The 51,950-nt window shown below is 72.2% G+C and carries 65 protein-coding genes (2 of these 65 running past the window's edge); 43 read left to right on the top strand and 22 right to left on the bottom strand.

Annotated features, from left to right (window positions below; translation table 11 throughout):
* The 3 genes in view from AB0J74_RS27070 to AB0J74_RS27060 are tightly spaced (at most 12 nt apart) and all read left to right on the top strand, a layout consistent with a single transcriptional unit that may run on beyond the window.
* Positions 1-956: the 3' portion of an NAD(P)-dependent alcohol dehydrogenase gene (locus AB0J74_RS27070; protein WP_363452696.1), read on the top strand. It extends 70 nt beyond the left edge of the window; 956 of the gene's 1,026 nt are visible here — the last part of the coding sequence; the start codon falls outside the window, past its left edge; its stop codon occupies positions 954-956.
* A gap of 12 nt (positions 957-968) precedes the next feature.
* Positions 969-2,660, top strand: a complete 1,692-nt coding sequence (gene groL / locus AB0J74_RS27065; RefSeq protein WP_363452694.1) for a chaperonin GroEL — start codon at positions 969-971, stop codon at positions 2,658-2,660.
* Between the two features lie 9 nt (positions 2,661-2,669).
* Positions 2,670-4,022 (top strand): Nramp family divalent metal transporter, encoded by a 1,353-nt coding sequence (locus tag AB0J74_RS27060; RefSeq protein WP_363452692.1) that lies wholly within the window; start codon positions 2,670-2,672, stop codon positions 4,020-4,022.
* On the opposite strand, the gene AB0J74_RS27055 is transcribed toward AB0J74_RS27060, so the two are convergent.
* The gene (locus tag AB0J74_RS27055; protein WP_363452690.1) at positions 4,019-4,243 is read right to left on the bottom strand and encodes a hypothetical protein; all 225 of its coding nucleotides are present in this window, start codon (positions 4,241-4,243) and stop codon (positions 4,019-4,021) included. The two genes, AB0J74_RS27060 and AB0J74_RS27055, sit on opposite strands and share 4 nt — an antisense overlap.
* Before the next feature lie 163 nt (positions 4,244-4,406).
* On the opposite strand from AB0J74_RS27055, the gene AB0J74_RS27050 reads away from it, so the two are divergent.
* The 14 genes from AB0J74_RS27050 to AB0J74_RS26985 all read left to right on the top strand — a co-directional run bounded on the left by AB0J74_RS27050 (position 4,407) and on the right by AB0J74_RS26985 (position 12,158).
* Positions 4,407-4,706 carry a hypothetical protein gene (locus AB0J74_RS27050; RefSeq protein ID WP_363452688.1) on the top strand — a complete coding sequence of 100 codons (300 nt, stop codon included), beginning with the start codon at positions 4,407-4,409 and terminating at the stop codon, positions 4,704-4,706.
* Between the two features lie 3 nt (positions 4,707-4,709).
* Positions 4,710-5,600, top strand: coding sequence for an RNA polymerase sigma factor SigJ (gene sigJ, locus AB0J74_RS27045; RefSeq protein ID WP_363452687.1), 891 nt, complete (start codon positions 4,710-4,712; stop codon positions 5,598-5,600).
* A 9-nt stretch (positions 5,601-5,609) separates the two neighbouring features.
* Positions 5,610-6,116, top strand: coding sequence for a DUF2716 domain-containing protein (locus AB0J74_RS27040; protein ID WP_363452685.1), 507 nt, complete (start codon positions 5,610-5,612; stop codon positions 6,114-6,116).
* A 74-nt stretch (positions 6,117-6,190) separates the two neighbouring features.
* On the top strand, positions 6,191-6,697 hold the full coding sequence (locus tag AB0J74_RS27035; RefSeq protein ID WP_363452683.1) for a methylated-DNA--[protein]-cysteine S-methyltransferase: 507 nt from the start codon (positions 6,191-6,193) through the stop codon (positions 6,695-6,697).
* Between the two features lie 49 nt (positions 6,698-6,746).
* Entirely contained in the window at positions 6,747-7,238 is a 492-nt protein-coding gene (locus tag AB0J74_RS27030; RefSeq protein ID WP_363452681.1) for a sigma-70 family RNA polymerase sigma factor, read from the top strand.
* Positions 7,235-7,837: a methylated-DNA--[protein]-cysteine S-methyltransferase gene (locus AB0J74_RS27025; RefSeq protein ID WP_363452679.1), complete on the top strand. Its 603-nt coding sequence runs from the start codon at positions 7,235-7,237 to the stop codon at positions 7,835-7,837. Before AB0J74_RS27030 ends, AB0J74_RS27025 begins: the two co-directional genes overlap by 4 nt.
* Positions 7,834-8,550 (top strand): 2OG-Fe(II) oxygenase, encoded by a 717-nt coding sequence (locus AB0J74_RS27020; RefSeq protein ID WP_363452677.1) that lies wholly within the window; start codon positions 7,834-7,836, stop codon positions 8,548-8,550. Before AB0J74_RS27025 ends, AB0J74_RS27020 begins: the two co-directional genes overlap by 4 nt.
* A complete protein-coding gene (locus AB0J74_RS27015; protein WP_363452675.1) occupies positions 8,547-8,849 on the top strand; it encodes an Ada metal-binding domain-containing protein in 303 nt (100 codons plus the stop codon). The genes AB0J74_RS27020 and AB0J74_RS27015 overlap by 4 nt, the downstream gene beginning before the upstream one ends.
* Positions 8,843-9,151 carry a sigma factor-like helix-turn-helix DNA-binding protein gene (locus tag AB0J74_RS27010; RefSeq protein WP_363452673.1) on the top strand — a complete coding sequence of 103 codons (309 nt, stop codon included), beginning with the start codon at positions 8,843-8,845 and terminating at the stop codon, positions 9,149-9,151. Before AB0J74_RS27015 ends, AB0J74_RS27010 begins: the two co-directional genes overlap by 7 nt.
* Positions 9,148-9,750 carry a hypothetical protein gene (locus AB0J74_RS27005; protein ID WP_363452671.1) on the top strand — a complete coding sequence of 201 codons (603 nt, stop codon included), beginning with the start codon at positions 9,148-9,150 and terminating at the stop codon, positions 9,748-9,750. Before AB0J74_RS27010 ends, AB0J74_RS27005 begins: the two co-directional genes overlap by 4 nt.
* 55 nt (positions 9,751-9,805) lie before the next feature.
* Positions 9,806-10,408 carry a hypothetical protein gene (locus AB0J74_RS27000; RefSeq protein WP_363452669.1) on the top strand — a complete coding sequence of 201 codons (603 nt, stop codon included), beginning with the start codon at positions 9,806-9,808 and terminating at the stop codon, positions 10,406-10,408.
* Positions 10,409-10,430: 22 nt separating this feature from the next.
* The gene (locus AB0J74_RS26995) at positions 10,431-11,405 is read left to right on the top strand and encodes a hypothetical protein (protein WP_363452667.1); all 975 of its coding nucleotides are present in this window, start codon (positions 10,431-10,433) and stop codon (positions 11,403-11,405) included.
* A 130-nt stretch (positions 11,406-11,535) separates the two neighbouring features.
* Entirely contained in the window at positions 11,536-11,967 is a 432-nt protein-coding gene (locus AB0J74_RS26990) for a DUF6883 domain-containing protein (protein ID WP_363452665.1), read from the top strand.
* Positions 11,964-12,158 (top strand): DUF4926 domain-containing protein, encoded by a 195-nt coding sequence (locus AB0J74_RS26985; RefSeq protein WP_363452663.1) that lies wholly within the window; start codon positions 11,964-11,966, stop codon positions 12,156-12,158. The genes AB0J74_RS26990 and AB0J74_RS26985 overlap by 4 nt, the downstream gene beginning before the upstream one ends.
* Before the next feature lie 3 nt (positions 12,159-12,161).
* Here AB0J74_RS26985 and AB0J74_RS26980 read toward each other — a convergent pair whose 3' ends face one another.
* Complete coding sequence (locus tag AB0J74_RS26980) at positions 12,162-12,755, bottom strand: TetR family transcriptional regulator (protein ID WP_363452661.1); 594 nt, start codon at positions 12,753-12,755, stop codon at positions 12,162-12,164.
* 166 nt (positions 12,756-12,921) lie between these two features.
* Between AB0J74_RS26980 and AB0J74_RS26975 the strand changes: the two genes are divergently transcribed.
* The gene (locus AB0J74_RS26975; RefSeq protein WP_363452659.1) at positions 12,922-13,446 is read left to right on the top strand and encodes a universal stress protein; all 525 of its coding nucleotides are present in this window, start codon (positions 12,922-12,924) and stop codon (positions 13,444-13,446) included.
* A 127-nt stretch (positions 13,447-13,573) separates the two neighbouring features.
* On the opposite strand, the gene AB0J74_RS26970 is transcribed toward AB0J74_RS26975, so the two are convergent.
* On the bottom strand, positions 13,574-13,948 hold the full coding sequence (locus AB0J74_RS26970; RefSeq protein ID WP_363452657.1) for a helix-turn-helix domain-containing protein: 375 nt from the start codon (positions 13,946-13,948) through the stop codon (positions 13,574-13,576).
* A 93-nt stretch (positions 13,949-14,041) separates the two neighbouring features.
* Here AB0J74_RS26970 and AB0J74_RS26965 point away from each other — a divergent pair, with 93 nt between their 5' ends.
* A complete protein-coding gene (locus AB0J74_RS26965) occupies positions 14,042-14,911 on the top strand; it encodes an SDR family oxidoreductase (RefSeq protein ID WP_363452655.1) in 870 nt (289 codons plus the stop codon).
* On the opposite strand, the gene AB0J74_RS26960 is transcribed toward AB0J74_RS26965, so the two are convergent.
* The gene (locus AB0J74_RS26960; RefSeq protein ID WP_363452653.1) at positions 14,908-17,874 is read right to left on the bottom strand and encodes a glycoside hydrolase family 38 C-terminal domain-containing protein; all 2,967 of its coding nucleotides are present in this window, start codon (positions 17,872-17,874) and stop codon (positions 14,908-14,910) included. The genes AB0J74_RS26965 and AB0J74_RS26960 overlap by 4 nt on opposite strands.
* On the opposite strand from AB0J74_RS26960, the gene AB0J74_RS26955 reads away from it, so the two are divergent.
* The 3 genes from AB0J74_RS26955 to AB0J74_RS26945 all read left to right on the top strand — a co-directional run bounded on the left by AB0J74_RS26955 (position 17,869) and on the right by AB0J74_RS26945 (position 20,809).
* Positions 17,869-18,138 carry a hypothetical protein gene (locus AB0J74_RS26955; RefSeq protein WP_363452651.1) on the top strand — a complete coding sequence of 90 codons (270 nt, stop codon included), beginning with the start codon at positions 17,869-17,871 and terminating at the stop codon, positions 18,136-18,138. The genes AB0J74_RS26960 and AB0J74_RS26955 overlap by 6 nt on opposite strands.
* 96 nt (positions 18,139-18,234) lie before the next feature.
* A complete protein-coding gene (locus tag AB0J74_RS26950) occupies positions 18,235-19,881 on the top strand; it encodes an MFS transporter (RefSeq protein ID WP_363452649.1) in 1,647 nt (548 codons plus the stop codon).
* A 367-nt stretch (positions 19,882-20,248) separates the two neighbouring features.
* Positions 20,249-20,809: a DJ-1/PfpI family protein gene (locus AB0J74_RS26945; RefSeq protein ID WP_363452647.1), complete on the top strand. Its 561-nt coding sequence runs from the start codon at positions 20,249-20,251 to the stop codon at positions 20,807-20,809.
* A 16-nt stretch (positions 20,810-20,825) separates the two neighbouring features.
* Here AB0J74_RS26945 and AB0J74_RS26940 read toward each other — a convergent pair whose 3' ends face one another.
* Both AB0J74_RS26940 and AB0J74_RS26935 read right to left on the bottom strand, forming a co-directional pair.
* Positions 20,826-22,349, bottom strand: a complete 1,524-nt coding sequence (locus AB0J74_RS26940) for an SPFH domain-containing protein (protein ID WP_363452645.1) — start codon at positions 22,347-22,349, stop codon at positions 20,826-20,828.
* Positions 22,350-22,360: 11 nt separating this feature from the next.
* A complete protein-coding gene (locus tag AB0J74_RS26935; RefSeq protein ID WP_363452643.1) occupies positions 22,361-22,870 on the bottom strand; it encodes a hypothetical protein in 510 nt (169 codons plus the stop codon).
* Between the two features lie 42 nt (positions 22,871-22,912).
* Between AB0J74_RS26935 and AB0J74_RS26930 the strand changes: the two genes are divergently transcribed.
* From AB0J74_RS26930 to AB0J74_RS26910, 5 genes are all read left to right on the top strand, one after another.
* Positions 22,913-23,218 (top strand): hypothetical protein, encoded by a 306-nt coding sequence (locus AB0J74_RS26930; RefSeq protein WP_363452641.1) that lies wholly within the window; start codon positions 22,913-22,915, stop codon positions 23,216-23,218.
* Positions 23,208-23,789: a carboxymuconolactone decarboxylase family protein gene (locus tag AB0J74_RS26925; protein WP_363452639.1), complete on the top strand. Its 582-nt coding sequence runs from the start codon at positions 23,208-23,210 to the stop codon at positions 23,787-23,789. The genes AB0J74_RS26930 and AB0J74_RS26925 overlap by 11 nt, the downstream gene beginning before the upstream one ends.
* A gap of 105 nt (positions 23,790-23,894) precedes the next feature.
* The gene (locus AB0J74_RS26920) at positions 23,895-24,305 is read left to right on the top strand and encodes a hypothetical protein (RefSeq protein WP_363452637.1); all 411 of its coding nucleotides are present in this window, start codon (positions 23,895-23,897) and stop codon (positions 24,303-24,305) included.
* Between the two features lie 6 nt (positions 24,306-24,311).
* A complete protein-coding gene (locus AB0J74_RS26915; RefSeq protein ID WP_363452635.1) occupies positions 24,312-25,502 on the top strand; it encodes a sigma-70 family RNA polymerase sigma factor in 1,191 nt (396 codons plus the stop codon).
* Between the two features lie 48 nt (positions 25,503-25,550).
* On the top strand, positions 25,551-26,792 hold the full coding sequence (locus AB0J74_RS26910) for an MFS transporter (RefSeq protein WP_363452633.1): 1,242 nt from the start codon (positions 25,551-25,553) through the stop codon (positions 26,790-26,792).
* Positions 26,793-26,802: 10 nt separating this feature from the next.
* On the opposite strand, the gene AB0J74_RS26905 is transcribed toward AB0J74_RS26910, so the two are convergent.
* On the bottom strand, positions 26,803-27,423 hold the full coding sequence (locus AB0J74_RS26905; RefSeq protein WP_363452631.1) for an L-threonylcarbamoyladenylate synthase: 621 nt from the start codon (positions 27,421-27,423) through the stop codon (positions 26,803-26,805).
* Between the two features lie 99 nt (positions 27,424-27,522).
* Here AB0J74_RS26905 and AB0J74_RS26900 point away from each other — a divergent pair, with 99 nt between their 5' ends.
* A complete protein-coding gene (locus AB0J74_RS26900) occupies positions 27,523-28,098 on the top strand; it encodes a dihydrofolate reductase family protein (RefSeq protein ID WP_363452629.1) in 576 nt (191 codons plus the stop codon).
* Here AB0J74_RS26900 and AB0J74_RS26895 read toward each other — a convergent pair.
* From AB0J74_RS26895 to AB0J74_RS26885, 3 genes are read right to left on the bottom strand one after another with little or no spacing between them, the layout of a single operon-like run.
* Positions 28,080-28,790: a helix-turn-helix domain-containing protein gene (locus AB0J74_RS26895; protein WP_363452627.1), complete on the bottom strand. Its 711-nt coding sequence runs from the start codon at positions 28,788-28,790 to the stop codon at positions 28,080-28,082. The genes AB0J74_RS26900 and AB0J74_RS26895 overlap by 19 nt on opposite strands.
* 51 nt (positions 28,791-28,841) lie before the next feature.
* Positions 28,842-29,027 (bottom strand): hypothetical protein, encoded by a 186-nt coding sequence (locus AB0J74_RS26890; protein WP_363452625.1) that lies wholly within the window; start codon positions 29,025-29,027, stop codon positions 28,842-28,844.
* Between the two features lie 2 nt (positions 29,028-29,029).
* Positions 29,030-29,728: a hypothetical protein gene (locus tag AB0J74_RS26885; RefSeq protein WP_363452623.1), complete on the bottom strand. Its 699-nt coding sequence runs from the start codon at positions 29,726-29,728 to the stop codon at positions 29,030-29,032.
* Between the two features lie 218 nt (positions 29,729-29,946).
* Between AB0J74_RS26885 and AB0J74_RS26880 the strand changes: the two genes are divergently transcribed.
* A complete protein-coding gene (locus AB0J74_RS26880) occupies positions 29,947-31,335 on the top strand; it encodes an MFS transporter (RefSeq protein WP_363452720.1) in 1,389 nt (462 codons plus the stop codon).
* A gap of 3 nt (positions 31,336-31,338) precedes the next feature.
* Here the strand turns inward: AB0J74_RS26880 and AB0J74_RS26875 are convergent, their stop codons facing one another.
* Together AB0J74_RS26875 and AB0J74_RS26870 are read right to left on the bottom strand one after the other, a co-directional pair.
* Entirely contained in the window at positions 31,339-32,061 is a 723-nt protein-coding gene (locus AB0J74_RS26875; protein ID WP_363452621.1) for a class I SAM-dependent methyltransferase, read from the bottom strand.
* Positions 32,062-32,087: 26 nt separating this feature from the next.
* Positions 32,088-33,599: a HAMP domain-containing sensor histidine kinase gene (locus AB0J74_RS26870; protein ID WP_363452619.1), complete on the bottom strand. Its 1,512-nt coding sequence runs from the start codon at positions 33,597-33,599 to the stop codon at positions 32,088-32,090.
* 197 nt (positions 33,600-33,796) lie between these two features.
* On the opposite strand from AB0J74_RS26870, the gene AB0J74_RS26865 reads away from it, so the two are divergent.
* Positions 33,797-34,588: an SDR family NAD(P)-dependent oxidoreductase gene (locus AB0J74_RS26865; protein WP_363452617.1), complete on the top strand. Its 792-nt coding sequence runs from the start codon at positions 33,797-33,799 to the stop codon at positions 34,586-34,588.
* 13 nt (positions 34,589-34,601) lie between these two features.
* Here the strand turns inward: AB0J74_RS26865 and AB0J74_RS26860 are convergent, their stop codons facing one another.
* Entirely contained in the window at positions 34,602-34,928 is a 327-nt protein-coding gene (locus AB0J74_RS26860; protein WP_363452615.1) for a putative quinol monooxygenase, read from the bottom strand.
* 196 nt (positions 34,929-35,124) lie between these two features.
* Between AB0J74_RS26860 and AB0J74_RS26855 the strand changes: the two genes are divergently transcribed.
* A complete protein-coding gene (locus AB0J74_RS26855) occupies positions 35,125-36,294 on the top strand; it encodes a CapA family protein (protein WP_363452613.1) in 1,170 nt (389 codons plus the stop codon).
* Positions 36,295-36,303: 9 nt separating this feature from the next.
* On the opposite strand, the gene AB0J74_RS26850 is transcribed toward AB0J74_RS26855, so the two are convergent.
* From AB0J74_RS26850 to AB0J74_RS26835, 4 genes are all read right to left on the bottom strand, one after another.
* On the bottom strand, positions 36,304-36,510 hold the full coding sequence (locus tag AB0J74_RS26850; RefSeq protein ID WP_363452611.1) for a hypothetical protein: 207 nt from the start codon (positions 36,508-36,510) through the stop codon (positions 36,304-36,306).
* A gap of 62 nt (positions 36,511-36,572) precedes the next feature.
* Positions 36,573-36,881 (bottom strand): hypothetical protein, encoded by a 309-nt coding sequence (locus AB0J74_RS26845; protein WP_363452609.1) that lies wholly within the window; start codon positions 36,879-36,881, stop codon positions 36,573-36,575.
* Positions 36,842-37,558, bottom strand: a complete 717-nt coding sequence (locus tag AB0J74_RS26840) for a zinc-binding dehydrogenase (protein WP_363452607.1) — start codon at positions 37,556-37,558, stop codon at positions 36,842-36,844. Before AB0J74_RS26840 ends, AB0J74_RS26845 begins: the two co-directional genes overlap by 40 nt.
* The gene (locus tag AB0J74_RS26835; RefSeq protein ID WP_363452605.1) at positions 37,558-37,860 is read right to left on the bottom strand and encodes a hypothetical protein; all 303 of its coding nucleotides are present in this window, start codon (positions 37,858-37,860) and stop codon (positions 37,558-37,560) included. The genes AB0J74_RS26840 and AB0J74_RS26835 overlap by 1 nt, the downstream gene beginning before the upstream one ends.
* Positions 37,861-38,046: 186 nt before the next feature.
* Between AB0J74_RS26835 and AB0J74_RS26830 the strand changes: the two genes are divergently transcribed.
* Complete coding sequence (locus tag AB0J74_RS26830; protein ID WP_363452603.1) at positions 38,047-39,438, top strand: FAD-binding oxidoreductase; 1,392 nt, start codon at positions 38,047-38,049, stop codon at positions 39,436-39,438.
* A gap of 2 nt (positions 39,439-39,440) precedes the next feature.
* Positions 39,441-39,944: a nitroreductase family protein gene (locus AB0J74_RS26825; protein WP_363452601.1), complete on the top strand. Its 504-nt coding sequence runs from the start codon at positions 39,441-39,443 to the stop codon at positions 39,942-39,944.
* 130 nt (positions 39,945-40,074) lie between these two features.
* Here the strand turns inward: AB0J74_RS26825 and AB0J74_RS26820 are convergent, their stop codons facing one another.
* Positions 40,075-40,575, bottom strand: a complete 501-nt coding sequence (locus AB0J74_RS26820; protein WP_363452599.1) for a hypothetical protein — start codon at positions 40,573-40,575, stop codon at positions 40,075-40,077.
* Between the two features lie 159 nt (positions 40,576-40,734).
* On the opposite strand from AB0J74_RS26820, the gene AB0J74_RS26815 reads away from it, so the two are divergent.
* From AB0J74_RS26815 to AB0J74_RS26805, 3 genes are read left to right on the top strand one after another with little or no spacing between them, the layout of a single operon-like run.
* Positions 40,735-41,097, top strand: a complete 363-nt coding sequence (locus tag AB0J74_RS26815; protein WP_363452597.1) for a DUF2089 domain-containing protein — start codon at positions 40,735-40,737, stop codon at positions 41,095-41,097.
* Positions 41,094-41,357: a hypothetical protein gene (locus tag AB0J74_RS26810; protein WP_363452595.1), complete on the top strand. Its 264-nt coding sequence runs from the start codon at positions 41,094-41,096 to the stop codon at positions 41,355-41,357. Before AB0J74_RS26815 ends, AB0J74_RS26810 begins: the two co-directional genes overlap by 4 nt.
* 21 nt (positions 41,358-41,378) lie before the next feature.
* A complete protein-coding gene (locus AB0J74_RS26805; RefSeq protein ID WP_363452593.1) occupies positions 41,379-41,801 on the top strand; it encodes a hypothetical protein in 423 nt (140 codons plus the stop codon).
* A 68-nt stretch (positions 41,802-41,869) separates the two neighbouring features.
* On the opposite strand, the gene AB0J74_RS26800 is transcribed toward AB0J74_RS26805, so the two are convergent.
* Positions 41,870-42,055 (bottom strand): hypothetical protein, encoded by a 186-nt coding sequence (locus tag AB0J74_RS26800; protein ID WP_363452589.1) that lies wholly within the window; start codon positions 42,053-42,055, stop codon positions 41,870-41,872.
* Here AB0J74_RS26800 and AB0J74_RS26795 point away from each other — a divergent pair.
* The 6 genes from AB0J74_RS26795 to AB0J74_RS26770 all read left to right on the top strand — a co-directional run bounded on the left by AB0J74_RS26795 (position 42,045) and on the right by AB0J74_RS26770 (position 46,498).
* Positions 42,045-42,218 (top strand): hypothetical protein, encoded by a 174-nt coding sequence (locus AB0J74_RS26795; protein WP_363452587.1) that lies wholly within the window; start codon positions 42,045-42,047, stop codon positions 42,216-42,218. The genes AB0J74_RS26800 and AB0J74_RS26795 overlap by 11 nt on opposite strands.
* A gap of 45 nt (positions 42,219-42,263) precedes the next feature.
* Positions 42,264-43,046 (top strand): ATP-binding cassette domain-containing protein, encoded by a 783-nt coding sequence (locus AB0J74_RS26790; protein ID WP_363452585.1) that lies wholly within the window; start codon positions 42,264-42,266, stop codon positions 43,044-43,046.
* A gap of 11 nt (positions 43,047-43,057) precedes the next feature.
* On the top strand, positions 43,058-43,819 hold the full coding sequence (locus AB0J74_RS26785; protein WP_363452583.1) for an ABC transporter permease: 762 nt from the start codon (positions 43,058-43,060) through the stop codon (positions 43,817-43,819).
* Between the two features lie 24 nt (positions 43,820-43,843).
* The gene (locus tag AB0J74_RS26780) at positions 43,844-44,626 is read left to right on the top strand and encodes a MerR family transcriptional regulator (protein WP_363452580.1); all 783 of its coding nucleotides are present in this window, start codon (positions 43,844-43,846) and stop codon (positions 44,624-44,626) included.
* Between the two features lie 71 nt (positions 44,627-44,697).
* On the top strand, positions 44,698-45,621 hold the full coding sequence (locus tag AB0J74_RS26775; RefSeq protein ID WP_363452578.1) for a ketopantoate reductase family protein: 924 nt from the start codon (positions 44,698-44,700) through the stop codon (positions 45,619-45,621).
* Positions 45,622-45,661: 40 nt separating this feature from the next.
* Positions 45,662-46,498, top strand: coding sequence for an aminoglycoside phosphotransferase family protein (locus tag AB0J74_RS26770; protein ID WP_363452576.1), 837 nt, complete (start codon positions 45,662-45,664; stop codon positions 46,496-46,498).
* Positions 46,499-46,501: 3 nt separating this feature from the next.
* Here AB0J74_RS26770 and AB0J74_RS26765 read toward each other — a convergent pair whose 3' ends face one another.
* Positions 46,502-49,642, bottom strand: coding sequence for a BTAD domain-containing putative transcriptional regulator (locus tag AB0J74_RS26765; RefSeq protein ID WP_363452574.1), 3,141 nt, complete (start codon positions 49,640-49,642; stop codon positions 46,502-46,504).
* A 55-nt stretch (positions 49,643-49,697) separates the two neighbouring features.
* Between AB0J74_RS26765 and AB0J74_RS26760 the strand changes: the two genes are divergently transcribed.
* Complete coding sequence (locus AB0J74_RS26760) at positions 49,698-50,264, top strand: GNAT family N-acetyltransferase (RefSeq protein WP_363452572.1); 567 nt, start codon at positions 49,698-49,700, stop codon at positions 50,262-50,264.
* 1 nt (position 50,265) lies between these two features.
* Here the strand turns inward: AB0J74_RS26760 and AB0J74_RS26755 are convergent, their stop codons facing one another.
* Together AB0J74_RS26755 and AB0J74_RS26750 are read right to left on the bottom strand one after the other, a co-directional pair.
* Entirely contained in the window at positions 50,266-50,985 is a 720-nt protein-coding gene (locus tag AB0J74_RS26755) for a class I SAM-dependent methyltransferase (RefSeq protein ID WP_363452570.1), read from the bottom strand.
* A gap of 221 nt (positions 50,986-51,206) precedes the next feature.
* Positions 51,207-51,950, bottom strand: partial view of a helix-turn-helix transcriptional regulator gene (locus AB0J74_RS26750; RefSeq protein WP_363452568.1) — the 3' portion only. The gene runs 24 nt beyond the window's last position; 744 of the gene's 768 nt are visible here — the last part of the coding sequence; its start codon lies beyond the right edge, outside the window — the gene reads right to left on this strand; its stop codon occupies positions 51,207-51,209.

Below are 51,950 nucleotides of genomic sequence, written 5' to 3'. Positions count from 1 at the left end.
AGGGCCCGTTCGACGTGCTCGTGCGGATCGGCGGCGCCGGCGTCTGCCGGACCGACCTGCACATCATCGAAGAGCAGTGGTCGGCGGCGATGGGCGTCGCGCTGCCCTACACGCTCGGCCACGAGAACGCCGGGTGGGTGCACGAGGTCGGCTCGGCGGTCTCCAGCGTCGCCGTCGGCGACACCGTGATCCTGCACCCGACGCCGACCTGCGGCCTGTGCCGGGCCTGCCGGGCCGGCGACGACATGCACTGCGTCAACAGCTCCTTCCCCGGCCTCTCCGGCGACGGTGGGATGGCCGAACTTCTACTCACCTCCGAGCGCGCCTGCGTGAAGCTCGACCCGGCCACGCGGCCGCAGGACGTCGCCGCCCTCGCCGATGCCGGCATCACCGCCTACCACGCCGTCCGCAAAGCGGTGCCGCTGCTCTACCCGGGCACGACGGCCGCGGTCATCGGCGCCGGCGGGCTCGGCCACATCGGCATCCAATGCCTCGCGGCCCTGACCGCTACCAAGATCATCGTCGTCGACCGCAACCCCGACGCGCTCAAGCTCGCCGAACAGATCGGCGCACACGAGACCGTCGTCGCGGGCGGCTCGCACGTGCAGGCCGTGCAGGACCTGACCGGCGGCCGCGGCGCCGACGTGGTTCTCGACTTCGTCGCCGAGCAGGGCGCCGAGGCCGACGCGTTCGCGATGACCGCGCGGGCCGGTTCCTACTTCGTCATCGGGTACGGCGGCACCGTCCACATCCCGACCCTCGACATCATCTCCACCGAACGCAACATCGTCGGCAACATCGTCGGCACCTACAACGACCTCGCCGAACTGATGGTGCTCGCCCAGGCCGGCCGCGTCACCCTGCACACCCGCACCTACCCGCTGGACGCCGCGGTCGACGCGATCCAGGACCTCGACGCCGGCCGGGTCCGCGGCCGCGCCATTCTCGTGCCGTGAAGGAGATCCCCGATGGCCAAGGAACTGCGCTTCGGCGCTGACGCGCGCACCCTCCTGCTGAACGGCGTCGACAAGTTGGCCGAGGCGGTCAAGTCGACGCTGGGCCCCAAGGGCCGCAACGTGATCCTGGAGAAGATCACCGGTTCCCCGGTCGTCACCAACGACGGCGTGACCATCGCGCGGGAGATCCACCTCAAGGACCAGTTCGAGAACATGGGCGCGCAACTGGTCAAGGAAGCCGCGATCAAGACCAATGACATCGTCGGCGACGGTACGACCACCGCCACGGTGTTGGCCCAGGCGATCGTGCACGAGGGCATGACGGCGATCGGGGCGGGCGCGAACCCCGTACTCGTGAAGCGGGGTGTCGATCTGGCCGTGGAGCGGCTCGTCGAGCACCTGCGCGGCGTCAGCCGGCCGGTCTCCACACAGGAGGAGCTGGCCAGGGTCGCGGCCATCTCCGCCAACGACGACGACGCGGTCGGCTCGGTCATCGCGGCCGCGCTGCACACCGTCGGCGACGGCGGCATCGTCACCGTGGAGGAGGCGCCGCGGCACGGCATGAGCGTCGACTTCGTCGAGGGTTTCGAGTTCGACAACGGCTACATTTCGCCCTATATGGTGACTAACCCGGCGAGTCTGGAGGCGATCGTCAACGACCCATATATCCTGCTGTGCAGTGAGAAAATCACCAAGGTCCAGCAGCTGATGCCGATCCTCGACAAGATCATGCGGGCGCCGAGGCCGCTGGTCATCGTCGCGGAGAACGTCGAGGGCACGGCCCTGTCCATGCTGGCGCACAACCACGTCAACGGCGTGTTCCAGTGCGTCGCCGTGCGGGCGCCCGGTTTCGGCGACCGCCGCCTGCACAAGCTCGAAGACATCGCGGCCATCACCGGCGGCGCGGTCTACAGCCGGCATTCCGGGTTCACGCTGGAGACGATGACGATCGACCAGCTCGGCCGGGCCGCGCAGGTCCGGGTGAACGCCGAGCGCACGGCGATCGTCGACGGCGGCGGCTCGTCGGAGGCGGTCGAGTTCCGGCTGACCCAGATGCGGGCAGAACTCGAGCGGGCGACGTTCGGCGCTGACGAGGACGTGCTGACCGAGCGGATCGGGGCACTGTCCGGCAAGGTCGCCGTGATCAAAGTCGGCGCGCCGACCAATGCCGAGCTCAAGGAACTCCAGCACCGGGTGGAGGACGCGCTGTCGGCGACCCGGGCCGCGATGGCCGAGGGCATCGTCGCGGGTGGCGGCGCCGCGCTGCTGCACGCCGAGGGCGCGCTCGACGACCTCGACGTCAAGGACGACTACGCGACCGGTGTCGAGATCGTGCGGCGGGCGCTGACCGAGCCGGCGTTCCTGATCGCGGCCAACGCCGGCTACTCCGGCCAGGAGGTCGTCGCCCGGATCTCGCAACTCGGCCCGGACGACGGGTTCGACGCGCTCGAGGGCCGGTTCGGCAACATGGTCGAGATGGGCATCGTCGACCCGCTGCGGGTGGCCCGGTCGGCGCTGCAGAACGGCGCGTCCGTCGCCGGGCTGCTGCTGACCACGAACACCCTCGTCGCCGAGGAGCAGACGCCGTGGGGCGGCAGCGCGGCGCTGATGACCGAGTTCGGCCCCCTTGACGAAGGGTTGCGGCAACCGTCACCGGACTCGAGCACGCCGCAGTCGCTGGGCCTCGGCCCGTCGGTCGGCTAGGTCCTTCCTATGGGACCGGTCAAGGGCGACGGTGTGGCTCCCCCCACCGTCGCCCCGGTCGCCCCGGTCGCCCCGGCTCCCGCGACGACCGCCGTGCCTTCCGTCTCTCCTGTTCCCGACGCGGAGTCGGCGCTGCGCCAGTTGCGGTCGCGGGGCCGGCTGCGGGGTGTGATCGCGCTGTTCGGCCCGGCGTTCGTCGCCGCCGTCGCGTACGTCGACCCGGGCAACTTCGCGACCAACTTCACCGCCGGAGCGACGTTCGGCTACACCCTGGTCTGGGTCATCGTGGTCGCCAACCTGATGGCGATGCTGGTGCAGTACCTGTCGGCCAAGGCCGGCGTGGCCACCGGCCGCGACCTGCCCGAACTCTGCCGCGAACACCTGCCCAGGCCGGTCTCCCGCGGCCTGTGGGTGCAGGCCGAGATCATCGCGATGGCCACCGACCTGGCCGAGTTCGTCGGCGCCGCGGTCGGTCTCTATCTCCTCTTCGGTGTGCCGCTGTTCGCCGCCGGCCTCATCACCGCGGTCGTCGCCTTCGCGATCCTGGCGCTGGAGCAGCGGGGCTACCGCCGCTTCGAGTTGGCGATCGTCGCCCTGCTCGGCATCGTCTTCCTGGGCTTCCTCTACGACCTGATCGTGGTCGGCGCGCACCCCGCTTCGTTCGCGGCCGGCCTGGTGCCGCACCTGACCGGTGGCGACAGCCTGCTGCTGGTCTGCGGGATCATCGGCGCGACGGTCATGCCGCACGTGGTCTACCTGCACTCGGCGCTGACCAAGTCGCGGGTCGCCTGCCGCGACGACGCGGAACGCCGCGAGTTGCTCCGCTTCCAGCGCCTCGACGTGGTGGTCGGCCTCGGCGCCGCCGGCCTGATCAACCTGTCCATGCTGGTGATCGCGGCGTCGCTGTTCAACGGCCGCGGCCACTCCGGCGTCGACTCGATCGAGGCGGCCCACGCGGGCCTGGGTGAGTTGGTCGGCGGCGGCGCGGCGCTGGCCTTCGCGGTGGCGCTGCTGGCCTCCGGGCTGTCGTCGTCGAGCGTCGGCACGTACGCCGGTCAGGTCGTCATGCAGGGTTTCATCCGCCGCCAGATCCCGTTGTTCGTGCGCCGCGCGGTGACCATGGCCCCGGCCCTGGTGGTGCTCGGCCTGGGCCTCCCGGCGACGGACAGCCTGGTGATCTCCCAGGTGGTGCTGTCCTTCGGCATCCCGTTCGCGCTGGTGCCACTGCTGATGCTGACCCGCCGCCGCGACATCATGGGCACGTTCGTGAACAACCGGGTGACCAACACGGTGGCGGGGACGATCGCGGCTCTGATCATCGCCCTGAACCTGTTCCTGCTCTGGGACACGTTTCTGGGCTAGAGGGCCATCATGACCAGGCCGGCCGCGGTCACCGCCGCGCTGGCGAGCAGGAACGCCGGGTTGTGCGCGCTCCACCACCGGATGCGGGTCTGCACACAGCCCGGTATCTCGTCGATCCGCACGACCCGCAGGGCGAAGAGATTGAGCGTGGCGGTCAGGACGCCGAGCGCGCCGAGGCCGGCCACCAACTCGGCGACCTGCCCGAACGTCGTGGGCTCCATCTCCGCATCACACCGCCTGTCGGCGTCGTCTCCCGTCTCATCCTGAGACAGCCGACCGGCTTTGTCGAGGTTGACCAGCCGACCGGGCGCTGTCACATCTCGACGTCGCGCGGGCTCATCTGGATGACACGAAGTCCGGCGGCGAGGGTGGAGGAGTTTCCTGATGAGACTGATCATGGTGCGGGCCCGGGTCAGGGACGACAGCATCGACGAGATCGAAGCCGCGGGGCGCACGCTGTTTTCCGCGCTCGAGCGGGAGCAGCCGCACGGCATCCGCTACGCGTCGTGCCGGCTTTCCGACGGCGTGACCTACCTGAACATCCTGGGACTCCAGGACGGCGTCGCGAACCCGCTCTCGGCGCTGCCGGAGGCGAGGGCGTTCCAGGAGAACCTGAGGAGTTGGCTCGCGGAGCCGGCGGCGTCGGAGCCCCTCACCGTCGTCGGCACCTACCGGCTCTTCTGAGCGATGGACGACAGCATCGCGCTCGCCGAACGTTTCGAGCGACACCGCCCGCGGCTGCGGGCGGTCGCCTACCGGATGCTCGGTTCGCTGGCCGAGGCCGACGACGCCGTCCAGGACACCTGGATGCGGCTCAGCGGACGCGACCCGCAGCGGATCGACAACCTCGGCGGATGGCTGACCACCGTCGTCGCCCGCGAGTGCCTGCACGTGCTGCGCTCGCGGCGACGGCGCCGGGAAGACCTCTCCGCGCTGCGGCTGCCCGACCCGGTCGTCATTCCGGACGGCGACCTCGACCCCGAACAGAAGGCGATGCTGACCGACTCGGTCGGCCTGGCCCTGCTCGTCGTGCTCGATCGGCTCACGCCCACCGAACGGCTGGCGTTCGTGCTCCACGACATGTTCGAGGTCCCCTTCGAGGAGATCGCCACCATCGTGGGGCGCAGCCCTACCGCCACGCGGCAACTCGCCAGCCGAGCCCGGCGCCGGGTGGACGGCGCCGGGATCCCGCCACCGCCGCCGGATCTGGCGCGTCAGCGACAGGTGGTCGGCGCCTTCTTCGCGGCGGCCCGTTCGGGTAACTTCGACGCGCTCGTCGAGGTCCTCGCCCCCGACGTCGTGCTCCGCGCCGACGTCGGCGGCCGCGGGCTCAGCGTCGTCCGCGGCGTGCCGGGTGTGGCCGAACTCGCCCGCGCGCCGCTCACTGCGCGCCTTCACCCGGCCCTGGTCAACGGGACCGTCGGCACCGTGGTCACGCTCAGCGGGCGCCCGTTCTCGATAATGGCCTTCGTGGTCGTGGACACCAGGATCGTCGAGATTTACGGCATTCGCGATCCCGACCGGGTCCACCGGGTCGCGGCCGCCGTCCTCGCGCACCGAGCCGCGGCGAGCGGATAGTGTCCGCGGATGGCGACGACGGCTTACCGCGAACTGAGCCACGGCAGGGATGCCGTGTGTGACCGCTTCTACGCCGAGTTCGACTTCCGTCCCAGCATGAACCGGTTCCCGGGGATCAAGGAGCCGGCGCCGTCGGCCACCTGGTCGCTCGGGCGGCTCGACGACGACCCCGGCTACGTGCGGCTCGATCGGCTCGTCGAGGTCGTCCAAGGCGGTCTGGCGGCGTTGGCCGGCGACGGCCCGATCCTGGCGCTGGACTGGCAGCATCCCTGCTACGAGGTCTGGCCGAACCGCATCGGCCCCGACACCCTCGAACCGCCGGGCAGGCCGGGCTGGCCGCTGTCGCCCTATCCCGACGGCGACTACTTCATCTACCTGGCCGACGACTTCCGGTTCGGCACCTTCGGCCACCCGTGGGAGCTGTCGCTGTGCGTGTTCGGCGCCGATCTGCTCGGCCTGATCGAGGCGGATCTGCACGACCTTCTCGGCGAACCCATCCGGCAGCGCCGCGGTTAGAAATGTCCCGCGACAGTCTCACGTCCGCTGCCCCGCGAACGTCTACCAGGCAGAGGAGAAGGGGGAGCGCAGAGATGGACACAAGGCACGTCGTGGTCGACAGCGACCTCGGGCCGATCACGATCGTCGCGCGGGGCGCAGCTGTTACCGGGGTCTACTTCCGGCAGCACGTTCGCCGGCCGGCGCGGGAGACGTTCGGGCCCGAGGCGACGACGGACGAACTGCTCGACGAGGCCGCCCGGCAACTGCTCGAGTATCTCGCCGGCGGGCGGCGCGAGTTCGACCTGCCGCTCGCGGCCGGCGGCGACGCGTTCCAGCAGGCGGTGTGGAAGATCGTCGACGAGGTTCCGTTCGGCGGGACGACGACGTACGGGCGGATCGCCGAAGAGCTCGGTGACCGGGCCCTGGCGTATCGCGTCGGTCAGGCCGTCGGCGCGAATCCGCTGTGCGTTCTCGTGCCCTGCCACCGCGTACTCGGTGCCGACGGTTCGCTGACCGGCTATGCCGGCGGCCTGAAGCGCAAGCGGGCGCTGCTGGAGCTCGAAGAACCGGCCGAGGTCGGCGCCGGGCGACTGTTCTGATCCCGGATCTCACGATTTCCGCGCCGCAGACGTCTTCAATGAGATGAGCATGAAACTGCCGTTCGAGAGGGTGGTCGCGCAGCACGGCGCAACGGTGCTGCGCGTCTGCCGCGTCCTGCTCGGGCCGCATGACGCCGAGGATGCCTGGTCGGAGGCGTTCCTGGCCGCGCTGCGGGCCTACCCAGACCTGCCCGAGACCGCGAACGTGCAGGCCTGGCTGGTGACGATCGCGCACCGTAAGGCGATCGACGTGCTGCGCGCGGCCAAACGCGGCCCCCTGCCGGTCGAGGAGGTTCCTGATTCCGCTACCGGCCTGGGCACGCCGGACGCCGGCGATCCAGACCTCTGGGCCGCCGTACGCCATCTTCCCGACAAGCAACGCCAGGCCGTCGCCTACCACTACGTGGCCGGCCTGACGCACGCCGAGATCGCCGGGATTCTCGGCGGCACCGCCGACGCGGCACGCCGGGCCGCCGCCGACGGGATCAAGAACCTCAGAAAGAGCTATCCGGGCGCACACGCGAAAGGAGCACCGCGATGAACGACGATCTGACCACCCTGCTGTCGGCGCCCGTGGACACCGGCACACTCGATCGGCTGCACCGGCGGCTGGAACGGGAAGCCGACACGGCGGGGCTCGTCGACGTCGCCTACACCACCGTCGACTCGCCGCTCGGCGCGCTGCTGCTGGCGGCCACCGCCAAGGGCCTGGTGCGGGTGGCGTACGCCAGCGAAGACCACGACCAGGTGCTCGAGACGCTCGGCCGCAAGCTGAGCCCGCGGATCCTGCGTGCCCCCCGGCGGCTGGACGACACCGCACGCGAGCTCGACGAATACTTCGCGAAGCGCCGTACCACCTTCGATCTGGCCCTGGATCTTTCGCTCTCGCACGGGTTCCGCCAACTCGTGCAGACCCACCTGCCCGAGATCGGCTACGGGCAGACCCGCACCTATCGGCAGGTCGCCGAGCTCGTCGGCAACCCGAAGGCCGTCCGCGCCGTCGGCACCGCGTGCGCGACCAACCCGCTGCCCGTGGTCATTCCCTGCCACCGCGTCCTGCGCGCCGACGGCACCGTCGGCGGCTACATCGGCGGCCTGGCAGCCAAGACCGCCCTGTTGAAACTGGAGGCCGCGGCATGAACCCCGACCCGTGGCGCGAGCGCGTCGACGGCGGCGACTGGGCGGCGATCACCGCCGAGGTCGACGAATACGGCGGCGCTCTGCTGCCCACGCTGCTGACCCCGGCCGAGACGTCCGAAATCCGCGGGCTCTACCGACGCGACGAGTTCTTCCGCAGCACGGTCGACATGGGCCGGCACCGCTTCGGCGAGGGGGAGTACCGGTATTTCCACGCGCCCTACCCGGAGCCGATCGAACGACTCAAGCAGGCCCTCTACCCGCGCCTGCTGCCGATCGCCCGCGACTGGTGGTCCAAGCTCGGCCGGCCCGCACCCTGGCCGGACACGCTCGACGAGTGGCTCGATCAGTGCCACGGCGCGGGCCAGACCAAATCAACGGCCATCCTTCTGAGGTACGGCGAAAAGGACTGGAACGCGCTCCATCGCGACCTCTACGGCGACCTGGTGTTCCCGCTCCAGGTCGTCGTCAACCTCAACGAGCCCGGCGTCGACCACACCGGCGGCGAGTTCCTGCTGCTGGAACAGCGGCCGCGGGCCCAGTCCCGCGGCACGGCGACGCTGCTGCCGCACGGGCAGGGCTACCTGTTCACCACCCGCGACCGGCCGGTCCGGTCCGCGCGGGGCTGGTCCGCCGCCCCCGTGCGGCACGGCGTCTCGGCCATCCGCTCCGGCGAGCGGCACACCCTCGCCCTGGTCTTCCACGACGCCGCGTGACGACCCTGATCGACGCCGACGGCCGTCCCTACCTCTCTGCGACCAAGGGACTCTGGGGCGGCCACCGGGTTGGCAGAATCTACGGGCGGTTGGACTGCCCCTCCGCCCTGCGGGCCATCGCCCGCGGCGACTACGTGCGGCACCGGGTGTTCTTCGCCGACGAGGCCACCGCGATCGCCGCCGGCTACCGCCCGTGCGCCCGCTGCCTGCCCGGGAGATACCGGGCGTGGCAGGGGGAGGCGTGGGCCCTGGTCGCGCGCGCGCATCGCCGCCGGGCCGCGACGGTCACGAGATGCTGACCTGGGTCGGCGACGACGGGTTGCTGACCTCCGATGTGGCCGACGACGTCGCCGAGCGGGTGGCCGTACTCGCGGCTCTGTCCCGGTTGTCGGAAGGAGACCGCGAGGTGTTGATCCTGGTCGCCTGGTTCGGGTTGAGCCCGGCGCAGGCGGCCCAGGTGCTGGGCTGCACCACGGCGACCTACTTCGTCCGCATCCATCGCGCCCGGCGCCGCCTGGAGAGTGCTCTGGCCTCCGGCGGCGAACCGATCGCAACCCGACCCGCACCCACCACGCTCGTCCCGAAGGAGTCTGTCCGATGAGCCGACACACCGACGTTCTTGATCTCCTTGCCCGCGCGCGGCCGCCGGAGCTCGACATCCCCGAGCGACGGGGTGACCTCGTGTCGAGAATCGTGACCGACGAAGCGCACCGCGCCCGCCCTCGCCGGAACCGCCTACGGCGGCGGCTGGTGCTGGCCTCGTCGGTGGCGGCCGTCGCCGTCGTGGTCGCCGCGACCACCGCGATCCGGACCAACGGCACGCCCGCCTACGCGGTGACCACCGGCCCGGACGGCACGATCACCGTGACGGTCAACCGGGTGGCGGACCCGGGCGCGGCCAATCGCGCGCTGCGTCAACTCGACGAACGCGTTTTCATCATCCAGCCATCCGCCCCGGACGACTGTCCCGTCGCCGATCGGGGCGTGCTGCTGGACGCCGAGTTCGACACGGCGCGGCCCATCAGCGAGGCCATCCGCACACCGGCGAACGAGAATCCGGTGCGCATCGGGCGGGCCAGCATTCCCAAGGACGCCGTGCTCGTGCTGATCCCGCTCGAGGGCATGACGTTCGCGAGAACGTTCTACGCCGCTCCGGGCCCCACGTGTGTGGTCGATTCGTTCCCGCCGGCCACCCGGTAGCCCGCGCCGGGTATAGGCTGCCGATTCCTTGATCATCGGTGAAGGGGTTGTCAGCGTGGCCATCAGTTCCGATGTCCGCCCACCTCGGTCGGTCACCGCCGCGTCGTTGCTCCTGACCGGAACGGCCGTCGTCGCCGCACTCGACGTCGCCGCGACCTGGGCCGCCGCCGGCCGGGTCGACGACGCGGCGCCGACCTTCCTGCAGGCGATGACGGCGCTGGCGGTCGAAGACGCGCCGGACTGGATCGACCGGGCCAAGGGCGCCCTGAACTACAGCGTCGCGGTGGCGGCCGGCGCGATCGTTGTCTTCGCCGTACTGGCCGTGCTGGTGCGGCGCCGGTCGAACGCGGCCCGGGCGGCCGTCTGGGTGGGGGCGGTGCTGGCCGCGTTCGTGTTCGGCGTCGGGCTGGCGAACAGCCCGGAGAACTTCAGCCCGCCCGACGGTTCCAGCCCGGTGATCGCGCAGGCCTGGTCGGTGCTGCTGCCCGGCTGGTACGCGAACACCAGGAGCCTGCTGATCACCGGCGAGCTCCTCACCGTCGCGGTGGCGTCGCTGCTGTTGTTGCGCACGTCGGCCAAGGAGTTCTACCGCCGCCAGGAGGCCGAGCCGGGCCTCGGGGCGTTTCTGATCGCCCGGCAGGACCGGCCGGCCGACTGATCGACCGCGCACAATGGACACCATGGGCGACGAGATCAGCTTCGGCTCCGACGGCCCCCGCCGGCCACCACGGCGGCTGATCGTGGCGGCGCTCGTCGTGGTCGTCGCCGCGGCCGTCGCGTTCGTCGCGTTCGTGGCCTTCCGCGGCGACGACGATCGGCAGGCGGCACCGGCGCCTTCCCCGTCGACCACCGACCCGAGGCCCGTTCCGCCCTGCGCGCCCGTCGGCGGCGGGCAACGCCCGGCGCCCACCGCGCCGGTGGCCGGCCTCAGCCTGGCCGACGGCGGCTCGTCCTCGGAAAGCTGCGACCGCACCGCGCTCGACGGACCGTGGACGGTGGTCCTGCGCCGGCCGGACGGCTCGCTGGGCCGCCGCGGCGCGGTCGTCACGTTCCCGGTGGATCCGCCGGCGCCCGGGCGCGCCGTCATGGTCGGCCGGGTGCGCGGCACGGCGGCGGATCGGCTGATCACCTGGCCGGTCGCCGGCGCGCACGCGCGGGTGCGCGGCGACCTGAGCCAGGCCGACCTGCTGGCGGTCGCCGCTGGAACCACGGTGGTCGACGACCGCCCGACCGTCTCGCCGCCGCCCGGGTTGCGGGTGGTGGCCAGCGGACCGTACCGGCCACCGAGCCTGCGCGAACGGCGCTACGACGCCGAGGCGGTGGGCGAACGCGAGGTGCTCAGCGGCGCCTTGGTCTACAGCGCGGTGACCAGCGGCGGCGGCTTCGAAGACCGCCTGTTCGCCGGGGACGTCGCCGAGATGGGCCCCGTCGACGGCCATCCAGCCGTGCTGTCGCGGGTAGGCGGCGGCAACGCCACGGTGGCCTGGGAATTAGAACCGGGCGTGGTGTTCTACATCGGATACAGCGGCCCGGAACTGCGCGACCCGACAATCGAGGCCCTGCGCCGCCTCACGACCCGCTCCCAGATCCTCGACGCCGCGGCCTGGCAGGCCACCTCACCAAACATCATCGAACAGCCCAACCAACCCGGCTGATTCGACCCGCCCTCGCGCACGTCGGGTCCGCTTCCGCCGCGAGCGGAGCGCAGAGAATTCCCGACACGGTGCGGCGAAGGGTCGGTGGAGATCTGCCATGGCTGGTCGGCGGGGCGATGGCGGCGGCCGTTTGATCCGGGCGGCGCTTCGTTATCTGCGGAAGGCCCAGAAGCGTCGACGGCACCGGCCGCGGGCCGCTGGGTCACCGCGGCCGACCCGAGTGGCTGTCGCTTCGCCGGAAACCGTCCGGAAGTTCAGTGACTACGTCTTCAAACCCGGTGCCGCGCATGGAAAGGACAAGGTGTTCCGGTCGTACGGTTACGACCGCGAGCACAGCGAGCAGTTGGCCGCCGAGTTCACCCGGCAAGGCAACGCCCGCTACGCGGCTGGCGATTTCACGCTGGGTCGCGCTGACCACCACGGCCAACGGATCACGATTCCGGTCGACCTCGTGGGGCGCGGCGACGCCGCCGGGCGCTCGACGACCGTCAAGACTGGTTGGATGATTCGGCCGGATGGATCCATCACGCTCAACACGCCGTTCACGGGGTTCGCCAGATGACCGAGATCCAGCTTTACGACCAGGTGCGCATCGTCACGTCCCGGTTCGAGGGTGACGGCGTCGTCGCCGGCATGCGCGGCTACGTCGTCGAGAAGTTTGCCGACGGGGAGTTCGAGGTCGAAGTGTCGGACCCGGCGACGGGGGAAACCGTCGCGCTGTTGACCGTCCGCCCGGGAGACGTCGAACGCTGACCGTCAGTCGAAGCGTTCGCCCATGGCGGCCAGGATGCGGTCGATCTCGTCGGTCAGCGTGGCTTCGCCGCGGCGTTCCAGCCAGACGTCGGCGCCCAGGCGGACGCTGGCCGTGAAGGCCGCCGCCAGCAGGCGGGCGCGCATCGGGTCGCCGACGCGGCGGGTGAGCTCTTCGGCGATGTCGTTCTCGAACGCCGCGTGGCGGGCCAACTGCTCGCCGATCAGCGACGGGTGCCGGCGGATCAGGCGGCTCTGGGCCACCCACTCCGGGTCGGGCTCGCCCTCCTCGTCGAACAGGGCCCGGGTGCTGGCGCGGATCGCGGCCCAGGCCGGCTCGGCCGCCGGGCGGGCGCGGAGCGCCTGCAGTATGCGGTCCAGGCGTTCGCGCTCGCCGTGCAGGAGGGCGTCCTCCTTGTTGGCGAAGTAGTTCGAGAACGTGCGGCGCGACACCTCGGCCGCGTCGACGATCGCCTCGACCGTCACCTCGGGGAGGCCCCGCTCGATCGCCAACTCCATCGCCGCGCGATGGAGAGCGTCGGCGGTCGCCGCCTTCTTGCGCTCGCGAAGGGTCTGCGCCTCCGCCGTCGCCGTCTCCACGCTTAGGACGATATCGCGCCCAGGGAAGCATTGCTCAATGGGCAACTTTGCGCATCGAGAAATCTGATGGCAAGCTGGACGCGCGCTGCGCTCGCGTTCGTCTGGCGGCCCGACGGGTTGCCGACAAGGATGGTGGTGCGGAGCGCCGACACCTCGCAGGCCTCTGGTGACCCGAAAGGATCAGGCGCGGATGGGCACCTCGGTGGCGCGGCACCCGGACGAGGAACACTACGGTCCGGCCGTACGCCCGATGAAGTTCGAGCGCGGTACCGACGGCCCGCGCGTGGTCATGGTCGGCGTCGACGGCACCGACACCTCGTTGCGCGCGGCCGCGTCGGCGTTCGGGGTCGCCCGGCGCCAGGGCTGCGGGCTCACCATGGTCTTCGTGGCGGCACCCGGGCTGCTGGCCTCGCTCGCCCCGCAGGTCGGCTACGCACAGCAGGAGGCCTTCGACGAGGTCGCCGCCGAGTTGCGGGCCGAGGCGCACCGGGCCGCCGAGGAGTACGGCGTGCCGATCACCCTGGTCACCCGCCGCGGCGACGCCTTCTCCGAACTCGCCGCCGTCGCCGACCAGATCAAGGCCGACTTCGTCTTCGTCGGCGCCTCCGCGCAGGCCGGCCACAAGTTCGTCGGCTCGATCGCCACCCGCCTGGTCCGCCTCGCGCACTGGCCCGTGGTCGTCGTTCCTTAGCCCGCACGGCGTTGCCAGGCCCGCACGGCGTTGCCTGGCCCGCACGGCGTTGCCTGGCCCGCACGGCGTTGCCTGGCCCGCACGGCGTTGGCTCGCCCGCCGCGCCGCCTAGACCGCGCGGTGTCGCCTAGACCGCGCGCGCCGAGTCGTAGGCGGAACGCGCGGCGAACACGTCGTCGAGCTTGCTCTCGACCCACCGGGTCAGCGTCCAGACCTGCTCGGCCACCTCGCGGCCCACGGGGGTCAGCGAGTAGTCGACCCGTGGCGGGATGACCGGCTTGGCGTCGCGGTCGACGAAGCCGTCGCGTTCCAGCGTCTGGAGCGTCTGGGCGAGCATCTTCTCGCTCACCCCGCCGACCTCGCGGCGCAGCTCGCTGAACCGGTGCGGTCGATCCAGCAACGCGGCCAGGACCAGCACGCCCCAGCGGCTGGTGACGTGCTCGAGCACCCCGCGGGACGGGCAGTCGGCCCGGTTGACGTTGGGCGCCTCACTTACGGTCATGCCGGTACCTTACTTCAAGGTGGGTACTTTCGACGAGAGGGGTATGCGACGTAGCGTTAGTCGAAACAGGCTACTCGGACAAAAGGAACAAGCATGAGCATCGTCATCACCGGGGCCAACGGGCATCTCGGTCGCCTGGCCGTCGCCGACCTGATCGCCCGCGGTGTGCCGGCGGACCGGATCATCGGGGTCGTCCGCAGCGTCGAGAAGGGTGCCGAACTGGCCGGCCAGGGTGTGCGGCTGCACGTCGCCGACTACGACCGGCCCGACAGCTTCAGCGGTGCGTTCGCCGCCGGCGACCGGGTGCTGCTGATCTCCGGCAGCGAGCCGGGCCGGCGCGGCCCGCAGCACAAGGCCGTGATCGACGCCGCGGCGGGCGCCGGGGTCGCCCAGCTCGCCTACACCGGCGCGTTCGGTGGCCCGAGGGCCTGGTTCCGCCTCGCCGACGACCACCGCGAGACCGAGGACCTGATCCTCGCCTCCGGCCTGCCCTACACGTTCCTGCGCAACAACTGGTACTCGGAGATCTACACCGGCGACGTGGCCGGGATCGTGGCCCGCGGCGCGGTGACCAACGCCGTCGCGGCGGAAAGCCGCATCGCCACCGCCTCCCGGGCCGACTTCGCCGCGGCGGCGGCGGCCGTGCTCACCGGCGAGGGGCATCTCAACCGGGCGTACGAGCTCAGCGGTGACAGCGCGTGGTCGTTCGGTGAGTTCGCCGCCGAGGTGAGCCGGCAGAGCGGCAGGCCGGTTTCGCACGTCACCGTCGCCCCGGCCGAGCTCAAGGCGATCCTCGTCGGCGCCGGTCTGCCCGACGCGTTCGCCGACGTGCTCGTCGAGGTCGATGACGCGATCAACAAGGGCGCCCTGGCCGGCACCCCGGGCGACCTTGCCCGGCTGATCGGCCGTCCGACCACGCCGATCGCCGACACGATCGCCGCGGACCTGGCGACGCTGGGCTAGCGGCGCAACCGGATGGTCGCGATCTGGAACGGACGCAGCCGCAGGGTCAACCCCTCGGCCAGCGCGTCCGGTTCCAGTTCGCGCTCGAGCAGGTCGGTCTCGACGGCGCCGGCCACCGCGAAGTCAGGCGAGATCGTCGCCGTGGCCCGGCCGCCGAGCGCCTCGTAGACCCGGACCACCACGTCGCCGCTGCGGTCGTCGGCCAGCTTGACCGCCTCGACCACCACCGCGTCGGCGGGCGTCGACGTCACCCGCACCAGCGGAGCGGAAGCCGGACCCAGCGCACCCCGCAATGGCAGGTTGATCTCGTACCCGGCCCGCACCGCGGCCGCCTCAGCGGCGCCCGGCACCAGCGCGTAGCGCATGGCGTGCCGGCCCTGGTCGGTCTCCGGGTCGGGGAAGCGCGGCGCCCGCAACAGCGACAACCGCACGACGCTGGCCGTGCCGCCGCCCTCCCGCGCCACCCGCCGCACGTCGTGCCCGTAGGTCGAGTCGTTGACCACCGCCACCCCGTAGCCGGGCTCGGCCACCCGCACCCAGCGGTGTGCGCACACCTCGAACCGGGCCGCGTCCCACGAGGTGTTCTCGTGCGTCGCCCTAGTCAGGTGCCCGTACTGCGTCTCGAACTGCGCCTTGTCGGTGTGCACGTCGATCGGGAAGGCCACCTTGAGGAACTTCTCCCGCTCGTGCCAGTCGACCTCGACCCGGAAGTCGACCCGCCGCGCGCCGGGGGCCAGTGTGATCTCCTGGGTCACGGTGGACGCGCCGAACGACCGCGAGACCCGCACCGTGTCGTCCGACACCGCCAGCGACGTGACACTGTCCACATCGGTCACCAGGTCACGGTAGAACGGGTCGACGTCCCAGGCGTCCCACCGGTTGGGTTCGTCGCGGTGCAGCTGCAACAGGTTGGCCGGCCCGGCCAGCACCTCGCGCCCGGCGGCCAGGTCGACCACCGAGGTGACCAGCCCGCGCCCGTCGACGGCGACCCGCAGCACGCCGTTGTCGAGCACCCAGCCGCCGTCGTGCGTCTCGGCCCGCGTCGAACCGGCGGCCGGCGTGCGGGGGCCCGCACCGAGCGCGGGGACGCCGTCGCGCTCGAACGGCGCCGCGTTGAAGACCACGTCGTCGCCGGGCCGTCCGATGGCTGCGGCGATCAGACCTTCCAGATCACCGGCGATCCGGGCGTACGTCTCCCGCGCCTCGCGATGCACCCAGGCGATCGACGACCCGGGCAGGATGTCGTGGAACTGGTGCAGCAGCACCGTTTTCCAGATCCGGTCGAGCGCCTCGTAGGGATAGTCGACGCCGTCGCGGACCGTCGCGGTCGTGCACCACAGTTCCGCCTCGCGCAGCAGGTGCTCGGCCCGCCGGTTGCCCTGCTTGGTCGCCGCCTGCGAGGTGTAGGTGGCCCGGTGCAACTCCAGGTAGAGCTCGCCGACCCAGACGGGGGCCCGCGCGCCGTACTCGGCCTCCGCGGCCGCGAAGAAGTTCGCCGGCGCCTCGACCGTGACCCGCGGCGAGCCTTCCAGGTCGGCCAGGCGGCGGGCCCGGGCGAGCATCTCCCGGGTCGGCCCGCCGCCGCCGTCGCCGTGGCCGAACGGCAGCAACGAACGGGTGGCCCCGCCCTTGTCGCGGAAGTTGCGCACCGCGTGCGCGACCTCGGCGCCGGTCAGCTCGCCGTTGTAGGTGTCGGCCGGCGGGAAGTGGGTGAACACCCGCGTGCCGTCGATGCCCTCCCACCAGAACGTGTGGTGCGGGAACCGGTTGGTCTGGTTCCACGAGATCTTCTGGGTGAGGAACCACCGGGTGCCGCTGAGCTTGACGATCTGGGGGAGCGCGGCCGAGTAGCCGAACGAGTCGGGCAGCCACGCCTCCCGCGTCTCGATGCCGAACTTCTCGAGGAACCAGCGCTTGCCGTGGATGAACTGGCGGGCCATCGCCTCGCCGCCGGGCAGGTTGGTGTCGGACTCGACCCACATCCCGCCCACCGGCACGAACCGGCCCGCACGGACGTGCTCGGCGACCCGGGCGAACACCTCGGGTCGGTGCTCCTCCAACCAGGCGAACTGCTGTGCGGACGACATCGCGTACACCAGGTCGGGATGGGTGTCGAGCAGGTCCGTGACGTTGGCCGCGGTGCGCGCGACCTTGCGCACCGTCTCTCGCTGCGGCCAGAGCCAGGCAGTGTCGATGTGCGCGTGGCCGACGGCGCTGATCCGGTGCGCGCTGGCGTGTGCCGGGCGGGCCAGCAGGCCGGCCAGTTCGGCGCGGGCCGCCGCGGCGGTGCCGGACAGGTCGGCCGGGTCGAGCGTGTCCATCGCCCGCGACAGCGCGCGCAGGATCTGGTGGCCGCGCGGCTCGCCGGCCGGCAGTTCGGCCCGCAGTTCGGCGAGCACCGTCAGGTCGTGGACGAGGTCGGCCAGCGTCTCGTCGCGCACGGTGAGGTCGGCGCGGGCCAGCCGGTAGAGCGGTGCGTCGCCGGCGGTGGCCAGGTCGCCGAGGTCGGTCGGCCGGAAACCGTCGAGCACGGTGGGGTTGGCGGCGGCCTCGACGAACAGGTCCACCGTCGACCCATCGATCGGGACCCAGTCGTTGCGCGGGTGCAGTCCCTTGTGGACAGAGCCGTCCGGCCGGTAGGCGAGGCCCTCGGCCTGGAAGCCGGGCGAGGAGGAGTTCCAGCCGAGGTCGACGACCGCCTCGACCCGGGTGCCGGCGGGCAGGTCGGGGACCGTGCCGGTGAGGTGGAACCAGGTGGTGCTCCACGGCGGGCCCCAGGCGCCGCCGACCGGGAACGGTGCGAACGTTCCCGCGGCCAGGGCGACCGCCGGCGGCACCGGTTCGCCGGGCACGGGCCAGGCGGCCACATCGAGGCCGGCGACCACGCGGTGCACCGCCGGCCGGAGCCGCTCCGCGAGGAGGCGGGAGAGACGATCTTCGACAACGGTCCGGTCGTCATGCACGACAAGATCCTATCGATGCGCGTACGCGTTGAGGATTTGCCTTATTTGCGGGAAAAGTCAGGTGTGCAGGTCTGGAACACGCCGGCGGACCGGCAAGGCATGCGGTGGCGGATCGAGGTGCGCGACACGGGCGCGGTGAGCGTCTTCCGCCGCACCGGCCAGCGGGTCGCGCATGCACCGCTGCGGAACCCGCGCGACCTCTGGGAACTCGGTGAGTGGCTGGTCGACCGGGGGATCGACCCCGAGCAGTTGACCTCCCGGTAATCGACGTGACTCGTTTCTCAGTGGGAAAACTTGCCCAAAGCGCAAGATTGAGAGGATGCTGGGGGAGATCGACGACGTTCCGGAGGATCCCCCGAAATGAGTGCCACCACCACGACCGCGCGGCCGACCGGCCAACCGGGCCAGATGAGCCACCGGCAGACCCTGGAGGCGCTCAGCGGTCTGCTCCTCGTGCTCTTCGTCGCGCTGGTCAGCAGCACGGTCGTGTCGACCGCGCTGCCCCGCATCATCGGTGAACTCAACGGTTCGCAGACCCAGTACACCTGGGTGGTCACCGCGACCCTGCTCACCGCGACGGCGACCACGCCCATCTGGGGCAAGCTGGCCGACCTGTTCAACAAGAAACAGCTGATCCAGATCTCTATCGTGATCTTCGTGCTCGGCTCGGCGATCGCCGGTCTGAGCCAGAACGCGGGCCAGTTGATCGCCGCCCGGGCGTTCCAGGGCATCGGCGTCGGCGGCCTGCAGGCGCTGGTCCAGGTCGCGATCGCGGCGATGATCCCGCCCCGCGAGCGCGGCCGCTACAACGGCTACCTCGGTGGCGTGATGGCGCTGGCCACGGTCGGCGGCCCGCTGCTCGGCGGCCTGATCGTCGACACCTCCTGGCTCGGCTGGCGCTGGTGCTTCTTCGTCGGGGTGCCGATCGCGATCATCGCGCTGGTGCTGCTCCAGGCCACCCTGCGGCTGCCGACCATCCGGCGCGACAACGTGAAGATCGACTATCTGGGCGCCACCCTGATCGCCGCCGGCGTCAGCGTGCTGCTGATCTGGATCTCGTTCGTCGACGGCACGTTCCCCTGGGTCTCCTGGCAGACGTTCGCGATGGTGGGCGCCGCGGTCGTGCTGCTGCTGCTCGCGGTGCTGGTGGAGAAGCGGGCGGCCGAACCGGTGGTGCCGCTGGGCATCGTCACCCAGCGGACCACGGCGCTCTCCATTCTCGGCAGCCTGGCGGTCGGCATGGCCATGTTCGGCGGCGCGGTCTTCCTCGGCCAGTACTTCCAGATCGGCCGTGGCTACTCGCCGACCGAGGCCGGCCTGCTGACCATCCCGATGATGGCCGGCGTGCTGCTCTCCTCGATCATCGCCGGCCGGTTGATCTCCCGGTCCGGGAAGATCAAGCCGTACATCGTGGTCGGTGCCGTCGTCCTGGTCGCCGGTTTCGGCATGCTCGGCACCATCGACCACACCACGTCGCTGGTCTTCGTCGGCGCGGGCATGCTGCTGGTCGGCATCGGCGTCGGTATGACGATGCAGAACCTGGTGCTCGCGGTGCAGAACACGGTGGCCCTCAAGGACATCGGTGCGGCGAGCTCCTCGGTGGCGTTCTTCCGCTCGCTCGGCGGCGCGATGGGCGTCTCGATCCTCGGCGCGGTGCTGGCCCACCGGGTGACCACCCAGATCACCCACGACCTGGCCGCGGCGGGCGTCCCGGCCGACGCCGGTTCGGGCGGCACCAGCGCGCTCAACCTCGACGCCCTGCCCGACGCGTTCCAGCACATCGTGCGGGCCGCCTACGGCGACGCGACCGGCCACATCTTCCTGATCTCGGCCGCGATCGCGGTGGTCGGCGTGATCGCCGCCCTCCTGCTCCGCCCGGTCACCCTGCGCACCAGCCTCGACCTGGCCGACACCGAGCAGGCGATCACCACGGCGGCGGCCGCGATCGACGGCGTCGCCGAGCCGGAGCCACCGGCCGCGGCCCAGAACGGCGCCCGCCGGCTCTAACCGCAGGGCCCCGGCCACCCAGGACGCGGCCCGCCGGCTCTGCCGGCCGGGCCGCCGCCACCCAGAACGGGGTGCGCCGGCTCTGCCGGCCGGGCCGCCGCCACCCAGAACGGGGTGCGCCGGCTCTGCCGGCCGGGCCGCCGCTACCCAGAACGGGGTGCGCCGGCTCTGACGACCAGGCCCCTCGCCGGTGGCGGGACGGCGGCGGGGGGCCTGGCCTTGACCCCGCGGCCGTGCGGGATGACGATCGAGGTGTCGGCTCGAATCCGTCGTCCTGCTCTGCACCCTTGCGGGAAGCGGGAAGCGGCTGCGGAGGTGAAGTGCTTCCTGTAGGGGTGCGGAGCAGGACCCCTGCGGGAGGTGGACCATGACCAGAGTGCTCGTCGTTACCGGGGATGCCGCCGAGGACCTTGAGGTGATGTATCCCTACCAGCGGCTGCTGGAAGAGGGCTACGAGGTCGACATGGCTGCGCCCGCGGCCAAGAAGCTCCAGTTCGTGGTGCACGACTTCGTCGACGGCTTCGACACCTACACCGAGAAGGCCGGCCACACCTGGGCGGCCGACGTGGCGTTCGCCGACGTCGACCCGTCGGCCTACGCGGCGCTGGTGGTGCCCGGCGGCCGGGCACCGGAATACATCCGCACCGACGAAGAGTGCCTGCGGATCGTGCGGCACTTCGCCGACGCCGGCAAGCCGATCGCCGCGCTGTGCCACGGCCCGCTGGTGCTGGCCGCCGCCGGTGTCCTCACCGGACGGTCGATCAGCGCCTACCCGGCCTGCGCGCCCGACGTGAAGGCGGCCGGCGCGACCTGGGTCGACAGCGAGGCCCACATCGACGGCGCCATCGTCTCCGGTCGCGCCTGGCCCGACCACCCGGCCTGGATGCGCGAGTTCCTCAAGGTCCTGCGGGTGGCGGCGCCGGCCTGACGGCGCCGCCGCGGCCTCAGCGGTTGGGTTCGATGGCCTTGCCCTTGGTGGCCGGCGGCTTCTCGCCGTTGCCGGTCTCGACCACGTTGCCGAGGCGGGCGAGCAGGCTCTGCAGGTCGACGCCGGTCAGGTCGGAGCCGAGTTGCAGGCCCTGCGCGACGTTGCCGGCCACCGACTTGGCGATCGACGACGCGCCGTCGGTGGAGATGACCGTCATCTTGTCGATCGCGCTCATCGGCCGGCTCGCGGCCTCGACCACCTGGGGCAGCATCCGGACGAGCAGGTCGAGCACCGCGGCCTCGCCGTAGGTGGCGAACGCGTCGGCCTTGCGCGCCATCGCCTCCGCCTCGGCATTGCCCTTGGCCAGGATCGCGGCCGCCTCCGCGGAGCCCTCGCGCTCGATCGCGTCGGCGATCGCCGTGCGCCGGCGCTGCTCGGCCTCGCCCTCCTTGGCGCCCTCGATCGCGTTGGCCTCGGCCAGGGCGGCCCGCCGGGCCCGCTCGCCCTCACCGGTCAGGCGTGACTGCTCGGCCTCGGCCTGTGCGGCCGCGATGGTCGCCTGCCGGGCGGCGTCGGCCTTGAGGACGGTCGCGTTGCGGGCCGCCTCGGCCTCCTGCTCCACCTTGTAGCGGGCCGCGTCGGCCGGCTTGCGTACCTCGGTGTCGAGTTGCCGTTGCTTGAGTTCGGCGTTGCGCTCGGCGACCTTCTGCTGCTCGGCAAGGATCGCCTGGTCGCGCTCGGCCTGGGCGAGCGGGCCGGCGGCGGCTGTGCGGGCCTTGGCCGCGTCGACCTCGGCCTGGATGCTGGCCTGCTTGAGCGACAGGTTGCGCTGCGCCTCCGCGATCGCCTCCTCGGCCAGCAGGCGCTCCTGCTCGGCCGCCTGCCGGGCCCGGGCCTCGGCGATGGCGGCCTCCTTGAGCACCCGGGCGGCCTCGGGCCGGCCCAGGTCCTGGAGGTAGGAACCCTCGGCCAGGATGTCCTGCAACTGGAACGTGTCGAGCACCAGGCCCTGGTTGGTCATCGAGTGCTCGGCCTCTTCGGCGACCGCCGACGCGAACGCGGCCCGGTCGCGGATGATCTCCTCCACCGTGAGCCGGCCGACGATGGAGCGCAGCGAGCCGGCCAGCACCTCGCGGGTGAACTGCTCGATTTCGCCCTGCTGGCGCAGGAACCGCTGTGCCGCGGCGCGGACCGAGTCTTCGGTGCCGCCGACCTTGACGATCGCGACGCCCTGCAGGGTGGCCCGGATGCCGAGTTTGGTGACGGCGCCGGTGATCTCGACGTGGATGCGCCGGCTGGACAGGTCGAGCGACTGGATCTTCTGGACGACCGGCACGACGAAGACCGAGGCACCCATCACGACCTTCTGCCCGGAGAGGTCGGTCTGCCGGCTCCCGTCGGACGACACGGTGGCCCGCCCCTTGCGGCCGGTCACCACGAACGCTTCGTTGGGCCCGGCCACCTTGATCCGGGAGAGCACGAACATGACCAGGAGGAGGATCAGCAGCGCGGCGCCGCCGAGCCCGATGAGCAGTGGCATCTGAGAGCCCTTCAGGTGACGGGGTGGACCGCCTCGACGACGACGCTCGTCTCACTCGCGGCCTCGATGACGAAAATCTCCGCGCCCGCCGGGAGTGGCCGGTCGGCTTTCGCGTAGAGCTTGATCGGCTGTCCGCCGAGCCGGATCCGGACTTCGCCGTACCCGGTGGTGGTGATCGGTGTGACGACGACGCCGAGCGTGCCGACCAGGTCGGCCCGGGTGGGCGTGCCGTCGGTGCGCATGTCCCGCGCGGCGCGGGACAGCCGGACGGCGAGGTAGGCCGTGGGCAGCGCGGCGAGCATCCCGACGACCGCCGAGAGGGCGACCGAACCGCTCAACTCGTTGGTGATCGCGCCGCCGAAGCCGAGCGCGCCGAGGAAGCCCGCCACCGCCTCGACCGAGAAGAAGTCAGGCAGGCCCATATGTCCGAAGTGGAGGATTTCGGCGCCGATCAGCGAGAGGGCGAGCACCAACGCGCCGGATCCGCCGAGGACCAGGAACACCACGGTGGCCGTGTTCATTTGACACCGCCCTCCCCACGTGCTGTATGCAGAGTAGTCGTGATGGACAAGAAGCAGACAGCGCACCGCGTGCTGGTCGACAGCGTCCTGACCGGAGCGGGCCGGGCGACCGCGGAACAGCGGGCCCGGGCCTTCGCCAACGAGGGGCTGCCACCGCCGCTGGACGCGCTGATCGGCACGGTCGTCACCCGGCCGGCCGAGGTCGACTTCGCCGCGGCGACGGCGGCCGGCGTCAGCGAGGACGAGATCTTCGAGTTGGTGGTCTGTGCCGCGGTCGGCGAGGCCACCCGGCAGTACGAGGCGGGCCTGGCCGCGCTGGCCGAGGCGGTGGCCGACGATGCGGCCTGAGATCCTCAACAGCGGCTACCGCCCCGCGACCAGGCTGCTCTTCGCGATGATCCGGCTGTTCACCCGGCAGCCGGTGCCGGACGCGGCCAAGCTGGTCTTCTACCGGCCCGAGTTCTACGGCAACGCGGCGAAGGAGTTCACCCACGAGGCGATGCGTGGCCCGTCGGCATGGTCGGTCGCGGACCGGGAACTGATGGCGGCGTACGTGTCGAAGGTGAACCGGACCGCGTTCTGCGTCGGCGCCCACACCGCGACGGCGAACCGCGCGTCCGGGAATCCGACCCGGGTGGCGGCGGTGCTGACCGACCCGGAGTCGGCGCCGATCGAGGAGCCGCTGCGGGCCACGCTGCGGATGCTCGGCAAGCTGACCCGCTCCGGCGAGGTGAGCGCCGCCGACATGCGCGAGGTGCTGACCGCCGGCGCGACGCGTCAGCAGGTCGAGGACGCGCTGGCGGTATGCGCCGCGTTCAACATCACCGATCGGCTGGCCGACGCCTTCGGATTCGCCGTGCTCAGCCCCGAGGGCTTCGACGCGGGCGCGAAATACCTGCTCAAACGGGGTTATCGCTAGGTCCTCGAAAATGATCGGTGATTTCATGTCGAGAAGCCCGGGCCGGCTCCGCTCCACCGGTGAGGGCCACGACAGGCGGGCCCGACGACACCGGGAGAGATCACCATGCCGAAGTACCTTCTCCTCAAGCACTACCGCGGCGGCCCCGAGGCGCACCGCCCGGTGCCCCCGATGGACCAGTGGGCCCCGGAAGACGTGGAGGCGCACATGGCCTTCCTGCGGCACGTGGGCGAGTTGCTGGAGAAGAACGGGGAGTTCGTCGACGCGCAGGCGTTGACACCCACCCAGACCTGGGTGCGCTACGGCGGCCCGGGCGCCGCGCCGGTCACCAGCGACGGTCCGCTGCCCGAGACCAGCGACCTGGTCGCCGGCTGGTACATGATCGACGTCGAGTCGCACGAGCGGGCGGTCGAACTCGCGGCGTACGTCTCCTCCGAGCCCGGGCCCGGCGGCGAGCCGATGTACGAGTGGATCGACATCCGCGAGGTCATGTCCGACGCACCGGCGGCCGACTGAGCCGGCGTGCCCGACGACCCGACACCACCCCTCGACGAGGGCGCCCTGCGCGCCCTCGTCCCGCGGGTCCTCGCGACCCTGGTCCGCCGGGGTGAGGATTTCGACGCCGCCGAGGACGCGCTGCAGGAGGCGCTCCTCGACGCGCTGCGGGCCTGGCCCGACAACCCGCCGCGCGACCCGCGAGCGTGGCTGGCCGCGGTCGCGACCCGCCGGCTCGTCGACGCCCGGCGCAGCGAGGCGGCCCGGCTGCGCCGCGAGGAGGCGACCTACGCCGAGCCGCGCCCGGTCGCCACCGAGGCCGGCGACGACACCCTCTTCCTGCTCTTCTGCTGCTGCCACCCCGACCTGGCGCCGGCCTCGCAGGTGGCTCTCACGCTGCGCGCCGTCGGCGGCCTCACCACCCGGGAGATCGCCGACGCGTTCTACGTGCCCGAGGCGACGATGGCGCAGCGGATCAGCCGGGCCAAGCGGACCCTGCGCGGCCGCACCCTGGACCAGCCGGGCGACCTCGCGGTCGTCCTGCGGGTGCTCTACCTCGTCTACACGGCCGGCCACGCGGGCCGCGTCGACCTGGCCGCCGAGGCGATCCGCCTCGCCCGCCAACTCACCCTGGCCACCGAGGAACCGGAAGCGCGCGGCCTGCTGGCGCTGATGCTGCTCAACCACGCCCGGCACCGCGCCCGGTTCGACGCGGCTGGCCGGATCGTCACGCTCGACCGCCAGGACCGCGCGTTGTGGGACACCCGGGAGATCGCCGAGGGGGTACGCGTCCTGCAGTCGGCCCTGGCCGGCGACCGCCGTGGCCGCTACCAGGTCGAGGCCGCGATCGCCGCCCTGCACGACGACGCGGCGAGCGCCGGGGAGACCGACTGGCCCCAGATCCTCGAGTGGTACGACGACCTGGTCGCCCTCACCGACGACCCGGTGCGCGAGGACCCCGCCGCGGTGCTGGCCCGGGCGGTCGCGGTCGGCCACGTGCTCGGCCCCGCCGCGGGGCTCAGGGAGACCGACCGGCTGCGCGAGGTGCTCGGCGACCGCCACCGCTGGCACGCGGTCCGCGGCCACCTGCACGAACTGGCCGGCGACCGGCCGGCCGCCGCCGAGGCGTACGCGCGGGCCGCCCGCCTGGCCACCGACATCGCCGAGCGCGACCACCTGGTCCGGCAGGCCGCCCGCGCCCGGGCGGGCCCGGCGTAGCCGTCGCTCATCGGTAGGCTCGCTGCACCGCGACCCGAAGGACCCTCGATGACCGTGCCCAGCGCACCGGCCGCCCCGCCGCCCGCCGCCGTCCGCGCCGCCACCGCGGCGACCTATGCCGCTTTCTTCGGCTCGGGGTTCGCGTTCGCGAGTTGGGCCGCCCGGATTCCGCAGGTGCGCGACCGCCTCGACCTCGACCCCGCTGCGCTCGGGCTGGTGCTGCTCGCGATCGCCGCCGGTTCGCTGCTCGCGCTGCCGCTGTCGGGCCCGGTCGTCACCCGGATCGGCTCGGCCCGCACCGTCCAGGCCATGGCCGCGCTGCTCGCGGTCGGCGTGACCACCGCCGCCGTCGGCTCGCACGTCGGCGTGGTGCCGGTGGTGATCGGGCTGTTCCTGCTCGGCTTCGCCAACGGGGCCTGGGACGTCGCCATGAACGTGCAGGGCACGGTCGTCGAACGCCATCTCGGCCGGTCGATCATGTCGCGGTTCCACGCCGGCTGGAGCATGGGCACGGTCACCGGTGCCCTCATCGGCGCGGGGATGGTCGCGCTGCACGTGCCGGTCGCCGCCCACCTCACCACGGTCGCCGTGGTCGTCGGCGTGCTCGTTCCGGCGTTCGCCCGGCGCTTCGTGGCCGACCACGACCAGGCCGGGCCCGCCGCGGAGGGCGACCAACCGCGTGGCGGGGCCTGGGCCGCCTGGCGCGAGCCGCGCACGCTGCTCGTCGGGGTCTTCGTCCTCGCGTTCGCGTTCGCCGAGGGGGTCGGCAACGACTGGATCAGCGTCGCCGCGATCGACGGCCACGGCGTCCCGGCCGCGGTCGGCACCCTCGCGTTCGCCGCGTTCCTGACCGCCATGACGGTCGGCCGCTGGTTCGGGCCGGGGCTGCTCGACCGCTACGGCCGGGTGCCGGTGGTCCGCCTGCTCTCGCTGGTGGGCATCGCCGGCGTCGCGCTGTTCGTCTTCGGCCCGTCACCGGCGTACGCGTTCGCCGGCACCCTGCTCTGGGGCGTCGGCACCGCGCTGGGCTTCCCGGTCGGCATGAGCGCCGGCGGCGACGACCCGCACCGCGCCGCGGCCCGGGTCAGTGTCATCGCGTCGATCGGCTACTGCGCGTTCCTGGCCGGCCCGCCGATCATCGGGTTCCTCGGCCGCCACGTCACGGTGCTGCGGGCCCTGGCCGTGGTCGCGGTGCTGCTCGGGATGGCCGCACTGATCAGCGCCAGTGTCCGCCCGCTCGACCCGACGCCGGCCGGCGCTCCGGACGAGGAGATCACGGTCGCGCGGTGAGGGGCGCCGGCTACTCGAAGCGTGCCGGGTCACCCGCGCCGCGGCGGAGGATGACCGGTTCGTCGTCGCTCCAGTCGATCACCGTGGTCGGCGTCGTGCCGCAGTCTCCGGAGTCGACGACCGCGTCCAGGGCGTGGTCGAGGCGCTCCTTGATCTCCCAACCCTGGGTCATCGGCTCGTCGTCGCCGGGCAGCAGCAGCGAACTCGACACCAGCGGCTCGCCCAGCGCCGCGAGCAGCGTCTGCGTGACGACGTGGTCGGGGATGCGCACCCCGACGGTGCGTTTGCGCGGGTGCTGCAACCGGCGCGGCACCTCTCTGGTCGCCGGCAGGATGAACGTGTAGCTGCCCGGCGTCGCGGCCCGGACCGCCCGGAATCGGGTGTTGTTGATCTGTACGAACTGGCCGAGTTGGCTGAAGTCGCGGCAGACGAGCGTGAAGTGGTGGGCGCTGTCCAGGTGCCGGATGCGACGGATCCGCTCGACGCCCTCGACGTTGCCGAGCCGGCAGCCGAAGGCGTAGAGGGAGTCGGTCGGATAGGCGATCAGCCCGCCGCCGTTGAGCAGGTCGACGACCTGCCCGACCGCGCGCGGCGCCGGGTTCTCCGGGTGCATGTCGAAGTACCTGGCCACGGCCGGAGCCTAGCCCTTGTCGTTTCCGTACAAGACGGTCGGGCGCGCGGGTCACTACGCTGGTGCCACATCGCCTGACGATCGGGGAGAGAACAGCAGATGCGTGAACTGGTTTACACGGGCTTCATGTCGCTGGACGGTGTCCTGGACTCGCCCGGCGGCGGTCCGGGGGAGGAGCACCGCGGCAAGGGGTGGGTCGGCGACGTCGAGTTCGTGCCCGAGGCGTTCTCGCTCAAGGGCGAGGAACTCGCCGACACGACGGCGCTGATGTTCGGCCGCCGCAGCTACGAGTTGTTCGCGCCGGTCTGGCCTGACTCCGACGACCACGCCGTCTACCGGGACCTGCCGAAGTACGTGGTCTCCGGCACGCTCGGTGACGACGCGCTCGTCGACGGCTGGGGCCCGACGACGATCCTGCGCTCGACCGAGGACGTCGCCGCGCTCAAGAAGACCGAGGGTGGCGGGATCTTCATACACGGCAGCGCGGAACTGGCCCGGCGGCTCGGCGACGCGGGTCTGATCGACCGCTACAACCTGCTGGTCTTCCCGGTGCTGCTGGGCGCCGGCAAGGGCCTGTTCAGCGCGGCCGGCCAGGACAAGCGGGCGCTCAAGCTGCGCGAGTCCGCCGCCTATTCCAATGGCGTCGTGAAGCTGGTCTACGACGTGGTCGGCTGATCCAGCGCCAGGGCGATGGCGCCGCCGGCGCCCGCCCGGAGTTGCCCGGCCGTGCGGCCGACGTAGCGGCGCAGCGCCCGGCCCAGGTGCGGCTCGTCGAAATAGTCGAACTTGGCGACGACGTCGGTGACCGGGTTGCCGGCGGCCAGCAGCGCCGAGGCCGCGCGGGCGCGTTCGATCTGGCGCACGGCGCCCTGGGTGAGGCCGGTCGCGGCCTGGAACCGGCGTTCGACGGTGCGGGCGGAGAGCGCGGGACGGTGCCCGCGGCGGACGTCGGTGACGAGCGGGTCGCGCACCACCGCCCCGGCCCGGACGAGACGGGCGACCAGGGCCTCGGCGTCGTCGGGGCCCGGCGTCTCCCAGCGGCTGCCGTCGAGCCAGAACGCGCGGTGGGTCACGTCCGGCAGTTCGGCGCCGCGGTCGACCAGTGCCGGGGTGCGCACGGCCCGCAGCGACGTGCCCACCGCGAACTCGATGCCGACGAAGGTCGCGCCCTCGGGCACCGGCGCGGTGCCGGTCCTGGTCTCGGGGCCGGAGATGCTGGCGTACGCGATGCCGTCCTGTTGCCAGAACACCAGGCCCCAGCACACCGTGGCGACCGAGGTCATCGACGTCACGTCGCCGCTCGTGCAGGTCCAGACGGTGTCGACCCAGGGTGAGTCGGACGCGCGCGTCTCGAACCGCAGGGCCATCCGAAGAGGATACGGTCCGGGCGGCGCGCTCCGCCCGGACCGTACCGGCCGTCAGTGCCGGCTGTCGGCGTGGCAGGCCACCTGCTGGTAGCGGAACTCGCCGGCCTTGCGCCCGTTCACGAACACCGAGACCCGGCCCGACCGGAAGCGTTCCACCGCCGCCCTGCCCGGGCGCACGGTCTGCGTCCGCTCGTTGTTGAAGCGGACCGTGATGATGGTCCGACCGGTGTTGAGCACGGTCACCGTGCTCGAGCGGTCGCCGCAGCGCGCCAGGGTGAACGACAGGCGCCACGACGGAACGGGGGCCGCCCTCCAGTCGACGACCTGGCACACCCGGCCGCCGTCGAAGCGGACGTGGTTGACCCGGGCGACCGTGCCGTTGTTGTAGGTGCCCTGGCGACCGAGATCGCGACCACCCGCGCCGCCGGGTTCGCCGACCGGATCTGGGCCAGGGTCTTGTTGTTGGCGTACGAGCCGCCGCCCTCGGCGACCATGCCGGGGATCGTGGCACCGGTCCAGAACGTGCCGGCGTCGACGTCCCAGTTCGTCGTCTGGCCGCGGGCCGGGTTGCCCTCGATCTGGTAGTAGGGCTCGTAGACGATCGCGCCGTCCACGGAACCGTTGTTGGTCAGGTCGAGGAACAACCGGTAGGCCGGCAGCGCGGCGTCGTTGCCCGCCGGGATCGCGGTGCCGCCGACGGTCGTACCGTCCAACTTGGTCAGTTCATAGCTCAGCGTGGAGACCTCGGACAGGCGTACCCGCGTCGGCAGGGTGTAGCGGTACTGCACCTCCGAGTCCTGGTCCGGGGTCGCCACCTGCGCGCCGTCCGGCACGACGCGGACCGTGCCGCCCGCGGCGGTGGTCCAACCGCGGGTGTTCTCCACCGTGGTCGTGGCGCACCGCGACGGCGGTGCCGCGGCTGCCGGGCCGGCCGACACGGCGACGATGCCGCCCGCGACCGCAGGGCGGCGACCAGGCCGCCCAACGCTTGTTTCAACAAGGGACACTCCTCGATTGGGGGCTGCTCTCTATGGAGAGACAACGACCGACCTTCCGACCCTGAACGGAGGGTCACCCTGTTCGGTGGCCGGCGTCGGGTGCCGTAATGTCCGGAACGGACGGGCGGGGGTGACGGGTGGACGCGCGCTGGCGGGCGATGACGGTCGCGTTGATCGCCGCGTTCATGACCCTGCTCGACGTCAGCATCGTCAACGTCGCGTTGCCGTCGATCCAGGCCGACCTGCACCTGAGCTCCGGCGGTCTGCAGTGGATCCTGTCCGGCTACGCCGTCGCGTTCGGCCTGGTGCTGGTGCCTGCGGGGCGGTTCGGTGACGCGCACGGGCGGCGCCGGTTGTTCGTGCTCGGGCTCGCCGGGTTCACCGTCGCCAGCGCGGCCGCGGGCTTCGCGCAGAGCGAGGTGTGGCTGATCTGTGCCCGCCTGGTGCAGGGCGCGTCCGCCGGCGTGGTCAACCCGCAGGTGTCCGGGCTCGTCCAGCAGATGTTCACACCGGCCGAGCGCGGCCGGCCGTTCGGCGCACTGGGCGCGACCATCGGGGTCTCGACCGCGCTCGGGCCGTTGCTGGGCGGGGTGATCATCGCGATCGCCGGTGCCGAGTCGGGCTGGCGCTGGATCTTCTTCATCAACATCCCGGTGGGCGTCGTCGCGATCACCCTCGGCTCGCGCTGGATCCCCGGCCACCCGAGCGAGCAACGCCGGCGCCGCGGTGTCGACCCGGCCGGTGTCGTGCTGCTCGGCACCGGCGTCGCGCTGGTGTTGTTGCCGCTGGTGCAGCAACAGCAGTGGCACGGCCCGATCACCTGGATCCTCATCCTGGCCGGGCTGGCCGTCCTCGGGCTCTTCGTCGGGTGGGAGTCGCGGCAACTGCGGCGCGACGGGTCCCCGCTGGTCGACCTCCGGCTGTTCCGCCGCCGTTCGTTCGCACTGGGTTCGTTGGTCGCCCTGACCTACTTCGCCGGGTTCACCACGACGTTCTTCATCTTCACCCTGTTCCTGCAGAACGGCCTGCGCTACTCCCCGCTCGAGGCGGGCCTGACGGTGACGCCGTTCGCGCTCGGCTCGGCGTCGGGCGCGCTGCTCGGCGGCCGGATCGTCAACCGCTTCGGCCGCGCGCTGGTCGTCACCGGCCTGTGCATGGTGATCGGCGGGCTGGCCCTGGTCCTGCTCGCGCTGCATGTCGTGACCGGCCGCGGCGCGGGTTTCGCGACCGCGCTGCCGCTGCTGTGCGCCGGCATCGGCAGCGGGTTGGTGATCAGCCCCAACCAGAACCTCACGCTGAGCCAGGTGCCGGTGGTCGAGGCGGGCAGCGCCGGCGGTGTGCTGCAGACCGGGCAGCGGATCGGTTCCGCGATCGGCATCGCGGCGATCGGCGCGGTCTTCTTCGACCAGTTGGCGTCCACCGGGGGCCGGTACGCGGAGGCCTTCCGCAGCGGCCTCTACGTGACCATCGGCTTCATGGTGATCGCTCTGGTGGCCGCGACCTCGGACGTGGTCGCGGGGCGTCGTGCCGCCGGGCCACACCCCTGAGGATCAGCCCGCGCCGGGTCGCCGGCGGGCGAGAACGAGTTGGCAGCGGGGGCTGCCGTCGCCGTGCTGGCCCAACTCGGTCAGGGCGACCGCCTCCGCGGCGAACCCCGCCCCGGCCAGCCCGGCGAGCACGGCCCGCAGCGGGTTGGTGCGGTAGTACATGACGAACGGCGGGCGCCAGACGGCGTTGCGGACGCGCATGGTCAGGTCGAAGCCCAGCGTGACCCAGTGCGAGACCGCGGTGCGCGGTGGCAGCGTGCCGATCGGGAAGGCGAACACGCCGCCGGGTCGCAGGGCGCGGAAGACGCCCTCGAAGAGCGACGGCAGTTCGGTGGGCAGGAAGTGGCCGAGCGCGCCGAAGCTGACCGCGAGGTCGAAACCGGCGGCGAAGGGCAGGGCCCGCGCGTCGGCGCGTACCCACGTCGCCGTGGGGTGTGCGCTTCTGGCCTGGGCGAGCATTCCGGTGCTGAAGTCGACGCCGGTCGTGCGGCCCGGGCACAGCGCCCGCACGACCGCCATGCCGGCCCCGCTGCCGCAGCAGACGTCGAGGCCGTCGGTGAAGGGGCCGCGTTCGGAAAGGGTGCGGGTGGTCGCGCCGAGGATGCTGTCGGGCGTGCGGAACGGCGTGTGGTCGAACTTCGGCGCCAGCAGGTCGTAGCCGCGCTCGACCGAGGACAGCGCCTGGACGGTCAGTTCGCGCAGCGACGGGCCCTGTGGCGAGAACACCGACCGAGACTACCCGCGGGGCGCGGTCACTGGGCGCGTCCGACCCGCTGATCCGCCGCCAGGTCGCCACCGGCGAACGGGAGCCGGAGGGTGAACGTGGTGCCCGCGCCGGGCTCGCTGTGCACGCGGACCGTGCCGCCGTGTGCCGCGACCAGCGCGGCGACGATGGCCAGGCCCAGGCCGGTGCTGGTCGAACCGTCGCGCCGGGTGCGGGCGTCGTCGACGCGGTAGAAGCGTTCGAAGACGCGATCGGCCTGCTCGGGTGACAGCCCCGGACCGGTGTCGTGTACGTCGATGACCGCGAACCCGTCCTCCGCCCGCAGCGCGATCGTGATCGTGGCCGCCGGTGGTGTGTGCGTGACGGCGTTGCTGAGCAGGTTGCTCAGCACCTGGCGCAACCGGCGGTCGTCGCCGTCGACGATCAGCGGGCCGGCGCCCGCGGCGGTCTCCATGGTGATCTCGCGTTCCGGCGCGCTCGCCCGGGCGGCGAGCATCGCGTCGGCGACCAGCACCCGCAGGTCGACCGGCGCCAGGATGACCGGTCGTTCCTGGTCGAGCCGGGCCAGCAGGAGCAGGTCTTCGACGAGCAGGCCCATCCGGGCGGCCTCGTCCTCGATCCGGCGGACCAGCTTGGCCGTGTCGGCGGTCGTGGCGACGGCGCCCTGGCGGTAGAGCTCGGCGAAGCCGCGGATCGTCGTCAGTGGGGTACGCAGCTCGTGTGACGCGTCGGCGATGAACTGCCGCATCCGCTCCTCGGAACGACGGGCCCGGGTCTCGGACGCCTGTGCCGCCGCGGCGGCGTCGCGCGCGGTTGCCTCCGACCGGGCCCGGGCCGTGAACGCCGCCTCGATCTGGGCGAGCATCGCGTTGAGCGCCCGGGACAGGCGGCCCAGCTCGGAGCGGGGCCGGGCGACGCCGGGTTCCGGGTCGGGGATCCGCCGGGACAGGTCGCCGGCCGCGATCGCGCCGGCGGTCTGCTCGATCTCGTTGAGCGGGCGCAGGCTGCTGCGGACGATGCCGGCGCCCGCCATCGCCAGCAGGATCAGCACCGTGCCGCCGGCGAGGGCGTCGATCCAGATCAGCCTGGCCACGGCATAGTCCACATCGGACAGATCCTGGCCGACCGCCACGTAGCGGTCGTCGCCCAGCTCGCCCACGACGACCCGCCAGCGCACCGCCTTGCTGCCCGAGCCCGCGGTGAACGGCTCGGCGCCGGCGTGCTCCGCGTAGAACGCCCGGCTGTCGATCGCGCCGGGCAGGTCGGCCTTGGTGAACCGCTCGTCCCGGAGGACCTCCACCGTGGCCCGGGTGGGATCCGTGGCGGCGACCAGGTAGTCGGAGGGCAGGCCGCCGGAGGTGCCCGAGGGCATCGACTGCTCGAACCGGCCGAGATAGCGGACGAGTTCGTCGTCGATCCGCCCGACCAGGTAGGTGCGCAGGAAGTAGGCGCTGCTCGCGCCGATGATCAGCAGCGCCGCGGTGACCAGCGTGAGGACCGCCGCGACGAGCTTGAGCCGGAGCGGGATGGACCCGGTCATCGTCGGCACATCCCTCCCGCGGCAACAGTGGACCGGGCATTCACGTGCAGCATGCCCGACCGCGGCCTGTGCACGCACCGGCCGCTCGCTGGCAGTTCGCTGTGAGTCATCCCTTTCCCACGCGCCCCGACGACCGGGCCGGCGGGCTGATTTGTTTCGGGGTGGCCGGATTCGGCGCGACCCCTCAGGATCTGACCATGCGACGGTTCGAAGGACGGGTGGCGTTGGTGACCGGGGCGGCGCGGGGGATCGGCCGGGCCATCGCCGTGCGGCTGGCCGAGGAGGGCGCGGCGGTGGCCCTCGCCGACCGCGACGAAGACGGTGTCGTCGCCGCGGCCGCCGCGATCGGTGCCGGTGCGATGCCACTGGCGTGCGATGTGGTCGATCGCGCCTCCGTCGACGCGGCCGTGTCGGCGGTCATCGCCCGGCACGGCCGGCTCGACGTGCTGGTCAACAACGTGGGCGTTTCATCGGGTACGGCGTTCGAGGAGATCGACGACGCCGCCTGGCGCGAGCAGGCCGGGCCGACGCTGCACGGCGCGGTCCGCTGCGTCCAGGCCGCGCTCCCGCACCTGCTCGCGTCTCCGGTCGGCGGCGCGGTGGTGACGATCGGGTCGATCAACGGCCTGGCCGCGTTCGGCGACCTGGTCTACTCCGCCGCCAAGGCCGGCCTGCAGAGTCTCAACCAGAACCTCGCCGTCCTCTACTCGCGGCGCGAACTGGCGGCGCGGGGCTCGTCGTCGCGCGGCATCCGGTTCAATCTCGTCGCGCCGGGCACGATCCGCACGCCGGCCTGGACCGACGGCGGCCCCGAACGGATGGCCCGGCTCGACCGGCTCGACCGGCTCTATCCGGCCGGCCGGGTCGGCGAGCCGGAAGACATCGCCGCTGCCGTCGCGTTCCTGGCCTCCGACGACGCCTCCTGGATCACCGGCATCGTGCTGCCGGTCGACGGCGGCGCGCTGACCGGCCCGCTCAGCTTCGATTAGCCCGTGTGCTGCCTCACTCCGGCACGGCGAGTTCGCCGAGCAGCGACCAGTCGTCCTGCGGGATCGTGGCGTTGACGATCTTCGGGGTGGCGACGAGATAACCCGGCAGCGTCCGTCGCGCCTCGGCGAAGTGCTCCGACCCGACGTGCGCGGCGCCGGCGTCGCCGTCGCGGAACGCCTCGACCAGCGCGTACTCGGTCGGTTCGTCGAGGCTGCGGTACCAGTCGAACCAGAGGCAGCCGGGCTCGGCCCGGGTCGCCTCGGTGAAGGCGCGGGAGATCGCCGGCCACTGCTCGGCGTGTTCGGGCTTGACCCGGAACTTGGCGGTAATGAAGATCATTCAAAGCCTCCTCGGCGTCGGGCCCGCGCGGGCCGCGCCGGCTCATTGTCCCCAGGTGGGGCCGAGGTGAGTGTCGCAGAATGATCCGCTCACCCGCGCACGCGCGGTCGGGGGCGGCGGGGCCGCCGCGTCGGCGGTGTCACCGAAAACGAACGAAACTCTGGATTCGCGCGTACGGGTCCGGCACTCTGCACGGATGCCGTTCCGTCGCGCGGTCCTCGTCGGCGCCGCGTTCCTGTCGGTGTTCGGCCCGGTCCTCCTGGCCGGCGCCAGCCCCGATTCGGCTACCGCGGCACCTGATCCGGTGCCGCAGGGCGGCAGCGCGGGTTCGGCCACGCAGTTCGCGGCCTGGCCGCCGGCGCTGTCGGCGCCGGCCTGGGTTCCCCGCACGTTCACCGTCGTCGGCAGCGGCGACGTCCTGCTCCACTCTGGACTGTGGCACGACGATTTCCGGGCGCTGCTCAAGGATGTCGCGCCGGTGGTATCGGCCGCCGACCTGGCCATCTGCCACCTGGAGACGCCGGTCGGGCGGCCGGGCGGTCCGTTCTCGGGCTACCCGATCTTCTTGGTGCCGCCGCGAATCGCGCCGGCGCTGAAGAGCACCGGCTACGACGCCTGCTCCACGGCGTCGAACCACAGCATCGACGGTGGGGCCGCCGGTGTCGACCGCACCCTCGACGCGCTCGACGCGGCGGGTATCCGGCACACCGGAACCGCCCGCAGCGCGGCGGAGGCGGCCCGGCCGGCCATCTACGAGATCGACGGCGTACGCGTCGGGCACGTGTCGTTCACGTTCGGCCTCAACGGTCTGCGCGAGCCGGGGGACAAGCCCTGGCTGGCCAACGAACTCGACGTGGCCGCGCTGCTGCGGCAGGCGCACGAGGCCCGGGCGGCCGGCGCCGAGTTCGTCGTCGCGTCCATCCACTGGGGAACGGAGTACGCCCACGACCCGAACACCCAGCAGCGTCAGGTGGCCCGGCAGGTGCTCCGCTCGCCCGACGTCGACCTGGTCCTCGGCCACCACGCCCACGTCGTGCAGCCGTTCGAACGGATCGGGTCGAAGTGGGTCGCCTACGGCCTCGGCAACCACGTCTCGGGCCAGGGCTTCTCCGCCGACACCCGCGACGGGGTGCTGGCGCGCTTCACGGTCACCGAGGTGGCACCCGGCCGGTTCGAGATCACCCTGGCCGAGGCCCTGCCCACCTGGATGCTGCTCGGCGCCGGCCCGGCGCGGGTGCTCGACGCGGCCCGCTGCGCCGCGAGCCACCGCGACCCGGCCGCTCTGCGCCGCGACTGCCGGGCGTCCTGGCGCCGGACCGCCGATCAGGTGAGGCGCGGCGGCGCCGATATCGTCGTCGAGCGCTGAGGTGGCGGGTCAGCCGCTGCGGCGGCTGCCGTAGTTGCGCGGGGGCTGGAAGGTGCCGCCCTTGCCGGTGAAGCCGCCGCTGCTGCCGTGCTGGTGCGACTGGGCGCCCTTGGTCTTGCCCTTGGCGCGGCGCTCGGCCCGGTTGGCGTAGGTCGGTGTCTCGTCGGCCGCCTCTTCGGGCGTCTCGTCCGTCGTGGTGTTCTCTTCGTCGGACATGAGTTTCTCCCGGGTGCCGCACTGCGTGGTCAGGACCAGCCTAACGGCTCGGCGGCGCCCGCCTACTTCTGGATGTCCAAGACCACGCGGCCCGTGCCCGCGCTGTGTTCGGCGAGGTCCTGTGCCTGGGCGATCTCCTCCAGCGGGAACCAGCCCGCGATCGGGTAGACCAGGTCGCCGGCGACCAGGGCGGCCGTCAGGTCGTGCGCGGCGGCCTGGTTGGCCGCCTCCGGGAAGTCGTCGTTGCTGAGGAACTGGACGGTGATGTTCTTGAAGGCCAGGTCCCAGTACGGGACGGTCGGCTCGGCCGAACCGGTGGCGTAGGTGGCGATCACACCGCCGTACCCGAGGATCTCCTGGTTCGTGGCCATGTTCGTGTCGAATGCCAACTCGCCACCCGGTCGATCGGTTCCCCGCCGGTCGCGTCGAGAATGCGGGCGGCCACGTCGCCGCCCTGGGTGTCGACCACGTGATGGGCGCCGGCGGCCAGCGCGGCCTCGACCTGGTCCGGGTTGTGCACGGTGCCGATCACGGTCGCACCGCCGCGCCGGGCCACCGCCATCGCGGCCCGGCCGACCGCACCGAGGGCGCCGGTCACGACCACCCGCTGGCCCTTCACCGGCCCGCTGGCGAAGATCGCCCGGTGGCCGGTGATTCCCGGGATCCCGAGCCCGGCCGCCTGCTCCCACGGCACCTTCTTCGGCAGCTTGACCGCGTGCCGTGCCGGCACCACGGTGTATTCGGCGGCGGTGCCGAACGGCCGGTAGGACTGCGCCAGGTAGACCCAGACCCGCTCGCCGACGCGGGACGGGTCGACGCCCGGCCCGACGGCGTCGATCGTGCCGGCGCCGTCGCCGTGCGGGACGACCCGCGGGTAGGGCATGGTGGATCCCCACCAGCCCTGCCGCTTGCCCAGGTCGCCGACGTGGATGCCGGACACCGACACCCGCACCCGGACCTCGCCGTCGCCGGGGCGCGGATCGGGCAGTTCGCCGACCTTGAGCACCTTGTGCGCCGGACCCTGCTTGTCATACCAGGCGGCCCGCATCAGGCACCGACCGGTTCGTCGGCGGTGGTGCCCTGCTCCGTGCTGATCAACTCGTCGATCAGCGCGAAGAAGTCCGCGATGCCGGGCCGGTCGGCGCCCCGGCGCCGGGACTCGGCGAAGTCGTCGGGCGAGCGCCAGAACACCAGGTCCAGCCACTCGTCCGGGCCCAACCGGATCAGCCGCGCGCCGCGGAAGCCGGCGCGGTGGCTCTCGAAGTCACGCAGCATGGCCGGTCGCGCGGCCAGCAGCGCATCGGCGCGTGCCTCGGGCACGCGAAAACGGGTCAACTCGACGGTCGTCATAGCTCCTCGATTCCTCGCCGGACCCGTGCAAAACTAGTACAAGTTCTTGACTGTCACAAATGATGACTATCACGGGCCCGGCTGCGGCAGATGCTGGGCGCTGCGGCGGACGGACGATAGCGTCGATGGCGAGGCCCCCCGGCTGGAAGTGCTGGCGAGAGACTGGCGATACCAGAGGGGCGAGGCATGACGTACGTGATCGATCGGCTCGACCTGCGGCGGCTGGCCGGCGAGGTGGCCGGACCGGTGCTGGCTCCCGGCGACGACGGATACGATCCGGAGACCGCCATCTGGAACCAGTCGCTGGTGGAGCATCCGGCGGTCGTGGTCGGCGCCACCTCCGCCGACGACGTGCGGGCCGCCATCCGGTTCGCCGCCGCGCACGACCTGCCGGTCGACCCCGTCGCCACCGGCCATGGCGCGCCGATGGCCAGCGACGGCGCCGTCATGATCAACCTTCGGCGCCTCGACGACATCAGTATCGACGCCGACGCGCGCACGGCGACCATCGGTGCCGCCGTGCGGGCCCAGCCACTGGTCGACGCGGCGGCGCGGGAGGGCTTGGCCCCGCTGGCCGGCTCGTCGCCCAACGTCGGGGTCGTCGGCTACGCCCTCGGCGGCGGGCTCAGCGCGACCCTCGGCCGCAGCTACGGCTGGGCCGCCGACCACGTGCGCTCCGCCGACGTCGTCACCGCCGACGGCGAGTTCCGCCACGTCGAGCCGGACCAGGAACCCGACCTCTTCTGGGCGATCCGGGGCGGCAAGGGCAACTTCGGCGTGGTCACCTCGCTCACGATGGACCTGGTGCCGATGACACAGCTCTACGGCGGCGGCCTCTACTTCGCCGGGGACGACGTCGAGCCGGTGCTGGCGGCGTTCCGCCGGCTGCTCGCCTCGGCTCCGCGGGAGATGACGCTGTCGTTCGCGTTCATGCGGTTGCCGGACGCGCCGGCCGTCCCGGAACCGCTGCGCGACCGCTTCACCTTGCACGTGCGGATCTCCTACCTGGGCCCGGCGGCCGAGGGCGAGCGGATGATCGCCGACCTGCGCACCGCCGCGCCGGCGCTGGTCGACACGGTCGCCGAGATGCCCTACACCGGTTTCGCCTCCATCCACGCCGATCCGGTCGACGCGGCACCCACGTACGAGATGTCGTCGTTGCTCGGCGATTTTCCGGCGGAGGCGGCCGACGCGCTGGTCGCCGCCGCCGGCCCGCGGGTCGACCTGCCGATCGCGATGATCGAGCTGCGCCAGTTGGGCGGCGAGCTCGCCCGCGAGCCCAGCCTGCCGAGCGCCGTCGGCAACCGCGACGCCGGCTTCCAGCTCTTCGCCGGCGCGTTCGGTGGGACCGGTATGGGTGAGCGGTTCCGCGCGCCGCTGACCGCGCTCTCCGACGCGATGGCACCATGGGCGACAGGCGGAAAACAGGCCAACTTCCTCACCGGGTACGACACGTCGCCGGAAGCGGTCGCCCGCGCCTACGAGCCGGACATCTTCCACCGGCTCGTCGAGGTCAAGCGCGAGTACGACCCGGGCAACATGTTCCGCATCAACCACAACATCAGACCGGGGCGGTAGGCATGGAAACCTGGGACGCGATCCGCGCACGACGCAACGTCCGCGCCTACACCGACCAGCCGGTGTCCGATGCGGACCTGACCCGGATCGTCGAGGCCGGCTGGCGCTCGCCGTCGGCGTCCAACCGGCAGCACTGGGACTTCGTGGTGGTCACCGACCGGGCCCAACTGGTCGACCTGGCGAGCACGTGGCAGGCGGCGGGCCACATCGCCGGCGCGGCGGCGGCCATCGCGCTGGTGCTCCCGGAGCCGAGCGCGCCGCTCGACCTGTACGACCTGGGCCAGGCCACGTACGCGATGATGCTGGCCGCGGCCGACCTCGGGATCGGCACGGGCCACTCGTCGGTAGGCGACCACGCCAAGGCCCGGGCGATCCTGGGCGTGCCGGAAACCCACGACGTGGCCTACATGCTCGGCGTCGGCTACCCGGCCGACCGGCCCCTGCGCCCCATCCGCAGGCCCAACCGCCGCCCCTTCGACGAGGTCGTCCACCGCGGCCGCTGGTGAATCACGAACTGGTCGCGCAGGTCGAGCACGCGCCTGATCGCCACGTTGCTGACGTAGGCGCCGGGCTGGAACTGGACGGTGATCAGCGACCGGCCGCGGTCGTCGTACCAGAGCCGCGACCGTCCCACTCTCAGTCGACGCGCAGGTCGGCCAGCGCGGCGGCGAGGTCGGGTTCCGCGTATTCGCGGGGGTCATGGTCGGCGACCGTGACCACGTAACGGTCCTGGCCGGTGGGCAGGCCGGCGAGGCGGAACGAGAACCGGCACGTGCCGGCGTCGGGCGACCGCGGGTCGGTCAGGATCCCGGACGCCCGGCCGTCGTCGGTCATGACGACCACCAGGGCGCCCTCGACGATGTCGGCGTGTGCGCCGGTGCCGGCGCAGCCGCCGTCGGGGTCGCGGGTGAAGGACGCGCTGTTGCCGAGGATCACCGTGCCGGCGAGCATGACGCTGCTCGGGCCCGGGCTCGCCAGGAGTGCCGCGATGTCGGGTACGGCTGGTGGCGGCGGGCTGGTGCTGTTGTTGACGAACATCGAGACCGCGAGCACGAGGCCCACCAGGCCGCCGGCCCACATCCAGATCGAGCGCCCGGTGGTTGGTGCCGGATCCGACGGCTGCACGAGTCCCCCCATGGTGGTGATGACGGTCGGGGAGGAGTGTCGCGGTCGATCGATGATCTTCGCAACCCCGTCGGGCTACATCAAGAAAATTAACTATCAGCGGTTGACGCCTTAAAAAAATGAAGGTACAAATCAATCCAGGTAAGCGGATGGGACCAGGGGGCGGAAGAGATGGACTGGCAGGAGCTGACCGACCTGACCCGCGGGCAGCCGTTCGCGGTCGAGCGGGTCCGGCTGGCCGGCAGCGGCGTGGTGATCGAGGGGCAGTTCGAGCCGCCGCAGTTGGCCCAGCTCGGCATCGACGACCAGGTGTTCGTCGCGGCGTTCGTGCGTTCGCACGGTTCGATCAAGGAGATGGAGCGGATCTTCGGGGTGAGCTACCCGACGATCAAGGCCCGGCTCAACCGGATCGCCGAACTCCTCGACTTCGTCGACACCGAGCCGGCACCCGCCGGCGGCGACGTCGTCGAGCGGCTGCGGCGGGGGGAGATCAGCGTCCAGGAGGCGCTGACCGAACTGGAGGGGTCGCGATGATCCCGCAACTGGTGACCCTGCGCATGAACCGCCCGGGCGGGCGCCGTCCGCTGCGGCTGTTCATCCCCGTCCTGCCGGTGCTGTTGATCCTGTCGCCGCTGCTGCTGCTCGCCGTGCTGGCGGGCGCGGTCGCGTGCCTCATCTTCCGGGTGAGCGTGTTCGGCGCGCTGCGCGGCATCGGGCACCTGCTGTCCGCGCTGCGTGGCACCCGGATCGAGATCGAGCAGGGCCACACGGCCGTGCTGGTCAGCCTCAGATAAGTCAACGGGGAGGAACGAGTCATGAACGAGCAACGCCGCCAGGTGCTGCAGATGCTGGCCGAAGGCAAGATCACCGCGGACGAGGCCGAGCGCCTGATAGACGCCCTCTCGGGCGAGGAGGCCGAGGCGTCGCCGTCGCGGCCCAAGGCACGACCGAAATACCTGCGCGTCCTGGTGATGTCCGACGACAACTTCGGCGGCGACGGGAAGGGCCGGATCAACGTCCGGGTCCCGCTTCAGCTGCTGCGTGCCGGGGTGCGGCTCACCGCCCTCATCCCACCGCAGGCGCTGACCCAGGCCAACGCCGAGTTGAGCAAGGCCGGGGTGCCGATCGACCTCACCCAGCTCAAGCCCCAACACATCGAGGAGCTCATCGAGCACCTCGACGAGGTCACCATCGACGTCGACCAGCCCGACGCCAAGGTCAAGGTCTTCTGCGAGTGACACCGCGGGCCCGCCCGAACCACGGGGTCGCGCGGGCCGGCTGACCGGGCGGTGGTATCACCGCCCGGTCAGCGGTTGGAGAGCCGCCACCGCCCCTCGGAGACCACCTCGACCACGAAGGCGGTCTCGTCGTCGACCGCGTAACAGGGCGTGCCCAGGGCCTCGGCCCATTTCTCGGCCTCGGCCATCGAGTTGCCCGGCATGCCGTCGGGGGCCAGGTGTGGGCAGATCGAGAAGTCGACGATGCCAAGCATTTCGTCGCCGCCGGCCCACTGGCGGGAGCGCGCGTTGCCGGACCTCGCCGCGGACGATTACCGCGTGGGCATCAACTGGAGCGGGCCGACGCTGACCGGATGGGGCTTCACCGTCGAGGAGGTGCGGAACCGGCTGGCGTTCGCACTCGGCGAACCTGACTGATTCGGCTTGACCTTGACGCAGCGTCAACCCTCCATGCTGGGTGCCATGAGCGTCCCTTCGACAACCGGTCAGGCGCAAGCGCCTGCGATCCAGGTGCGTGGCCTGGAGAAGTCCTACAAAGAGGTGCGCGTGCTACGCGGCGTCGACTTCGACGTGGCGCGGGGCAGCATCTTCGCCCTGCTCGGCTCCAACGGCGCCGGCAAGACCACCGCGGTGCGGATCCTGGCGACGCTGCTCAAGGCCGACGCCGGCAGTGCCCGGGTCAACGGTTTCGACGTCGCGGGCCAGGCCGCCCGGGTGCGCGAGTCGATCAGCCTGACCGGGCAGTTCGCGGCGGTCGACGAGATCCTCACCGGCCGGGAGAACCTGGTCCTGATCGCCAAGCTGCGGCACCTCAAGGACCACGGCGCGATCGCCGACGACCTGCTGCGGCGGTTCTCCCTCACCGAGGCGGGCGGGCGGCGGGTGGCCACCTACTCCGGCGGCATGCGACGCCGGCTCGACATCGCGATGAGCCTGATCGGCAGCCCGCCGGTGATCTTCCTCGACGAGCCGACGACCGGCCTCGACCCGGAAGCGCGGGTCGAGGTGTGGCAGGCCGTCAGGGAACTCGCCGCGGGCGGCACGACCGTGCTGCTCACGACGCAGTACCTCAACGAGGCCGAGGAGCTCGCCGACCGGATCGCGATCCTCCACGAAGGACGGATCATCGTGAACGGCACGCTGGCCGAGCTCAAGGCGCTGCTGCCGCCGGCCGAGGTCGAGTACGTCGAGAAGCAGCCCTCCCTCGAAGACGTGTTCTTCGCGGTCATCGGCGACAAGAAGTAGAGGAAACGACAATGACCACGGCTTTCTTCGCCGACACCGCCGCACTCACCGGCCGCACCATGCGGCACGTCACCCGCAGCCTGGACACGATCATCACGACCGCGATCACCCCGATCGCGATGATGCTGCTGTTCGTGTACGTGTTCGGCGGCGCGATCGACACCGGATCCGTGTCCTATGTGGACTACATGCTGCCCGGCATCCTGCTCATCACGATCGCCTCGGGCGTCGCCTACACGGCGTTCCGGCTCTTCACCGACATGCGGGGCGGCATCCTCGACCGGTTCCAGTCGATGCCGATCGCCCGGTCGGGCGTGCTGTGGGCGCACGTCCTGACGTCGCTGGTCGCCAACGTTATCTCGGTGGTGCTGGTCGTGCTCGTCGCCCTCGTGATGGGCTTCCGCTCGGGCGCCGGCGTGCTGGCCTGGCTCGCGGTCGCCGGCATCGTGATCCTGTTCACCCTGGCGCTGACCTGGCTGGCCGTGATCCCCGGGCTGACCGCGAAGACCGTCGACGGCGCGAGCGCGTTCTCGTACCCGCTGATCTTCCTGCCCTTCATCAGTTCGGCGTTCGTGCCCACCGCCACCATGCCCGGCCCGGTCCGCGCGTTCGCCGAGAACCAGCCGGTGACCTCGATCGTCAACACGATCCGGGCCCTGTTCACCGAGCGACCGGTGGGCGGCGACATCTGGGTGGCCCTCGGCTGGTGCGTCGGCATCCTGGTCGTCGCGTATGTGTTCGCCAACATCACCTACCGGCGCAAGGTCTCCTGACGACCGGGAGGGCAGGATTGAACGATGCTGACGATCGGACAACTGGCGGCGTACGCCGGCGTCACGGCGCGGACGGTGCGGCACTACCACCAGATCGGGCTGCTGCCCGAGCCGGAGCGGGACGCGTCGGGTTACCGCCGCTACGGCGCGAAAGCGGTGGTGGCGCTGATCAAGATCCGCACCCTGGCCAACGCCGGCGTGCCGCTGTCCGAGATCGGCGACCTGCTCGAGGCCGACGCGACGACCTTCGCGGAGACCGTCCACCGGATCGACCGCCAGTTGAGCGACGAGATCGCCCGCCTGGAGACCAGCCGCAAACAGATCGCGCAGCTGTCGACCGGAGACAGCCTGGCGCTCCCGTCGGAGGTGACCTTCTATCTCGACCGGCTCCGCGACATCGGAGCGTCAGAGGCGATGGTCGAGGCCGAACGCGACGCCTGGATCCTGATCGCGGTCCGCTGGCCCGATCAGATCCGCGCGATGATGCCCAGCAAGCTCGCCTCGCTCGAGGACCCGCGCATCGTCCGGCTCTACCGCCTCCTGTCGGAGCTCTTCGACAGCGACGCCGACGGAGACGACCCGCGCGTGGTGGAGGCCGCCGACCTGATGGCCGGCATGGCCGACGAGGCCTACGCCGCGGGTGAGCTCGACGGCGGTGGGATCGCCTACGACGACATGTCGTTCGACCTCCTGGACGCGTTCGCCGCCGAGTCCGACCCGCGCAGCCAGCGGATGGTCGAGCTGATGCGGGAACGCGGCTGGTCCGGGTGGATCCGGACGGAGCGCCTGCCGGGCCGGTCCGGCTAGCAGCCCATACCCGCACGAGGTTCTCCGACGAACGGGTGGCCGCGTGCGGACCAGCCGCTAGGCTCGTTCAGGTGACCGCTCGGATCCTCGTGGTCGGTGCCGGCGCCACCGGCGGCTACTTCGGCGCCCGGCTGGCCCAGGCGGGCCGCGACGTGACCTTCCTGGTCCGGCCCGGCCGGGCCGCGCAACTGGCCGACCAGGGCCTGCGCGTGCGGGAGCCCGATGAGCGGGTCGACCGCGTCGACGTGCGGACGGTCGTCCAGGACCGGCTCGCCGAGCCGTTCGACCTGGTGCTGCTGGCCGTCAAGGGCTACGCGCTCGACAACGCGATCCGCGACATCGCGCCGGCCGTTGGCCCCGCGACCACGATCGTGCCGTTCCTCAACGGCATCGCGCACATCGACCGGCTCGTGGCCGCGTTCGGCGCCGGGCGCGTCTACGGCGGGGTCTGCTACGTCGCCACCACCCTCACCGACGACGGTGAGATCGTGCGCCTGGGTGGGCTGGTGGAACTGCGCTACGGTCCGCTGCCCACCGGCGACGGTGCCGGCGGCGAGCGGGTGCACGAGGCGCTCGCGGGCGCCGGGTTCAGCTCCGAGCTGTCCGGCACCATCGAGGCCGACATGTGGGAGAAGTGGATCTTCCTGGCCTCGGTGACGGCGGTGACGTGCCTGGGCCGCGGGACGGTCGGCGAGGTGAACGCGGTGCCGGGCGGCAAGGAGTTCGCGACCGCGGTCGTCGACGAGGGGAGCCGGATCGCCGCCGCGGCCGGCTTTCCGCCGCGCCCCGAGGCCAACCGGCGGCTGCTGGGCACGGTGACCGAGGTGGGCGCGTCGACGACCTCGTCGGTTTATCGTGACCTGCGGCAGGGCCGGCGGGTCGAGAACGACCCGATCATCAGCGACCTGGTGCGCCGCGCCAAGGCGCTCGGCGTCGCCGCGCCGCTGTTCGCGGCGACCGACGTCAACCTGGCCGTCTACCAGCGCGGCCGTTGACGTTTCCCGCCGCGTCTGACACCGTGGCTCACTGTGCGGGATGGGTAACCGACAGTTGTTCGCCTGGGCCGCGGCCTGCGCCGGCGGTCGGGTCCGGGGCGTGCGGGCCCTGCACGCCGGCGACGGCCCCTGGTTGGTGCGGCTGGAGTCCGCCGAGGTCGTGCTGAGGGCGCCGACGCCGCGGATCGACGGCGACATGATCGCCACCAACGTCGCCGCACTTCTCGCCGCCGACCGGCATTCCGTGCCTGCCCCGCGGCTGCTCGGCAGCGACCTCTCCGGCCGGGTCGCCGGCGTGCCGGCGAGTGTCGAGACGGTCGTGCCGGGGTCCAGCCACTGGCCGGCCCGGCTCGACGCCGACCGGCTCCGCGCGGCCGGAGCGGCCCTCGCGCGGATCCATCGGATACCGCTCGCGCCGTCGGATGCGCTGCCGGCGCGTCCCCGGCCGATCGCCGTCGACGACTTCGCGCGCGAGCGGCGGCTGGGCCGGATGGCCACGACGCCGTTGCTGGACCGCGCAGCCGAGTTGATCGCCGATATCCAGCCGACGGCGCCGGTGTTCGTCCACGGTGACGTGTGGCCGGGCAACATGCTGTGGAGCGGTGCGGAATGCCAGGCGTTGGTCGACTGGAAGACCGCCGGCGTCGGCAGCCCCGGCGTCGACCTCGGGGAGTTGCGCAAGCAGGTCGCCTACGTCAACGGCCCGGACGCCCCGCGGTTCGTGCTCGACGGCTGGGAGCGAACCAGCGGCACCCGCGCCTCCGACGTGGCCTACTGGGACGCGGTGGCCGCGCTGAACACCCCGACCGCGTGCGACCCGCCTGAGCACACCCCCCGCCGCGACGGGTTTCTCCGGGCCGCGCTGGCCCGGCTGTGAGGTTCACGACGCGAGCGTGACCGCGACCAGGTCGCACCATCTCGCCCGCGCTCCCTCGCGCGCCGCCGCGTCGAACGCCTCCTCGCCGAGCCGGTCCCGGGCGGTCCGCTCGATCCGGGTCACGTCCGGGTGGGAACGGTCCGGCAGGCCGCGCACGGTGGCGCTCGCCGCGAGCAGCCGGGCGGCCTGCTCGGGCTGGTCGCGGCGCAGCGCGAGGTCGGCGATCCCGCCGAGCACCTGGGCGATCAGCGGCGCGTATCCGGTCTCGGTCGCCGTGCGGAAGGCGGCGTCGCGGTGGTCACGGGACTCGTCGAGGTCATCGGCGAGGTAACCGAGCAGATCGTGGGCCACCGCGCGCACGTACGTGCGTTCGGCGTCCTCACCCAGCATCGCGGTCGCGACGTCGAGCTGCCGGCGGGCCTGCTCGGCGTCGCCGCACCAGCGCGCCAGTTCCGCCTTCGCCAGGGCCAGTTCGGCCAGCGCGTTGGGCCAGGAGACCCGCTCGGCGTAACGCTGCGCCTCGGCCATCGCCGCCGTGCTCGAGCCGGGGTCGCCGGCCAGCCAGTGCAGCTGGGCCTGCCGCGAGCGCATCGACACGAGGTCTTCACCGGCGCCGACCTCGGCGACGACCGCGATCGCCTGCTCGTAGTGGTCGCAGGCGGCCGCGAACTCGCCGCGCGTCGCGATCCGGTTCGCCAGCTCGGTCAGGGCGAACGACGTGCCCCACCGGTCGCCGAGCGTGCGGAACTCGGCGAGCGCCGTCTCGAGGTAGGTGTCCGCGTCGCGGCCGTCGTGGCCGAGCATGATGCGCAACCGGCCGAGGTGCAGCCGGGCCAGCGCGGCCAGCCACGGATCCTCGTCGGTGAGCAGCGCCTCGAAAGCGGGCGCGGCCGACTCCGGCGCGTGCAGCAGGCGTTCCAGCGCCGCGACGAACCGCAGCGCCCGGTGCTGCCGCGGGACGCGCTGGCTGATCTCGTAGGCCTTGCGGATCCACTCGTCGGCCTGCTGCTGGTCGCCCGGCCCCCAGGCAGCGAGATCACGAACAGACCGACCCGCGTGTACGCCGGCGTGCACCGCGCGCGCGTAGACCACGGCCCGGCTCTCGTCGGCCACCTCGCCCGGCAGGGCCGTGGCCGCGGTGATCAGCTCGTTGCCCTCGGCCTTGTGCCCGCCGAGCCACCAGTACCAGCCGGCGGCGGCCGCGAGGCGCATCGCACCGGCGGCGTCGCCGGCCGCCAGGGCGGCCCGCATCGCGCCACCGATGTTGTCGTGCTCGACCTCGAGCCGGGCGAGCCAGTCGAGCTGCTCGGCGCGGTAGAGGTGCGGCTCCGCGGTTTCGACGAGCTCGGTGAAGTAGGCGAGGTGGGCGCGCCGGGCGTGGTCCGACTCGGCGGCCTCGGCGAGCCGCTGTTGCGCGTACTCTCTGATGGTGCCCAACATCCGGTAACGCGGCGTGCGCCCGCCCTCGGCCAGCACCAGCGACTTCTCGGTCAGCGCGGTGAGCAGCTCGAGCACGTCGATCCCGTCGCCCGCGCAGACCCGCTCGGCCGCTTCCAGGCTGGCGCCGGCGGCGAAGACGGAGAGCCGGCGCAGCACCAGCCGCTCGGCGTCGGTGAGCAGCTCCCAGCTCCAGTCGATCACCGCGCGCAGCGTCCGGTGGCGGGGGAGCGCGGTGCGGCTGCCGCCGGTGAGCAGGCGGAACCGGTCGTCGAGGCGGTTGGCGAGCTGGTTGACCGACATCGTGCGCAACCGGGCCGCCGCGAGCTCGATCGCCAGCGGCATCCCGTCCAGCGCCCGGCAGATCCGGGCCATGGTCGCCGACGTGCCGGCGTCGGTCCCGAGGTCCTTGCGCACCGCGCCGGCCCGGTCGCGCAGCAGCTGCACGGCCGGGGCCGCCTCGATCTCGACCGGGCCGGCGTCGCCGTCGGGCAGCGGCAGCGGCGGGACGAGCCAGAGCGCTTCGCCGGTGATGCCCAGCGGCTCGCGGCTCGTCGCGAGGATGCGCAGCCGGCGGCACTCGCCGAGCACCCGGTGGGCGAAGGCCGCCGCCGACTCGATGACGTGCTCGCAGTTGTCGAGGACCAGCAGCATCTCGCGGTCGCGGATCGCGGCGACGACGCGGTCGGTCGGGTCCGCGCCGGGCGCCTCGCCGAGCAGTGCGTCGCGCTGGCCGAGCCCGGCCAGCGTCGCCTGTGCCACGTCACCGTCGGAGCCGATCGCCGCCAGCTCCACCAGCCAGGTGCCGTCGGGCAGGTCGCGCAGCAGCGTACGCGCGGTCTCGTTGGCAAGTCTGGTCTTACCGGAGCCGCCCGGCCCGATCAGGGTCGTGAGGCGGTGGTCGGCGACCAGTTCGCGGACCGCGGTGACGTCGGCGGTGCGGCCGACGAAGCTGGTCAGCTCGGCCCGCAGGTTGGTACCGCGGGCCTGCTCGCGGGGCGCGAGTTCGCCCCGCAACAGCGCGACGTGCAGGGCGGACAGGTCCGGCGACGGGTCGACGCCGAGGGTCTCGGCCAAGGCTTCCTTCGCGCGCTCGTAGGCCAGCAGGGCCTCGCTGCCGCGGCCGGCAGCGACCAGGGCCCGCATCAACGCGGCTACGAGCCGTTCGCGCAGCGGATGTGCGGCCACCAGGTCGCTCAGTTCGGCGACCAGGTCAGCGCCGGTCTCGGTGTCGAACCGGTCCTCGACGGCGGTCAGGTGCAGCCGTTCGAGCCGGGTCACGGCCGCGCCGAGGGCCGTACTGTCCGGCAGGCCGACGTCCTGCATCGGTGCGCCGCGCCACAGTGCGAGCGCCGCGCGCAGCGGCACCGGGTCCCCGGTCTCGCGCGCCTGGCCGACGAGGCGCTCGAAGCGCACGGCGTCGACGGCGTCGGGCGCCACCGCGAGCCGGTAGCCGCCCGCCTGCGCCTCGACCGAGCCGTCCGGCAACACCTTGCGCAGGCGGGAGACCAGGCGGTGCAGGGCGCTGGGCGCGTCGGCGGGTGGCTGCTCGCCCCAGATCCAGTCGACGAGCGTCGCGTTCGACACCAGGTGGCCCGGCTCGAGGGCGAGGGCGACCAGGAGCGCACGCAGACGGGCGCCGGGCACGTCGGCCAGGGCGCCGTCGTCGGTGCGTACCTCCAAGGGTCCGAGGATCTTGATCTTCACGCGGCCGATCCTGCCACGGCCGGCTTGTGTCAGACCCCTGGGCCACACTGCTGGCATGACGTTGACGACCCGAATGCTCACGCCGGAGACGTGGGACGACTTCGCCGCGTTGGTCGAGGCCAACAACGGCGTGTGGGGTGGTTGCTGGTGCATGGGTTTCCACCCCGAGGGGGTCGGCGCCGGGCACACGGCGGCGGGGAACCGCCAGGCGAAGCGCGACCATGTCGCCCGGGGCACGGTCCACCAGGTGCTGGTCTACGACGGCGACCGCTGCGTCGGTTGGTGCCAGTTCGGGTCGCCGCCGGAACTGCCCAACATCAAAAATCTGCGGGCGTACGAGCGGGGGGCCGACGAACCGCCGTCGTGGCGGATCGGCTGTGTCTTCACCAACTCCAAGGATCGCGGCAAGGGCGTCGCGGCCGCGGCCGTCGCGGCGGCCCTCGACGAGATCAAGGCGGCCGGTGGCGGCGTCGTCGAGGCCTATCCGGAGCAGACCGAGCAGCGCCCGCCGCAGCGTGGTGCCTTTCTGCACACCGGCCCGGAGGAGCTCTACACCCGCTACGGCTTCACCCGGGTCCGCAAGATCGCGAAATGGCGGTGGGTGATGCGCGCGACCGTATGAATCAGCCCGCGGTGCGGGCGGTGACCAACCAGGCGCGCGAGTCGAAGTAGACGCCGTCGCCGGTGTCGTGCGCCGCGATGACGTCCCGCAACCGGTCGCGTGCCCGCTCGTCGTCAGGCTTCCACAGCCGGAGCACGTTGTCGCAGGCGGCCGCGGTGTCCCGGCCGTAGTAGGCCGGCTCGTGCACGTCGGTGAAGCTGACCTCGGCGAAGCCGGCGGCCGTCAGGATGCGCTCGGTGACGGCCGGGTCGGCGAGGGCGAACGCGTTCGGGCCGTTGGTCGTGGCGGCTTGGCCGAACATCGTCGTCCACTCGTTGCGGTCGGCGGGTTGCCAGACGAGCAGCACGAGGCGACCCTTCGGGCGCAGGGCGCGCCCGATGTTGCCGAACGCGGCGACCGGGTCGGCGAAGAACATCGTGCCGAAGCGGCTGAGGCACACGTCGAAGCGCCCCGGTGGAAACGGATGCGTCTGGGCGTCGGCCTGTTCGAAGCTGACGTTGTCGAGCCCCGCGCTCAGCTTTCGGGCCCGTTCGAGCATCGGCGCGGAGATGTCGACGCCGAGCGCGTGGCCACCGACGGCCGCCTGTGCGGCCTCGCGGGTGGTCTGCCCGGTGCCGCAGCCGATGTCGAGCACCCGGTCGCCCGGTCCGACCCCGGCGGCGGCGCGCAACCGGGCGTTGTGTGGCCTCAGTTCGGCGTCGTAGTCGAACAGGTCGGCCATGCTCGTTCCTCCTCGCGCGCGGCCGGGTCAAGCCCGCTGCTGGCTTCCTTGCGGGTGGCCGGGTCTGGGTCGCTGGTGGCTTCGTCGTGGGGCGGCGGGGTCAGGCTCGCTGGTGGCTTTGTCGTGGGGCGGCGGGGTGTGGGTCGCTGGTGGCTTTGTCGTGGGGCGGCGGGGTGTGGGTCGCTGGTGGCTTCCTACCACCGCCCGGCGGTGCTCGCACGTCAGCTGCGCGGCGGGAGCTGGCGGGTGGCGCGGTGGCGCCCCGGAGTCGTGCCGACGATCGCGGCGAAGGCGGCGATGAAGCTGCTCGGGTTGGACCAGCCGCAGGCGTGCGCGACGCGGGTCGTGTCGTGGCCCTCGGCCAGCAGCACGAGCGCGTGGCAGATGCGCAGTTGGGTGCGCCACTCGTAGAACGTCATGCCGAGTTCGTCGTGGAAGAGGCGGCTCAGCGTGCGGGCGCCGGCACCGACCTGTCGGCCGAGCGCGGCCAGCGGGCTGTCGTCGGCGGGGTTGTCGTCGAGGATGCGGGCGACGGCCCGCAACCGGTCGTCACGCGGCTCGGGCAGGTGGATCGGCTGCTCGGCCGCCTCGCGGAGTTCGTCGACCAGCACCCGGTGCAGGCGGGCGCGGGCGCCCGGGTCGAGCTGCCGGGTGCCGGTGAGGGTGAGCAGGAGCTCGCGGGCGAGGCCGGAGGCGAGCAGCACGGTCGGGTGGGCGGGTGCCAGCCGGGCCAGCGACGGCGGCAGGAAGACGATGCGCATGTCGGTCTCGCCGTGCGCGCGGTGGTGATGCGTGGAACCGGCCGGGATCCAGGCGACCCGGTTGGCCGGGACGACATAGGTGCCCCGCTCCGTGTGGACCGAGAGAACGCCGCTGACCGCGTAGACGAGGTGGCCGCGCGGGTGGGCGTGGTCCACGCTGCTGCCGCCGGACGGCCAGAAGTGCACGCCACCGGAGGGCCAGAT

This window comes from Asanoa sp. NPDC049573, assembly GCF_040676615.1.
Taxonomy (GTDB): Bacteria; Actinomycetota; Actinomycetes; order Mycobacteriales; family Micromonosporaceae; genus Asanoa.
The sequence above is the reverse complement of the archived record's forward strand: the minus strand, read 5'-3'. Positions and strand labels throughout refer to the sequence as shown.

Excerpts from the sequence above, each read along its gene's own strand:
- AB0J74_RS27050 (WP_363452688.1), top strand. The coding sequence starts at position 4,407 with ATGAGACTGATCATGGTGCGGGCCCGGGTCAGGGACGACAGCATCGAC.
- sigJ (WP_363452687.1), top strand. The coding sequence starts at position 4,710 with ATGGACGACAGCATCGCGCTCGCCGAACGTTTCGAGCGACACCGCCCG.
- AB0J74_RS27020 (WP_363452677.1), top strand. The coding sequence starts at position 7,834 with ATGAACCCCGACCCGTGGCGCGAGCGCGTCGACGGCGGCGACTGGGCG.
- AB0J74_RS26835 (WP_363452605.1), bottom strand. The coding sequence starts at position 37,860 with ATGACGACCGTCGAGTTGACCCGTTTTCGCGTGCCCGAGGCACGCGCC.
- AB0J74_RS26840 (WP_363452607.1), bottom strand. The coding sequence starts at position 37,558 with ATGCGGGCCGCCTGGTATGACAAGCAGGGTCCGGCGCACAAGGTGCTC.
- groL (WP_363452694.1), top strand. The coding sequence starts at position 969 with ATGGCCAAGGAACTGCGCTTCGGCGCTGACGCGCGCACCCTCCTGCTG.
- AB0J74_RS26855 (WP_363452613.1), top strand. The coding sequence starts at position 35,125 with ATGCCGTTCCGTCGCGCGGTCCTCGTCGGCGCCGCGTTCCTGTCGGTG.
- AB0J74_RS27030 (WP_363452681.1), top strand. The coding sequence starts at position 6,747 with ATGAAACTGCCGTTCGAGAGGGTGGTCGCGCAGCACGGCGCAACGGTG.
- AB0J74_RS26865 (WP_363452617.1), top strand. The coding sequence starts at position 33,797 with ATGCGACGGTTCGAAGGACGGGTGGCGTTGGTGACCGGGGCGGCGCGG.
- AB0J74_RS27040 (WP_363452685.1), top strand. The coding sequence starts at position 5,610 with ATGGCGACGACGGCTTACCGCGAACTGAGCCACGGCAGGGATGCCGTG.
- AB0J74_RS26920 (WP_363452637.1), top strand. The coding sequence starts at position 23,895 with ATGCCGAAGTACCTTCTCCTCAAGCACTACCGCGGCGGCCCCGAGGCG.
- AB0J74_RS26785 (WP_363452583.1), top strand. The coding sequence starts at position 43,058 with ATGACCACGGCTTTCTTCGCCGACACCGCCGCACTCACCGGCCGCACC.
- AB0J74_RS26880 (WP_363452720.1), top strand. The coding sequence starts at position 29,947 with ATGACGGTCGCGTTGATCGCCGCGTTCATGACCCTGCTCGACGTCAGC.
- AB0J74_RS26810 (WP_363452595.1), top strand. The coding sequence starts at position 41,094 with ATGATCCCGCAACTGGTGACCCTGCGCATGAACCGCCCGGGCGGGCGC.
- AB0J74_RS26895 (WP_363452627.1), bottom strand. The coding sequence starts at position 28,790 with ATGGCCCTGCGGTTCGAGACGCGCGCGTCCGACTCACCCTGGGTCGAC.
- AB0J74_RS26930 (WP_363452641.1), top strand. The coding sequence starts at position 22,913 with ATGGACAAGAAGCAGACAGCGCACCGCGTGCTGGTCGACAGCGTCCTG.
- AB0J74_RS26940 (WP_363452645.1), bottom strand. The coding sequence starts at position 22,349 with ATGCCACTGCTCATCGGGCTCGGCGGCGCCGCGCTGCTGATCCTCCTC.
- AB0J74_RS27010 (WP_363452673.1), top strand. The coding sequence starts at position 8,843 with ATGCTGACCTGGGTCGGCGACGACGGGTTGCTGACCTCCGATGTGGCC.
- AB0J74_RS26790 (WP_363452585.1), top strand. The coding sequence starts at position 42,264 with ATGAGCGTCCCTTCGACAACCGGTCAGGCGCAAGCGCCTGCGATCCAG.
- AB0J74_RS26760 (WP_363452572.1), top strand. The coding sequence starts at position 49,698 with ATGACGTTGACGACCCGAATGCTCACGCCGGAGACGTGGGACGACTTC.
- AB0J74_RS26770 (WP_363452576.1), top strand. The coding sequence starts at position 45,662 with ATGGGTAACCGACAGTTGTTCGCCTGGGCCGCGGCCTGCGCCGGCGGT.
- AB0J74_RS26965 (WP_363452655.1), top strand. The coding sequence starts at position 14,042 with ATGAGCATCGTCATCACCGGGGCCAACGGGCATCTCGGTCGCCTGGCC.
- AB0J74_RS26970 (WP_363452657.1), bottom strand. The coding sequence starts at position 13,948 with ATGACCGTAAGTGAGGCGCCCAACGTCAACCGGGCCGACTGCCCGTCC.
- AB0J74_RS27005 (WP_363452671.1), top strand. The coding sequence starts at position 9,148 with ATGAGCCGACACACCGACGTTCTTGATCTCCTTGCCCGCGCGCGGCCG.
- AB0J74_RS26860 (WP_363452615.1), bottom strand. The coding sequence starts at position 34,928 with ATGATCTTCATTACCGCCAAGTTCCGGGTCAAGCCCGAACACGCCGAG.
- AB0J74_RS26800 (WP_363452589.1), bottom strand. The coding sequence starts at position 42,055 with ATGCTTGGCATCGTCGACTTCTCGATCTGCCCACACCTGGCCCCCGAC.
- AB0J74_RS26805 (WP_363452593.1), top strand. The coding sequence starts at position 41,379 with ATGAACGAGCAACGCCGCCAGGTGCTGCAGATGCTGGCCGAAGGCAAG.
- AB0J74_RS26925 (WP_363452639.1), top strand. The coding sequence starts at position 23,208 with ATGCGGCCTGAGATCCTCAACAGCGGCTACCGCCCCGCGACCAGGCTG.
- AB0J74_RS27035 (WP_363452683.1), top strand. The coding sequence starts at position 6,191 with ATGGACACAAGGCACGTCGTGGTCGACAGCGACCTCGGGCCGATCACG.
- AB0J74_RS27055 (WP_363452690.1), bottom strand. The coding sequence starts at position 4,243 with ATGGAGCCCACGACGTTCGGGCAGGTCGCCGAGTTGGTGGCCGGCCTC.
- AB0J74_RS26795 (WP_363452587.1), top strand. The coding sequence starts at position 42,045 with ATGCCAAGCATTTCGTCGCCGCCGGCCCACTGGCGGGAGCGCGCGTTG.
- AB0J74_RS26755 (WP_363452570.1), bottom strand. The coding sequence starts at position 50,985 with ATGGCCGACCTGTTCGACTACGACGCCGAACTGAGGCCACACAACGCC.
- AB0J74_RS26950 (WP_363452649.1), top strand. The coding sequence starts at position 18,235 with ATGAGTGCCACCACCACGACCGCGCGGCCGACCGGCCAACCGGGCCAG.
- AB0J74_RS26830 (WP_363452603.1), top strand. The coding sequence starts at position 38,047 with ATGACGTACGTGATCGATCGGCTCGACCTGCGGCGGCTGGCCGGCGAG.
- AB0J74_RS26945 (WP_363452647.1), top strand. The coding sequence starts at position 20,249 with ATGACCAGAGTGCTCGTCGTTACCGGGGATGCCGCCGAGGACCTTGAG.
- AB0J74_RS26955 (WP_363452651.1), top strand. The coding sequence starts at position 17,869 with ATGCACGACAAGATCCTATCGATGCGCGTACGCGTTGAGGATTTGCCT.
- AB0J74_RS26910 (WP_363452633.1), top strand. The coding sequence starts at position 25,551 with ATGACCGTGCCCAGCGCACCGGCCGCCCCGCCGCCCGCCGCCGTCCGC.
- AB0J74_RS27060 (WP_363452692.1), top strand. The coding sequence starts at position 2,670 with ATGGGACCGGTCAAGGGCGACGGTGTGGCTCCCCCCACCGTCGCCCCG.
- AB0J74_RS26935 (WP_363452643.1), bottom strand. The coding sequence starts at position 22,870 with ATGAACACGGCCACCGTGGTGTTCCTGGTCCTCGGCGGATCCGGCGCG.
- AB0J74_RS26815 (WP_363452597.1), top strand. The coding sequence starts at position 40,735 with ATGGACTGGCAGGAGCTGACCGACCTGACCCGCGGGCAGCCGTTCGCG.
- AB0J74_RS26870 (WP_363452619.1), bottom strand. The coding sequence starts at position 33,599 with ATGACCGGGTCCATCCCGCTCCGGCTCAAGCTCGTCGCGGCGGTCCTC.
- AB0J74_RS26900 (WP_363452629.1), top strand. The coding sequence starts at position 27,523 with ATGCGTGAACTGGTTTACACGGGCTTCATGTCGCTGGACGGTGTCCTG.
- AB0J74_RS26985 (WP_363452663.1), top strand. The coding sequence starts at position 11,964 with ATGACCGAGATCCAGCTTTACGACCAGGTGCGCATCGTCACGTCCCGG.
- AB0J74_RS26995 (WP_363452667.1), top strand. The coding sequence starts at position 10,431 with ATGGGCGACGAGATCAGCTTCGGCTCCGACGGCCCCCGCCGGCCACCA.
- AB0J74_RS26825 (WP_363452601.1), top strand. The coding sequence starts at position 39,441 with ATGGAAACCTGGGACGCGATCCGCGCACGACGCAACGTCCGCGCCTAC.
- AB0J74_RS26780 (WP_363452580.1), top strand. The coding sequence starts at position 43,844 with ATGCTGACGATCGGACAACTGGCGGCGTACGCCGGCGTCACGGCGCGG.
- AB0J74_RS26820 (WP_363452599.1), bottom strand. The coding sequence starts at position 40,575 with ATGGGGGGACTCGTGCAGCCGTCGGATCCGGCACCAACCACCGGGCGC.
- AB0J74_RS27025 (WP_363452679.1), top strand. The coding sequence starts at position 7,235 with ATGAACGACGATCTGACCACCCTGCTGTCGGCGCCCGTGGACACCGGC.
- AB0J74_RS26845 (WP_363452609.1), bottom strand. The coding sequence starts at position 36,881 with ATGGCCACGAACCAGGAGATCCTCGGGTACGGCGGTGTGATCGCCACC.
- AB0J74_RS26850 (WP_363452611.1), bottom strand. The coding sequence starts at position 36,510 with ATGTCCGACGAAGAGAACACCACGACGGACGAGACGCCCGAAGAGGCG.